Origin of the sequence: Tepidibacter sp. (assembly GCF_025210165.1) — a bacterium.
Lineage (GTDB): Bacteria > Bacillota > Clostridia > Peptostreptococcales > Peptostreptococcaceae > Tepidibacter_A.
Window position 1 is genome coordinate 1 of sequence record NZ_JAOASI010000080.1, and the last position, 46,531, is coordinate 46,531.

A 46,531-nucleotide genomic window follows, 5' to 3' on the forward strand; every position below is an offset into this window, starting at 1 on the left:
ACTCCTAAAATTCCAAAATGATATTGCCAATATAAAAATACTTTAAAATCTATATGTAAAAACAGATCTATTAGAACATCCATTTTATTTTCAAGTTCTTGTGTTCGTTTTTGCCCAATGTATATTAATATTTCTTTTTTATTATCTTGATTTATATAGACAATGCTTTTTTTAAATATTTTATTGATTATACTTTTAAATATTTCTAATGATACTCCTGTTGTATATAAATTTATAAGGCTAGATGCTAAAATTTCTTTTTCTTTATCATTAAAAGCTTTTATATCCTGTAGCATCTCTTTTATAATATATTTTTTATAATATTCTTCTTTAGAAAACCCTTGCCTTAAATCAATATTTCCGAGGAAATGAATTAAAATATCAAACAATACTTCTCTAAATTCAATACTTTCATTAAAATTAACATCGAATATATCTTTAAATATAGTAAAAAACCTATAGTATGGGTTTATTTCTACTATAAGTGATTCATCAATTTCTGATTTATTTAAGTCTTCAAATGCGACCTCCATATATGGACTATATGTTTTTGCACATTTGAATTTTATATTTTCTCTTTTTATATTTTGTTTATCTGCTTTTATCAATATATCCCAGATATAATTCATATTAATCTTCCTTCGCATTTGTATTCTGGATAATTAAGTTGTATTTGAGATACTATAAAGCTTAATAAGTCTCTTATTATAAAGCAGTCACTTTTTTTTGAAGTAAAATATAATATTAGTTTTTTAGAATAATCATAATCCCTTATTTCATCTATTATAAAAAAGTTCATATCATAAGTTTCTTCTTTTAAATCATCTGTTATATTGACTATTTTTACATCTTTAAATTCAAGATATTTAGAAGCTTCAAATGAGTTTATTGTTCTTATAAGCTCTGATTTTGTTTTTATATTGACTTTATTTTTATTGTATAATTTTTCTATAAAGCTTGGCTTTTTATTATTTGATACTAATTCATAAGTATATTTATCAAGCCTTGATTCTTTTATTTTTAGTATCTTGAATATATCCCAATCTCTAGCTTCTTCTATTTCACCTGTTATCATCAGATTATCCTTAGTATGTCTTATATGATTTATATCTTCATTGTCATATATAACTAAATAACCATTATCTACACCTTCATCTTTTATAGAAATAATATGTTCAAAATTTATTCTATCCTCACAAGGCATAGGAAATCCTGTACTTTTTAATGATAGTTTTTGTATATTCCAAACAGGTACCATATTATATTCTATGTATTTACCAACATCACCAAAATCAACATTAACCTCCTGTATTATTTCATCTTTTTGAATACCTTCTTCGCATTCAATTAGTACGACATTAACTATTCTATATATATAAGGAGCATTTATAGTTGTCCACGGTATATTATTTTTTATGAATATTTGATAAAGTCTATGTATTTCATCTTTGTACTGTGTATTTTCTTTTATTTTAAAATAGGCTTTATAACTATTTTTATTGGTTTTTATATTTCCCTTGAACTTTATATCACTTTCTAATATATTCTTAAATATTAAATAATCACATTTAAGAAATACCTTAAACATATCTACTTCATTATTTTGAATTATTGTATCTAATATATTTTTGAGATCGTATTCTTTATCTTTTATGTCTTCTTCAATTATTGGATTTAAAAAATAGTGTATAGGATCAAAATCTTGTTTTTTTACAATACTTGTATATATACTATAGTTTTGCTGATTATACTTTATTTCATCAAAGACTCTATTTTCAAGAGAATTATACATATTCTCACTATGCTCATATAGGTGTATGAATACTTCGCTTAATAACTCTTTTAATAAGGCTCTATCTTTTAAATTTTCAATATTATTTATTTTTTCATAAATTTTATCCTTCATTTGTCCTCCTAACAGTTATAAGTTTTGTGGACTTTTTTTATTAATTAAAGCGTCTATTACTTTTATTTTTTCATCTACTTTCTTTACATCATCATCTAGTTTAGCTTCTTCATATATATCTCTTGCAAATAGATATAATATTTTAGCTTCATTTAAACTACCTTCATCAAATTTATTATTTGCATCTTTTATGTATGTATCTGCTTTTGCTTTTTTTGTAGTTGATTCTTGTATTTTTTTATCTGTTAGTAGTATTTTCTTCTCCAGTTCATCTGAAAAATCATACATTTCTATTTTCTTATATATTTCCTGTGCCATCATATAATACATTTTTGAATCATAATAGCTTCCAATACTATAGCTCACATCACCTTTTTTACTTATTTCTATAGCATTAAGCTGCTCATCAAACTTTTCCTTACTTAATTTTTCTTCCTCTTCACTTTTTTTAGCCTCTTCTTCTTCTTTTTTAGCTTGATCTTCATTTATTTTATCTAATTTGTCTTGAGCTTCTTGCTTTGCTTCTTTAAAAAATATTTTGGAAGCTAAATTTCTAGCACTTATGTAGTCCTGCTTTGCTCCTTGTTTATCTTCAAGTTCCATTTTTTTATCTGCTTGCTTTAATAAATCAAGAACTAATATATGTTGATTTGTTTCACTTAATCTTTCATCTATGTAGTCTTTTCCTAAGTTATCTGCATAATATCCCTTTTCTTTTGCTAATAGATATTCATCTAAAGCCTCTTCATATTTTAAATCTTGAAGATATTTATCTGCATTAATTATAATCTCTGTAAGCTTAAAATGTTTATCTATATCATTTCTCTTATTTTTTAACTTTAAATTTTTAGCTAGACCTAAAGCACTTTTATATTCTTCATTTGCCCTGATAAAGTTTTCATCTTTTATGTAGTTATTAGCATTTTTTATGCAATAGTTCATTTCATTTGTTTGCTCTGTCCTTTTTTTATGCCTAAGATAGAATACACACGAAATAACTGCTAATATTAATATTATTGGAATAAGTGTAAGTATAGTCTTTTTTATTTTTTGTCTTAGCTTTGGGTTTTGATATATTTTATCTATAAATATGACTGCAAGTGTGTAATTTTCAAGTTCTTTAGGTTGTTTTGACAAAAGCATATCCTCTACATTATCTGTTACCTCTTGAGACTCACTTGCTTCAACTAAGCTATCTCTTATTTCAGAACTATCTATATTCTCCCAAATTCCTTTAGTGAACAGAGTAATTATATCTCCATTTTTCAACTTGATTTTTTTTGATATATATGGAGTTATTTTCTGATCTTGTCCTAAATAACAATATAGATTATTTCTTTCTTCGTGATCTGCAATTTTATCAAGCTGTACTCTTTCTTTATCAACTAATTGTTGAGTAAGCGACTGATCTTGACTCTTATATTTTAAAAATCCTTCTCTATATAGGCAAAACCTAGTGTTACCTACAAATGCATATCTTACTTTCACATAGTTAGTAACAACTATAGTAATAGATGCCTTTAACCTTAGATTTTTGCTTTGAGTTATTAATTCTTTATTTGCTTTATTTAATAATTTTTTTAAAAGACCTTTTCTCATACTCGGTGCTTCGCTAAAGTTGCTTATAATGCTAGATACTGCTACTTTTGCACTTTCTAAATCTGCATCATTATCTATTCCATCTGCAATAACATATATTGCAAATTTATCAAGCTCCACAAATCCAAAGTAATCTTTATTTTGCAAAAAACTCCCTGATTCTGATACAAATGTTGTTATGAATTTTGAATTTATTTTTCTCATTATATTACACCCTTAATTAATTTCATTTATATTTAATTACAATAACACTTCCATTATCTTTATCTTCTATATCAATATCCTCTAGTTTATTTACTATATTTTGTGCTATTTGGTTAGAAGTTAATTTTTGTTTTAATATATACTCAAGGTCATTCCACCCAACATAATTATGTATCCCATCGCTCATTAATACAATTATATCTCCTTCTTTAAGCTTTACTGGTACATCATGTATTTCTATATCTTTAAAACCATCTTGTCCTACATAATTTAATAATCTTTTTTCCTTTAAAGCCCATATTGCATGTTGCTTGCTTATTTTACCTTCATAAAATCCTTTTTTAGCAAGTACATTTGCAGTATGTCCCTCACTTAAGGATATAAGCTCATTATTTCTAAAAACTGCAATCATTGTATTTCCTACTAATGCATAATGTAGAACATCCTCTACTATAATGGAGCATACTATACTTGCACCACCTTGATTATCATCTAGGTTCTTTAAAATTTCTCTATTTGTTATATTAAAAGCTCTTCTAAAAAAATAATTAATATTTGAAATTGAATTGTCATTCTTAAATAACTCTACAAATATTTTTGTAGATAATACGCTGGATAGTTTTCCTGCTTTATTTTTTCCTCTTCCATCTGATAATACTGTTAATGTTGCATCTTTTGAGTAAGCAATATCCATAGAATCTTCTTGAAACTCTCTATCCCCAATGAAGGAAGCTTTTCCTATCTCTAATTTGTTTAAATTCATTTTTTCAGTTTTTAAATTTAAAATTTCTCTAATTACTATAAGTATAAATATGATACTAATTAAGATAACTAACTCATTCATACAGGTTACTCCCCACTAATGTCATCCCACTCAAAATGTTCACCACAAAATGGAATAAATAAAAATTTACTATTTCCAAGTTCTATTACATCATATGGTGATAGTTGTGTTGGAACATATACTGCGTCATCATTTAGATAAGCAATCCCCGATGCATCCCCTGGTAATAATACTGAATTTCTTTTTTTAGGATCGTATACTACAATAGCATGATTTCTTCTTGAAATTTTATTATCTCCCAAAATTTGTATATCCATATCATCTGCTCTACCTATAAAGTTTTTACCTTCTTTTATTTTATAATCCTTTCCTATTCTTGATCCTTCAATACAAACAAGCCAGCCACATACAGGCTGTATATCTTCCTTTAGCAGTTCATATTCAATATCAAAATCTTTTGATGGTAATTCTGGCTTTTCTTTTAGTGCTGTTTCTATATTACAATAAGGACATATAGTTCCATATCTTCTCGAACTAAACATATGTCCATTTTGACATCTAATAAGGCTCATTTACTAACACTCCGTTTCATTATCTAATCAAAAGTTTAGTTTTAGCTATAAAGACTACATCTCCTTTAAGTAGAGTACAAGGCTTATCTTTTGATAATTTATACCTTATTTTATCTTCAATTTTTTCTATGCTAATACCATTTCTAGAATATAAATCTTCTATATACCAACTACCTGATGCAAAATTTAATACTGCATGCTGAGGGTCTATTAATGAGGCATATGTAGCTTCACTCAAGTCTATATCTACTTCATGTTCTTTACTATTTCTACCTATTACTAAAGCTGTTTTATTAAACAAATCCCACTCTTTTATTATTTGATTTTCTTCATTTACTAGCGCCACAGTACCTATATTACTAATAGTTTTTATATTATTAATTTCAACAGAATCGTTGTCTTCTGTTTTAAATACTCTTACCATATACACAAGAGCTATTATTCCAAGTAAGTATATTGTTGTATTTCTTATTAATTGGTCATGTATATTCATATAAACATACAGACTTGTCATTATTGAAATAATAGATATTGTAAAGTCAATAATCTTTATATTATTTGAAATCGACTTTTTCAAAGTCATCAACTCCATTAATTTCTTTTTACCTTAAAGAAAGAATTAAAAATATTTGTTGTATCAAAAGGATCCTTAGATTTATTTTTAAAGTCCTCTGTTGTTTCTTTAGTTTTTGGATTAAATCCAAAAAATTTTTCAAATTCAAAGTCCACGTTCATACCACTTGTTTTCTTTGAATTGTTCTTTTTAGATTTACTAAAATGATCATTAGTTTTATTCTCTTTTTTAAAATTTAATAACTTATCATCATATTCTTTTCTTAATTTCTCGTCACTTAAAATTTCGTATGCCTGTGCTACTTCTCTAAATTTATCACCTGCACATTTATCATTAGGATTGCGGTCTGGATGATACTTTTTAGCCAGCCTTCTATATGCCTTTTTTATTTCATTTTGAGAAGCATCCTTATTTATTTCTAATATTTCATATAAATTTTTCATAATTTTTGTCCTTTATCAATATAGATGCCCTAAAAAGGACATCTATATATTTTTTTAGGCTCCGTATCCGCCTTCTATAGTTACTTTATCTAACTTATCTTTTTTCTGTTTGATAACTAACTCAAATGTTCCCACACCTTCTGTATCTCCAAAAGATTCTTTATAGTCTACTACAAAAGCATTTGGGAAGAATATTTTTCTTACTACTTGATCTGCTGATATTACTTCTACAGTTGCTTTTCTATAGCAATCTGCTTTTTCTGCAGATACTAATGACCAAAGTCCCATTTGTCTTGTGCTATCAAATGGATCTCCATCTACTGCTGTTAATATTTTCCCTCTAATAACCATTGTAGATCCTACGTCTTTTGTACGTGCATTTGAATCTGTTGGTATATCAGTTCTTAATTTTACTGTTTGTACACTTTCCATGCTAAGGTCTATAGTTTCAGCACCTTCAATTTTTACTCTAAAACCCATATTTACACATCCTTTCTTTGATTTTTAGTTTTATTATACTTCAAATCCACCTTCTAATTTTACACTTGGTGTCTTATCTTTCTTTTGCTTCATATGTAAGTAGAATGTTCCTACTCCTTCTTCATCACCATAATCCTCTGTATAATCTACTATAAAAGCATTTGGTAACTCAATTTTTCTAACCACTTGTGATGCTGATATTACATCTACAATTACTTTTCTGTAACAGTCTGCTTTTTCTCCAGGTACTAATGACCACTGAGCAAGTTTCATTGTACTATCTGCTTCTTCTCCATCTACTGCTGTTAATATTTTTCCTTTAATAATTAAAGATGTTCCAAGATCAGTAGAGCGTGCATTTGAATCATTTGGTGTATCTGTATTAAACTCTACTGTTACTATGTTTTCAAGTCCTAAGTCAATAGTCTCAGGTCCTTCAACTTTAAGTCTGAATCCCATAAAATTTCCTCCTTTTTTTAATTTAATATATATTTATTAATACTTAAAAAGTATCAATATCGTAAGTTAGTGTTTACTTTGCTGCGCTTGTACTCTTTGTAATTGTAACTTCAAGATTTTTAACATTTCCATTAAATACAAGGTCTATATAGCATAAGTTACTCTCATCATCTATTATGTAATTTAAATCATCTCCATCTTGAATGATTGAGTTTTCTGATTGCTTAGAATTTATCCATTTACTCTTTTGACTATTTGGATTACTACTAAAGAATTTTACAATATTGTCTTGCTTAAAGTCATTTGTTTGGAATCTTAACATTCTTTCAATATAAGTACTTACAAGAGTTTTATAGATAGAATCAAATCCATCCTCTGTAAGAGCAAGACTTCTAGCTTTATAAACAGTTATTCTCTTTATATCTTTTCCATCTAATTGTGCATTTTCAGATGAAAAAACAAATCCAAAGTTTCTTCTATTTATAGAATCTTTTATGTTATTTGTAAATCCTGATATTTCCTTAGCCATAGTTGTAACTACTTTTAAATTGTTCTCACCTGATTCTATATCAAATCTAACACCTGGATATTCTTTATTAATATTTTTAAAATATTCCTTTAGATATTCAGGGCATTGGTATGAAGCTACTGTTCCAGCTGCTATATAAGCTGCATCTACATATACTCCTTCTATCCATAGCTTTAATATATCTTCTTTTTCCTGTGAAAGTTTTACTCCCTCTTCTGTTTGTAGCATTTTACTATCTATTACTACTCCTGATTTATCTTTAGGTATTATTGTGAAGTTAGGCATACATGGTATAGTAAATTCACTATAATCTTGACGAGTTAACATTTCACATTTTTCTATATACTTATCAATTCCAGCTGTAGCCATATTGTTAAATGTAGTCTCTTCATTAGCCTGGAAATTAAAGAATGTCTGTATTTTATACTTCTTTATTATTTCAAGAAGAGAAGTTAATGACTCTATTGTGTTACTTTCTTTATTTATATCTTTTTTGCTTCCTCTAAATCTGTCTCTTCTAGTTTTTATTTTTCCTACTGATTCCATTTCTATAGCTGGAACTATACCAAACCATATTGTATCAGCGAAATCATTCTTGGCATTTACAGTATTTAAATATGTCTCAAGTCTAGGTACATTATTATTTTTTACTGTCATATCTAATTTAGTGTTTGTAATAACTAAGGTTGGTAACATTCCTTTATTTTTAGTGCTATATTGGTCAAAGAACATTTTTATTCCTAATATTTTTTCTACCAACGGCTTAGCTGTTTTTACAAAATCATCTTTTGCCTTTTTATAAAACTCAAGATAAGTATTGTAGTTATCTACTTCTCTTTCTATATCTATTTCTGATTGTACAGCTGGTAATGGGCAAAATGTTCTTACTACAAGATCCTTTACATAATCAGATTTATTTTCTGTAATAACATCATAATCCTCTTCAAATACACCTACAAGACTGTTACTACTATCTTCATTCATAACCATCAAGTCTGTAGAATCACTCTTTGGAGCCTCTAATATTTTTAATTCTCCATTGTCCCCCATAGTAAGCATACCTATTTGTATAGCCTCAGCTTCTGAACCTTCTTGAGTTTTCCCAAATAATAACCTTGTTTTAATATCTTCTATTGCAAGTGGAAGCATTGCCATAACATTATTGTAATTTTGACTGGCTTCCTCAAATTTATAGTTAAGCTTATCTCCAAGTTCAAGCTTTTTTGGATCTTCTTCTTCTAATCCTTCATACTTATTATAAAGATAATGTACTTCTTTTCTTACTTGCTTTATATCTTCAATTATTTTCTTTGGTGATATCATGTCTAATACTTTTTCAAACTTAAAATCAACATTTTTTATGCCTTGACTTCTCTTTGCATCTACAAGAGTAAATAACATTTTTAAGAAATCATTATCTTGATTAAGTTTAATTTCTGAAATACATTCATCTGATATATTTTCAGGCTTTTCTAGTGTGTAAACTACATTTTGATTTGCAGCATTATAAAAAGAATATACACTTGGAGAAAATTTATCTAAAAACTCATCAAAATTTTTAACAAGAAGATGTTCGTTAATTTCTTTTATTTTTTCATCACTTAAGCTATCTATGCCTTTAACATCTCCAACAATTGTAATAAGATCTAGTTTTTCAGGATTAATTTCCTCAAAAAGTATACTTCTATTCGTTTGGCGAATAGTCTCCATCTTAAACCTCCTTATATATTTATAATTAATTATATAGTTTGAATTTTTTTTGTTTTCTTATAATTACAACTGCATTCTACCATTTATTTTATTTACTTTCAATATATTACATTATTTTTGGTTATTTTTTCCTATTCAGTAAAAGTTATGATTTTGTTTGATATTTTTTCAAAAAGTGATTTTTATACAATAAAATTCTATATTCATTCCTTCATCTTCCATTTACATAACAAATCAAAAAACAAATTATTTTTTTGCTAATATATGACTTTTGGACTAGTTCTTATTTTAAATTTAAAATATTTTTTATAAATCAATGAATAAGCAGGTTTCATATAAATAAATTACTTTTTGATTCAACTAAACTCCTTTTATATGACAATTTTTTGATTTGCCTTAATTTTGTGAATTTTGTATTATTTAAATTAATTAAATTTAACAGGGGGTATACTTATGAAAAAGAAATTAAGTTCTATAGCACTTTCTACAGTTATGACAGGATCTTTATTATTAACACCAATAGCTAATGCCGAGGAAATAAATGCAAGTAAAATAACAGTCTCTGAAAATACTCAAATTGTTACTCAGCAAGAAGAACAAGAAGTAAAAAATTCTGGTAAAGAAATAGTTAAAGAAGATTCTAAGGAAGAGGTAATACAAGAAAAATCACCAGAAATAGATATGAATGTTGAAGAAAATAAAAGTGAAGCATTAGAAAGTAAGCAAGAAGAAATTCATACTATAATACAAGAAGACACAGAAAAGACAGATGTAAATATAGTAGAATTTGATAAAGAAAATAAATTAGGATTTTTAAAAGGAAAGCTTTCAAGTCAAAAAAGTACAGATATAGATGGTGTTATAGAATTTTTTAAAGAAAACAAAAAGCTGTTCAAATTAAACAATCCAAAGGAGGAACTAAAAGAAATAACTACTAAAGAAGATGAATTAGGAAATACTCATGTTAAGGTTCAACAAATGTATAAAAACATTCCTTTATTTGGAAAGCAATACATAATCCATTTTAATAAAGATGGAGAAATCTATGCTGTTAACGGAAAAATAGATAATACAATATATAATAAAATCTCTGATAAAGACCATCAAAAGTTAAAAATCAGAGAAAAGGTTGCTATAGAAGTTGCTAAATCAGAAGTTAATACTGATGCACTTACTAAAGAACCAGATGTTAAAAGCTATTTCTATGAAATGGATGGAAAGTATCTACCAGTTTATGAAGTTAGAGTACTTAACTTAGGTTCTGAGCCAGGTGACTGGAGTATTTTTATCAACGCTAATAATGGCGAGGTTATAAAGAAATACAATAGAATCCACACTGTATCTGCTAAAGGAGTAGGAAAAGGAGTTTTAAATGACGAAAAAAAATTAAATCTTGAATACAAAAATGGTGCATATTATATGATAGACAATACTAAAAATGGTGTTAGTATAAAGACCTATACTGCTAAGCATGTTCCTCAAGATGAAAATATAATGCAATACTTCCTACCTGGATTAATGATGTATAGTGAAAAAAATGAATTTTTCGATGAAAAATATAAACCTGCTGTAGATGCTCATAAATATGCAGAGCATGTGTATGATTACTATAATAAAAAATTTGGAAGAAATAGTATAGATGATAAGGGAATGGATATTATATCATCTGTTCATTATGGAGATAACTATGTAAATGCATTTTGGTTTTATGATCAGATGACATATGGAGATGGTGATGGTTCTACATCATTAGCTTTATCAGGCGCATTAGATGTTGTTGGTCATGAAATGACACATGGAGTTACAGAAAATGAAGCTAACCTTGTATATGAAAATCAATCAGGTGCTTTAAATGAATCTTTTTCAGACGTATTTGGTACATTTATAGAATTTGAATATCAACCAGATAAAGCTGATTGGTTATGTGGGGAAGATGTTTGGACACCTCATAAAGATGGTGATGCATTAAGAGATTTAGAAGATCCAGGAAGCTCTAAGGCTTATAGACCTCAACCAACTCATATGCGTGAATATGTACATACTGATAGAGATCATGGTGGAGTTCATACTAATTCAGGAATACCAAATAAAGCAGCTTATCTTGTTACAAGTGAAGTAGGTGTTCATAAAGCTGAAAAAATATATTATAAGGCTTTAACTAACTATTTAACTTCAACATCTAATTTCCACGATGCAAGACTTGCTTTAATTCAATCAGCAGAAGATTTCTATGGAGAAGATAGCTTTGAATCTAAGGCTGTAGCTAATGCTTTTGATTCTGTAGGTATAAAATAAATAAAAAGAACTGTGGATTTTTCCACAGTTCTTTTTATTTATCCCCAATAATTATAATATGCCTTTCTAAAGGAAAGTGCCTCTGCTATATGGCTTACCTTTATATCATCTTCTTCAAGGTCTGCTATAGTTCTTGCTGTTTTTAAGAGCTTATAGTAGCTTCTAGAACTAAATTTGTACTTACTAAATACAGTTTTTATAAAATCCTTACATTCCTCATTTAGATAACAATATTCTTCAATTTTTTTAGTATTTATATCATTATTAGTATATATACCCTTACCCTTATATCTTTTAGTTTGAATCTTTCTAGCTTTTTCTACCCTCTTTTTTACATCTTTTGAGCTTTCTTCTTTTTTATTACTTTGAAATTCTTCAAAATTTAAAGGATTTACTTCAACGAATAAATCAAATCTATCAAGAAGTGGGCCCGATGCTCTATTTAAATATCTATTTATTTCACTAGGACTACATTTACATTTATCTTCATTTGGACCTTTAAAGAAGCCACAATGACATGGGTTCATAGCAGATATAACCAAAGTGTCACAATCATATGTTTGATTCATCTTAACCCTAGATATATTAATGTACTTATCCTCTATTGGTTGTCTTAGGCTTTCCAAGGTTCTTCTATCAAATTCAAGCATTTCATCTAAAAAAAGTACACCCCTATGAGATAATACAACCTCTCCAGGCTTTGCATCTTTTCCCCCTCCTATTAAAGCAGTTTTAGTTACTGTATGGTGTATAGATCTAAAGGGTCTTTTGGTTATTATTCCTATATTTTCATCTATAAGTCCTGCTGCACTATATATTTTGCTAACTTCTATAATTTCTTCTTCCGTCATATCAGGAAGTATAGTATTTATCCTTTTGGCTATCATTGTCTTTCCACTTCCAGGGGGGCCTATCATTAGCATGTTGTGATTTCCAGCAGCTGCTATTTCTATTGCTCTTTTAACAAAATAGTTTCCCTTTATATCAGAAAAATCTAATCTATACTCTTTATTTTTGATCAGCTTTTCTTTCTTAGTATATATATCAAGCTTTGTATTACCAGCTAAAAAATCTATAACCTGCTTCAAATTATCTACAGGATAAATCTCTATTCCATCTATATATGATGCTTCATTTAAATTTTGAGATGGTAAAAATACTCTCTTTATATTATTATTTTTTGCATTTATTATTATAGGTAGTATTCCCCTTACCTTTTTTAACTTTCCATCAAGAGATAACTCTCCTAAAAATAGAGTTTGACTCATATATTCATCATTTAATTCATATAAAGAATTTAAAATTCCAACTGCCATAGAAAGATCAAAGTAGGGTCCTTCCTTTCTTATATCAGCAGGAGATAAATTAATAACTATCCTAGAGTTCAAAAAATTATATCCTGAGTTTAGTATTGCAGACTTTATTCTTTCTTTTGCTTCTTTAATAGATGTATCAGGAAGTCCTATTATATTAAATACAGGTAAACCCTTTGTTATATCTACCTCAACATCTACTATAAATCCATCTATTCCTATTAAGCAAGCACTCTTTATCTTACAAAACACACTAACACCACCCTTGGTTATCACAAAAAGCATTCTCTATATAATTAATGTTATTATTTTTTAAATAAACCTCTATAACATCAAATCCTATATCCATATTTTTTATATTTTTATACATTATGTATTGCTTTGCAGTAGATATTATCTTTTTCTGCTTTTTATAATGTACGGACTCACTGGGGTGTCCATAGTTTATAGAATTTCTCGATTTAACCTCTATAAATGAAATTTTATTATCTTTAAAAGCTATCAAATCTATCTCTCCTATTTTTGTTCTATAGTTTTTCTCAAGTATATGAAATTTATTTTTTATTAAATAATTACATGCAATTTGTTCTCCCAATCTTCCTTTTTCTTTATTATTCATAACTTCCTCCAAAAATACCCATAATCTTTATTATTTAGATTATGGGTATTTAAAGTTAAATATATACTATTTAATTTTAGAGTCTATATCAGATATGAATATCAAAATTTCTGCAACAGCTTCGTAGAGCTCTTGTGGTATTTCTTGTCCAATTTCTAGGTGTTCAAGCTGTTTTGCCAGTTTTTCGTCCTTATATATAGGTATATTATTTTCTTTTGCTTTATCTAATATTTTGTCTGCAACTTTACCTTTTCCTTTACCTATAAGCTTTGGAGCATCATCTTCATCTATATTATACTTTAGTGCTGTAGCTATTTTTATTCCCTTACTTAATTTCATATTATCACACCCACATATTAAAATTAGAGAACTTATTATTTATGTAATCAATATTATTTAATATTGGCTTATTCTCTGTTTTTATTTTGTAGTTTATATTTGTATTATTTATTCCTATACTTTTTAATACTTCAACTAGTTTCTTTTCATTTTTTTCAAACATATTCTTTATTTTTTCATCTTTTAGTCCAAATACTATATTTAGATCATTGTTATAATAATTCAACATAGTATCTATCCTGCTCAAGTTATGAGTATTCAAAGATATAAGTATACTTATAGATTTTTTACCATCTTTTTTATTTTTTGTGTTTTCAGATAATAATATTTCAGCTAAATTCTTATACTCTTTATATTCAAATGGAATTTGAAAGTACATATATTCATTTGATATATCATTTAAAAGCTCTAGCTTTTGATTTACATCCTGAAATTCTCCTTTTAGACTTTCTCCTAGCTTTATTTCATTTTGAAGATTTAATGTTTTAATCAAAGAATCCATATTTTGTTTTATTTTTTCAACATCTACCTTTTTATCTGTATCTAAATTTTGAACTATATTTTTTATTATTTTTTTTATGTCATTTTTAGATGATATATCTTCTTCAGACATATCTTTAGAAATATCTTTTTGAGTATCAGACTCAGTTGTATTTTGTTTTATTACATTAAGCTTTTGTATCTCTTCTTTTATATTGAGAAAATTATTATTTTGAATATCCTTATTTACTGCTCCTAATTCCTCATCTAGTATATTGTTTATTTCTTTTAATATATCATCTAGATTTTCTCCTTTTAAAAGAGAATCTAAATTTTTCATATTACCTATATTTATTTCAAATTTGTTTTTAAATAAAAAAAGTATATTCTTTTCTTTAGGACCCATCTCCTTTAAATCCTTTAAAAAATTTAATATATTCTTACCTTCTTTATTTATATATATATCCTTTACTATTTCTTTAACTTCTTTATTTTCTATGTTTTTTATATTCTTGTTTAATATTTTTACTTCTTCCTCTGTTAGTCTTGATAATATATTAAATGAACCTATATTGTCTTTTATAGTTTTCAGATTCTTTACATTGACAGGAATATTTTGCTTTATCATCTCTTTTATCAATGATTTATTTTCTTCATTATTTGGCAACTTAAGATCACTTATTAAATTATTTATCTTAACATCTAATTCTTTCTCAAGTGCTGTTCCCTCTATTTGAGGCTGTAAAACTATATTCTTATCACTATTCAAAACCTTAAAGTTAACCTGTTCTCCAAGCAAGTTTTCAAGAGGTATATTACTATTTGCCATAAATTCATTTCCATTTTTAAGAAGTATTTTTACTACATTTGATTTAACCTCTAGTATCTTTCCTGTTACAGACTCATTATTCTTTATAGCATCTTTTATTTGTTTACTTCCATTAGCACCTATAGTCCTTAAATTAAAATCACTATATCCCGAAATCCTCATATTAGTCTCCATTTAAAATAGATTTGAGAAAGGATTTTCTATGAATAGGAGTTACCCCATAAGCTCTAATAGCTTCATAATGTTCCTTTGTTCCATATCCTTTATGCTTTGAAAATCCATACTCACTATATTTATCGTCATATTCATACATAAGTTTATCCCTAGTTACCTTAGCTAAAATACTAGCCGCTGCTATTGATATAGATTTACTATCTCCTTTTATTATAGATTTTTGAGCTATATCTATATTAGGTATACTAACTGCATCTATTAATAAGCAGTCTGGCTTATTATTTAAATTGTTTATAGCTTTTTTCATAGCAAGATATGTAGCATTTAATATATTTATTTCATCTATCTTTTCGTTATCAACTATTCCTATACCATAATCGAGTGCTTCATTCTTTATTATTTTAAACAACTCGTTTCTCTTTTCTTCACTTAATTTCTTTGAATCATTTATATACTTTATATCCACATCTTTATCAAATACAACAACAGCTGCAACAACAGGTCCAGCTAAAGGACCCCTACCAGCCTCATCTATTCCTCCTACATATGTATACCCATTCTCATAAGACCATCTTTCAAATTCCTTTATTCTATGTATTCTCTCTTCTTCTTTTCTTAAAGCATCTAATTTCTTAGATAATTTAACCGCTATCTTTTGAACAGACTTTCTATCGTCCCTACTCAAAATATCTATATACTTCATATAATCACTTTCATCTATATTACTTACAAACTCATTTATATCCTTTACCTTCATACTCTCAAACACAATTTCTCCCCCTTTTTATTTTTTACATAGTTTAGTTCTATATTATTTAACAATCTATAAAGTGAAACTTAATCTAGATGGAATTTTTACTCCAGCTTAATTTTTGGTTACGTAAGTAACCTTAAGAAGATGGAGTACTAACACTTTTAGTTTTTAGATTAATTATTAATTCTAAAAATGGATGTTATTAAAATGTTAGCGATTGGTTTAAATATTTTAAAATACAACTTGTATTACATCGTTTGAATATCCGTTAAGAAAGTTCGTTGTCTGACCAACGGGAGTTCAGAACTTTTAGGATATTCAATAAGATGTAATGCTTAGTTGTATTTAAAATATTTAACACATGAGCGGTATTTTAATGACATCCATTTTAGCTTAAGCTCATTATTTTAATCATTGTATAAAAATAGAGAAAGAATTAATTCTTTCTCTATTTTTCAAAGTCCTCAGGCACTTCCAAAGTCATTTTCCCTGTTTTACCTTCTCTAAATTCATTTAAAACTATTTTTGCAACTCTTGTATAGTCTATTTCCTTACGTGCCATTAAGCATCCTCTTTTAACACCTATAGTTTCCATAGTTTCAAGAGGTGTTTGACCTAATTCTTCTAGCTTATATCTTTCTTTTAAGTTTTCAGGATATATAAGTTCAAGCTTTTCTATAAATCTTAAAGCTAGTGTCTCTATATCTAATATTTCATCCTTTATAGCTCTGGTGAATGCTAGGTTCATAGCAACATTCTCATCTTCAAATCTTGGCCAAAGTATTCCAGGTGTATCTAAAAGCTCCAAGTTACCCTTTAGTTTAACCCATTGATTTCCTTTTGTAACTCCAGGTCTATCTCCAGTTTGAGCACTCTTTCTACCAGCAAGCTTATTTATAAGGGTTGATTTTCCTACATTCGGAACTCCAACTATCATAAGTCTTATAGGTCTTTCTTTTCTTCCTTTTTTTATCAAGGATTCCATTTTTTCTTTTGTTACTTCTCTACACTCCTGAATTATTTTATCTACACCTTTTCCAGATATTGTATTAACAGGTATAGCCTTAACTCCTTGTGATTCATAGTAATCTTGCCATAATTTTATCTTGCTCGGGTCTGCCATATCGAACTTATTTAAAACTACAACCTTTGGCTTGTCCTTTATTATATTATCTACATCTGGATTTTTACTACTAAATGGAATCCTACTATCTAATAACTCTACTACTACATCTATGAGCTTTAAATTTTTTTGTAATGATTCTTTAGTTTTTTTCATATGTCCTGGATACCAGTTTATATTCATTCTATTATCCATATTATCACATCCATTTTATTATTATAATGCATATTCCCTATATATTAAAAGGGACTGTAAAACAGTCCCATTAAATTACTTAGCTTCTTTAATTTTAGCTTTCTTTCCAACTCTTTCACGGATGTAGTAGATTTTAGATCTTCTAACTTTACCTCTTCTAGTTACTTCAATTTTTTCTATTTTTGGAGAGTGAACAGGTAATACCTTTTCAACACCTACACCAAAAGATATTTTTCTTACAGTGAAAGTTTCTCTAGCTCCTCCACCTTGTCTTTTGATAACTAATCCTTCGAAAACCTGAACTCTTTCTCTTTTACCTTCTTTGATCTTGATGTGTACTCTTACAGTATCACCAGTTCCAAATGCAGGTATTTCTTTCTTAAGTTGTTCTTGCTCAATAGCTCTTATTATATCCATGTTTCTTCCTCCTAATCATAGACGTTCTTAATACATTCATAACAGAGGAACGCCCGTTATTTTCAACCATTAAATTCTATCACTTTTTTTTATTATTTGCAAGAGTTTTTGATTTTTTTTGTATATATTTCTTGTCTTTATGGGTTAATACAGCTTTTTTCATCAAATCAGGTCTTTTTTGTATAGTTATATCTATAGATTGTTCTCTTCTCCACTGATCTATATTTTTATGATTTCCAGATAACAATACATCAGGAACTCTTTGCTTCATAAATTCTCTAGGTCTTGTATAATGAGGATATTCAAGTAAATTATCTTTAAATGACTCTTCCTCAAATGATTCATCCTGACCTAAAACACCAGATATTAGTCTAGATATAGAATCTATTAGTATAAGTGCCGGAAGCTCCCCTCCTGTTAAAACATAATCTCCTATTGATATCTCATGAGTTACTATACTATCTATTATTCTTTGATCTACTCCCTCATAATGACCACATAAAAGTATTATGTCATTATCAAGTGAGAATTTCTCAGCCATTTCCTGTTTATATACCTTTCCTTTTGGTGTTAAGTATATAACCTTTGGATCTTTTATATTAAATTTTTCTATTATATGCATATATGTATCGTATATCGGCTGTGGAGTCATAACCATACCTGCTCCTCCACCAAATGGATAGTCATCTACTTTTTTATGCTTATTATTTGAAAAATCTCTTATATTATAAAGCTTTATGTCTATTAAACCCTTTTCATTAGCTCTTTTCATTATACTCTCATTTATATATGACTCAAATATTTGAGGAAATAATGTCATTACATGAATTCTCATTCTATCATTCCTTCTATTGGGTCTATTATCATCTTTTTATCTTCAATACTAAGCTTTGGAACAAATTTTTTAATAGCTGGAATTAATATTTCTTTATTTTCATCATTCTTTATTAAGTAAACATCATTAGCTCCAGTTTGTAATACTTCATCTAAAACTCCGATATATTCTCCATCTACTGTATATGCTTTTATTCCTATTAAATCCGATACAAAGTATTCATCATCTTCAAGTTTTCTAGCATTTTCTCTTGGTATTTTAAGATATTTTTTTATAAGCTTTTGAGCATCATCTATACTATCTATTCCCTTTATTTTTAATATAGCTAAATCTCCTTTGTATCTTACTTTCTCGATCTCATATTTTGTCTCTTTATCATTTTCTATATATACCCAATCTATTTCTTCAAATCTCTCTTTGTAATCCGTTAGTGGGTATACTCTCATTTCACCCTTTAAGCCTTGAACCTTTACTATTTGACCAACTTTAAAGTATTGTACCATTATTTTCACCTACCTTTAATTATGCACAAAAAGGATTAGGGTTAACCCTAATCCTTTTATTGAACAATCTCAACACTAACTTGTTTATTCTGCCTAATAGCAGCAGATTTAACTAAGGTTCTAATAGCCTTTGCTATTCTACCTTGTTTCCCTATAACCTTACCCATGTCTTCTTGGGCAACTTTAAGTTCTATGATTATAGAGTGTGTTCCTTCGGTCTCTTTAACAACAACTTCATCAGGGTTATCAACTAGAGATTTAGCTATCTTTTCGACCAATTCTCTCATGATACCACCTCCTACTTAGAAGGATATCTATTCCATAATTCCGTTTTTCTTAAATAAAGACTTAACAGTATCAGTTGGTTGAGCACCATCTTTTAACCATTTAGAAGCTCTTTCATCATCTATCTTGATTTGCTTTGGTTGAGAAACTGGATTGTAGTATCCGATTTCTTCGATGAACTTACCATCTCTTGGCGAACGAGAATCAGCAACAACTATTCTATAAAAAGGTTTTTTGTTAGCACCCATTCTTTTTAATCTTATCTTAACTGCCATGTGTTTCACCTCCCTTAAAATTTATAATTTATTTCCAAAGAAAGGAAATTTCATTTTTCCTCCCTTTTTCATACTTTTCTCTAAGTCTCCAAATTGCTTCATCATTTTTTTAGTTTGTTCAAACTGCTTTACAAGCCTGTTAACTTCTTGTACTTTAGTTCCACTACCATTTGCAATCCTTCTTCTTCTACTTGCATTAAGAATTGATGGGTCTCTTCTTTCTTTTTTTGTCATAGACCTTATGATAGCTTCTATTCTTTTAATTTCTTTATCATCAAAGCTTATATTCTTTAGCTCTTTTGATCCACTCATACCAGGAATCATTTCCATAATCTTATTCAAAGGACCTAAGTTCTTTACTTGTTCCATTTGAGTTAAGAAATCTTCAAAATCAAATTCCTGATTTTTAATCTTAGCTTCTAATTCCTTAGCTTTCTTAACGTCTATAGCTTGTTCAGCTTTTTCTATTAAAGACAATACATCTCCCATTCCAAGAATTCTCGATGCCATTCTATCTGGGTGAAATGCCTCTAAATCATCAAGCTTTTCTCCCATACCTATAAATTTTATAGGCTTTCTTGTAACAGATCTTACTGAAAGTGCAGCTCCACCTCTAGTATCTCCATCTAGCTTAGTAAGAACTACTCCATCTATTCCTAATGCTTCATTGAAATTCTCAGCAACATTTACAGCATCTTGACCTGTCATAGAATCTATAACTAATAGTATTTCATGAGGCTTAACCTCAGCTTTTACATTTTTCAATTCATCCATTAAAAGTTCATCTATATGAAGTCTACCAGCTGTATCTATAATAACAACGTCATTATTATGACTTAGTGCATGGTTAATTCCTTCTTTTGCTATATTAACAGGATTTTCTTTGTCTCCCATTGAAAAAACCGGTATTTCAAGTTGACTTCCTACAACTTGTAGCTGTTTAATAGCCGCTGGTCTATATACATCACAGGCTACTAATAAAGGCTTTTTACCTTGTTTTTTTAGTAATCCTCCTAATTTTCCTCCAGTAGTAGTTTTACCTGCTCCTTGAAGTCCAACTAACATTATTACAGTAGGAGGCTTTGATGCAAAGCTTATTTTACTTTGAACATTTCCCATTAAATCTGTAAGTTCTTCATTAACTATCTTTATTACATGCTGTCCCGGAGTTAGACTCTCCATTACTTCTTGACCTACTGCTCTTTCTTTAACTTTATTTACAAATTCTTTTACAACCTTAAAGTTAACATCGGCCTCAAGAAGTGCAAGCTTTACTTCTCTCATAGCATCTTTAACATCTTTTTCATTTAACTTACCCTTGCCTTTTAACTTTCCAAGAGTACCTTGAAGTTTTTCTGCTAATCCTTCAAAAATCATCTCAACAACTCCCTACAAATTTCTTCTAGATTTTCAATCTTAGGGACTAAACTATTAAAATTATTATCAACTTTAATTTCTTCTTTTATATCAACAACTTTTTTAAACAAGCTCTCTATTAGCTTATTTCTTTTATTTGATTTTTCTACTAGATTTAGTTTTTTTTCGTAATCTTGTAAAATCTTCTCAGCTCTTTTTAAAGTGTCATAGACCCCTTGTCTTGAAATTTTAAGATTTTCGCTAATCTCACCTAATGAATAATCCTCATTATAGTATAGATTAACTGCTTCTCTTTGTTTTTCAGTTAAAAGTTCTTTATAAAAATCGAATAAAATACCAATCTCTATGACTTTGTTTAATTCCATATTAACACTTCCCAAAGAATTATAAGTGTAAAGCTTGTCGCCTTTACAGATGTATTTTATATCAGATAATCCATCTTGTCAATAATTTTTATTAATTTTCGTCACCAAATAATGCTTTTACAAAATCTTTAGCATCAAAATCTTGAAGATCCTCCATTTTTTCTCCAACACCTATAAGTTTAACAGGTACATCAAGCTCTGATTTTACAGCCAGTACAACTCCACCTTTTGCCGTTCCGTCAAGTTTTGTAAGTACTATACCAGTTATATTAGCTGCTTCTTTAAATGTTTTTGCCTGAGATACTGCATTTTGACCAGTTGTAGAATCAACTACAAGTAACACTTCTTTTGTAGCTTGTGGATATTCTCTATCTACAATTTTAAATACCTTACCTAGTTCATTCATAAGATTCTTTTTATTATGAAGTCTACCAGCTGTATCACATATTAATACATCTGCCTTTCTAGATTTTGCTGCAGCTATTGCATCAAATATTACAGCTCCAGGATCTGACCCTTCTGAATGATTTATCATATCCACTCCAACTCTATTAGCCCAAACTTGTAATTGGTCAATAGCTGCTGCTCTAAATGTATCTCCCGCAGCTAGTAATACACTTTTTCCTTCCTTTTTAAACCTATTAGCCATTTTTCCTATTGTAGTAGTTTTTCCTACTCCATTAACACCGACAACTAATATAATAGCTGGAGATGGTTCTATGTTTAGATTTGATTGTTCATCACTTAATATATCAGAAAGTATTTCCTTAAGTTCGTCTCTAACATCTATTGCCTCTGTTATTTTTTTACTCTTCACTCTATCTCTAAGCTGCTCTACAATATCCATTGTAGTATTAACACCAACATCTGATGTTATAAGTATTTCTTCTAAATCTTCAAATAGCTCTTCATCTACTTTTACATATGCTTTTAAAAGTTGATCTACTCTATCTGTTATACCCTTCTTTGTTTTAGATAATCCATCTTTAAGTCTTGAAAATAGACCTACCTTTTCTTCTTCTTGCTTTTCTTTAATTTCTTCTAATTTTTCCTCTATTACTTCTTCTAAATCTTGCTCAACATATTCATCAATACTTATTTCATCTACGTTAAGTCCCTCTTGCTCTACTTCATCTTTAATCTCTTCTTTAATTTCATTTTCAGGTTCTTCATTCTTTTGAACTTCGTCATCTTTATCTTCTTCTATTTTTTCTTCAACTTCCTGAATTTCTTGTTCTACTTCTTGGTCTTCTTTTTTCTTAAACTTATCAAATATTTTTTTTAACATAATTTACCTCCTAGCTAGCATTTTCATTAGTTAATTCTTGTGCTTGTTCCAGTTTTAGACTGAGTACTTTAGATATTGCTTTTTGCTCCATAGTTACACCATATATATAATCTGACACCTGCATAGTTCCTCTTCTATGCGTTATAGCTATAAATTGAGTATCTTTAGATAATTCTCTTAAGAATTCTCCATATCTATAAATATTAGCATCATCAAGAGGTGCCTCAATCTCATCTAATACGCAAAACGGTGTAGGTCTTGTGCTTATTATACTGAATAATATAGCTATTGCTGTTAATGCTTTTTCTCCTCCAGATAAAAGATTTATATTTTTAAGCTTTTTACCAGGAGGTTGTGCTATTATTTCTATATCACTTTGTAAAATATTAGAAGGATCTACTATCTTAAGTTCTCCATATCCTCCACCAAATAGTTTTTTATAAATAACCATATAATACTCATTTATTCTCTTAAAGTTAATGCTAAATTCATTTCTCATATTAGACTCAAGATCTATTATTAATTTTTCTATTGATTCTATAGACTTTTCAAGATCCTTCTTTTGCTCTTCATAAAAATCATATCTTTCTTTTACCTCTTTATATTCTTGTATAGAATCAAGATTTACATTCCCAATTCTTTTTATTTGATTTTTTAGATTTTCTATTTTTTTCTTATCTATTTCTATTTCATCATTTTTTAGTGATGTAGCATCTTTAAATGTAAGCTCATAATCTTCCCATAATTTATTGAAATAATTTTCTTGACTAACTTCAAGCTTATCTATCTTTGATTCTACCTTATACATACTTTCTTTTAATTGAGTATAATTTTCTTCTTTTGTTTTAAAATCTTCTTTTTTATCTTTTATCTCTTTTAGTATATTTAACTTATCATTTTTATAATCTTCATATTTCTTATTAAGATTTATAATTTGTTCTTTTAATTCTTCTTTTTCAACCTTTATTAAGATTTTCTTTTCACTTACATTTTGCCTTTCTAAATCTGAGCTTTTCATCTCTTTTTCTTTTGTATCTATATTATTTTCTAAATCCTTTATATAATCTTTTAACATTTGAATTTGATTTTTATTATTTTCATACACTTGAGTATATTTAGCTATTTCAAGCTTTACTTCATTTAAAACTTTTATATCAGACTCATACTTGTTTTTATATTCTTGCTTTTTAATATCTATATCCTTTATAGTTTGCTCTATTTCAGATGTTTTAGCATCAATCTTTTTTATTTCTTCGTTTAATTTATTTATTAATTCATTAGTATATGAAAGATTGTCGTTAAAGCCTAATTCTTCTTTTTCTAATTTAGATTTTGTCTGCTGCACTATATTTATATCTTCTTTAATGTTATTAATATCTGAATGAATTTTAAAAATTATTTTTTCCTTTTCTTGTATAGATTCTTCTAAACTTGATATTTTACCCTTTTTTACTTCTAATTCCTGTTCTGTACTCAACTTGTCTTCTAATAGATTTTGTATTTCTAATTTTTCTTTTTCTATATTTTCTTTAAATTCTTCTATCATTCTTTTTCTTGATAATAAGTTGTTAACTGATTTCACACTACCACCAGTTAATGAACCTCCTGAATTAAATACATCTCCTTTTAAGGTTACTATTTTATACTTATAATTAGTCATTTTACCAAGCTTTATAGCACAGTCTATATCATCTACAAATATAGTTCTTCCAAGTATATTTTCTATTATATTTTTAAACTCATATTCAAATTTAACTATATCACTTGCTACTCCTATTAAACCATCTATATTAGGTATTTCATTTACGTTTACTTTTCTAGGTTTTATTATATTAATAGGTAAAAAAGTTACTCTTCCAAGATTCCCCTGCTTTAAGTAAGAAATAGCTTGTTTTGCACTATATTCGTCTTTTGTAATAACATTTTGAAGAGAAGATCCCATTGCTACTTCAACAGCAAGCTCATATTCTTTATCTACTTTTATAACCTCTGCAACAGCACCTTTAATTCCAGGAAGTTTTTTATTTTTAAGTACCTCTTTTACTCCTCTATAAAAACCTTCATACCTATTTTCCATCTCAACATATACATTTAACTTAGACTTATATTCATTTATTTTAAATTTTTTATTGTTGATATTAGATTCAATATTCTTAAGATTTGAAATAGATGAGTTTAAATTATTTATTTCTTCATTTTTATTTAATTTCAACTCTTTAATAATATCGTTATTCTCTTTTTCAATTTCTACATTAGTTTGTAGTTCAGATTTCTTATTTTCAATCTGTAAAATTATCTCATTTATATCTTCTCTAACTTCTACTTTTCTATTTTGTATATTTTCAACACTGGTATTCAAACTTGAAAGCCTTATATTTTTATTATTTTTTTCATCTAATAAATTTATTGCATCATTTTTTAAATCTTCAATTCTTTGCTCTATACAGTTCAGTTCAAGCATACCTTTATCTGTACTTCCTTGAATCTCTTTTTTATTTTTATTTAGATTTTCAAGTTTTAAATAAAGCTTATCATTATCATCAGTTAAAACTTTTAATTCTTCTTCTTTTTTAAGCTTTTTTGATTTTAATTCAGATAATTCTTTTTCATTTCTTTGTTTATTAATCTGTATATTCTTTATTTTTTCATCTATTAAATTTAATTCTGCTATTTTTTTATCTATACCTACTTGAATTTGATGTATGCTTTCATTAGAGTCTGTTATTTTAATTTCTAATTCAGATAATTTTTTTTCTATATCTATAATCTGTTCTTCTTGACTTTTCTTTGTTTTTTCTAAGTCTTCAAGCTGCTGGCAAAGTATCTTGCTGTGATTGTTTATCTCTTTTAGTTCAACATCAAGGGATTCTATTTCTCTTATATAAGAGTTTACTTGAAGTAATTTAAGTTCTTCATTAAGCTTTATATATTTTAGAGACTTTTCCTTTTGTATCTCTAGAGGTTTTAATTGATTCTCTATCTCATAAAAAATATCGTTTATTCTCTCTAGGTTTTCTTTTGTATTATTAAGGTTTTTTTCTCCTTCTTGCTTTTTATATCTATATTTAGATATACCACAAGCCTCATCAAACACTTTTCTCCTATTGTTTACATTATTCCCTAGTATTTCATCAATCTTTCCTTGTTCTATTATCGAATACCCTTCTCTTCCTATTCCCGTATCAAGAAGTAATTCTTTAACATCTTTTAATCTACAAGCTTTATTATTTATATAAAACTGACTTTCTCCAGATCTGTAAGCCCTTCTTTTTATACTAACTTCACTATAATCAATATTTATTATACCTTCGCTATTATCTATAACAAGAGATACCTCACAGTAGTTCATAGGCTTTTTATTGTCAGCCCCTATGAATATCACATCTTCAAGTTTATCTCCTCTTAAGCTCTTTATGCTTTGCTCTCCAAGGACCCATCTTATAGCATCTAATACATTACTCTTCCCACTTCCATTAGGTCCTACTATAGATGTTATTCCTTTTTCAAATATTATCTCCGTTTTATTAGGAAAGGATTTAAAGCCCTTTAATTCTAACCTCTTTAAATACAAAAAAATCCCCCCAATTAAATTTTGTATATGTCATATAAATTCTTATATATTTCACCCAAACTTGTCTTTCTTAAAACTTCATTGTATTTAAACAAGAACTCATCTATAGGCAAATCTTCTTCTTTAACAGACATATTTACATTGTATCTTTCATATAAGTATATAATATTATTTTTTTTATTTCCAACTATTTTTGATATATTTTTTTTATTTACATAAACAGTAATAGAGTCTTCTATATTGCTAGATTTTATTATGTTTTCTATATAATCCCTGTATATTCTAGCTTCAATAAGTTCTCTAAGAGATGGATGATGTGGTCCGCATACAACATCTCTTCCGAGCGATATATCCTCTGTAGTCTGAAGTCCAACCCTTATTACCTTTATGTTTTCTAATTGAAACTTTATTAAAAGTTTTTTTGATATTTCTATAGTAGTATCTAAGTCAAATGGTGTGTACTTACTTTCATTGTATAAACTTTCAAGACCAGTATCCTTTACAACAAGTGTTGGATATATCCTTACAAAGCTTGGTCTTAAATTTATGAATTTATCAGCAGTCTGAATGCATTTTTGCTCAGTATCACTAGGAAGCCCTAGCATCATTTGAAGTCCAAGCTCAAAGTCATACTCTTTTATAAGCTTTACAGCATTTAATACATCTTCTTGAGAATGACCTCTTATACTTTGTTCTAGAACATCATCATCCATAGATTGAACTCCAAGCTCTATAATGCTGACTTTATGTTTTTTTAAATTATCAAGTATAACTTCATCTATGCAATCCGGTCTTGTTGAAAGCCTTATATCCTTTATTCTACCTTTATCTACATATTGTTTGGCTACTGATAATAGTTTCTTTTGAATATTTATATCTATTGCCGTAAAACTTCCTCCAAAAAATGCAACCTCTATATGTAAATCATCCGTCATAGTCTTTAAGTATTGTTCTATTATGTTCTCTACATCACTTGCACTAACATCAGTTGATACCCCAGTTATCTTCTTTTGATTGCAAAATATACAATCGTGGGGACATCCTTTATGAGGTACAAATACTGGTATTATCCTTCTTTTCATTAACAACCAACTCTCTTTAATGCTTGTTTTGCAGCCATTTGTTCGGCTTCCTTCTTACTCTTTCCTCCACCTTTTCCTAAAACTTCTTTTCCAAGTCTTACTTGAATAATGAATTTTTTATTATGATCTGGTCCAATTTCTTCCATAACATCATAGGTTATTCTCTCATTAGTTTGGCTTTGAAGTACCTCTTGAAGATGAGTTTTGTAATCTCTAAATATTTTTCCTTTTATAGAATCTTGTATTATATCCTGCATATGATTTATTACAAAATCACGAGCCTTTTCAAGTCCACCATCTAAGTAAATTGCTCCTATTATTGCCTCAGTGGCATCTGCAAGTATAGATATACGCTCTCTACCTCCTGTTACCTCTTCGCCCTTACCTAATAATAAATATTTTCCAAGATTAATTTTTTTTGCAAGCTCACTTAAAGATTCCTCACAAACTATATTTGCTCTAATCTTTGTAAGCTCTCCCTCAGGTAAATTTTTGTTGTTTTCAAACAAATAATGACTAACCACTATTCCAAGAGCTGAATCTCCTAAAAATTCTATTCTCTCATTATATTGTATATCTCCATTTTTATGTTCATTTGCATATGAACTATGAGTCAAAGCCTCTAATAAATAGCTTTTATTTTTAAATATATATTTAATTTTTTCCTCTAATTCTTTTTCATACTTTTTTATTTGTCTATTCATTATAATACCTCCTAGTTTTGAAGGAACCCTTATCAAATTATAGTTTACTATTTATAAAGCAATCTTGTAAAGAAATTTAAATAAAAAACGACTGCTAAAAGCAGTCATTTTTTATGCAAACTTCTGTATTATTCACCACAGTTACAATCGTGGTTTTCTTCTGAATGACAATGACCATCACAACAATCATCTTCAGCAAATAATATTACTTCTTTGCAGTTAGGGCAAAGAATATCTACATCTTCATCGTATAATAATTCTTCGTCTATTTCTACATCTTCTTTACAAGTTGGACACTGGAATTGAACATAGCTAAATTCTTCATCTTCATCCAATTCATCTTCATAAATTTCATCCTCTAAATCTTCTAAGTCTTCATCTATAGTCTCTATGTACTCAGATATCTCATCTTGTTCTTCCTCAAGCTCGACTATAGCATCTGCAAAATCATCTAAAATATCAACGATATTTATTAGTAATTTTCCTTCTTTAGTACTTTCATCAACACCTAATCCATCTGCTAATCCTTTTAAGTAAGCTACTTTTTCATATAAATGTTGCATAATAATATACCTCCTTAGAAATTTGTATTTTGTTCTATATATGAATTATATCCAACAAGCAAGTATATTAAACTCTTGATAAATATTCTCCAGTTCTAGTATCTATTTTTATTTTATCTCCTAAGTTTATGAACATAGGAACCTGAACTATTGCTCCAGTTTCAACTGTTGCATTCTTAGTTACATTAGTAGCTGTATCTCCTTTTACTCCTGGCTCTGTTTCAGTTATTTCTAACTCAACAAAGTTTGGTGCTTCAACTTGGAAAGCTTGTCCTTCATGGAATCTTATAGTTGCTGAATCGTTCTCTTTTAAGAACTTTATAGCATCTTCTACTTGAACGTAGTTAAGTGGAACTTGGTCAAAAGTTTCGTTATCCATGAAATAGTATAATTCTCCATCGTTGTATAAATATTGCATTTGCTTAGTCTCTATATTAGCTTTAGGGAACTTATCATTTGGATTAAAAGTTTCCTCTCTTATAGATCCTGTTTTTAAGTTTCTATACTTAGTTCTAACGAAAGCTGCTCCTTTACCTGGCTTAACGTGTTGAAAATCAATTACTAAACACAACTCTCCATCCTTTATAAAAGTAACTCCTTTTCTAAAATCACCTGCTGAAACCATTGTTATCCCTCCATAATTTAAATTTCTAGTAAGATAGTTCTATTAATTTTTTAGTCGAGCTAGATAATACTTCATATCCATTGATTGTAATTACAATCAAATCTTCTATTCTAACTCCTCCAAAATCCGGAATATATATACCAGGTTCATCTGTTATTATCATACCAGGTAAAAGAGTATTTTGTGCATTTGGGTTCACATTGGGCATTTCATGTACTTCAAGTCCTACTCCATGACCTAAACCATGACCAAAATATTCTCCATAACCTGCATCTATTATGACATCCCTAGCAATCTTATCTAGTTCAAAACCAGTCATACCTGGTTTTATATTTTCTAAAGCTCTCATTTGAGCATTTAAGACTATATTGTATATTTCTTTTTGTCTTTCACTTGCCTTTCCTACAACTATTGTTCTAGTCATATCTGAGCAATATCCATTATATACGCAACCAAAATCTAATGTCAAGAAGTCGCCATCCTCTATTATTTTATCACTTGCAACTCCATGAGGAAGAGAAGATCTCTTTCCTGATGCAACTATAGAATCAAACGATAATCCAGTAGCTCCTTTTTTCTTCATAAAGTACTCAAGTTCAAGCGCTACATCCATTTCAGATACACCTGGATTTATAAAAGTTAATATATGAGAAAAAGCTTCATCTGCTATACTTGCAGCTTTTCTTATAGTATCTATCTCTTTTTGATCCTTTATAGCTCTTATTGCAAGCATATGTCCTTTTAAAGGAACAAAATTTATACTTTCAAGTTCTTTACTGAATCTAGAATAAGTTGCAAAATCCATATAGTCATCTTCAAACCCTAAATTCTTTATATTCATATTCTTTAAAAACTCTGTCACAGGCTTTTCTCTTGATATTTCTACTATTTCAAAATTTTTACATTGGTTTGTAGCTTGTTGTATATATCTAAAATCTGTGAAGAATAAATTCTTATCCTCTGTTATAAGAACATATCCTGTAGTTCCTGTAAAATCTGATAAATATCTTCTATTTTCACCTTTATAAATTAAAACAGCATCTAAGCTTGTATTTTTCATATGTTCTCTTAATTTATTCATTCTATTCATTATTTTACACCCCTTATGTAGTTTACTATACTATATAAACCTAGTATATAACTATAAAATCCAAACCCTGTTATCTGACCTATACACGCCTTTGCTGTAACGCTTTTTTGTCTAAATTCTTCTCTTTTATGAACATTTGAGATATGAACTTCAACAACTGGCTTATCTATAGATTGTATAGCATCATATATAGCATAACTATAGTGTGTATAAGCTCCTGGATTTATTACTATCCCATCATATGTATTTATACTACTTTGAATTTTATCTATTATTTCCCCTTCATGGTTACTTTGAAAAAATTCTACTCTTATGTTCATTTTTTTTGATTCTTCTATTATTAATTTATGTAAATCTTGCATAGTTTTCTTACCATATATATCGGTTTCTCTTTGTCCTATTAAATTTAAATTAGGACCGTTTAATATGAGTATATTTTCCATCAAAACACCTCTATACAAATTCTACTATATATCATATCATATTTTGGCTAAATTTAGTAGTATATTAGATACTACCTCATCTATATTTTCCATTTATTCATCTCCATTGTGAGGATTTTTAGATACCTTTTCTATAGCCTTTATTATTTCACTCATCATTTTTACATTTGACCCAGTTTTACTCTCATCTATCCTTATATATACATCACCAATTCGAGTCACTCCATATCTAGGCTTTAAGTTATTAAGAGCTATAGCCTTTATATCTAAAATACATTTATCACACTTGCATATATCTTCATATTCCTCTAATAATATATTTAGATTTATATCTACTAAATCCTCCATATAATTCTTTAATTTATACAAGATAATTTCCTCCTATTCATTCAAATAATTTCTAAAATAAATTAAAAAACTAGTGTTTATAGTCTTTCTATCCTTTTGTAGCTTTAATGAAATTTCTACACCACTCCCATTATCTATATTCTTTATATTTATATTTTCCAGATAATCTCCAAATTCATATCCATTATAATTTAAATTTTTTTTAATAAAAACCTTCTTTTTATTATACATATGATATATACTACACATTTGTCCATCTATTTTAAATCTTATTTCTTTTACATCTTCTTTTTCAAATTCATCCTTATAAAACTTTTCCCCATTTTTAGTTATAATACTTTCTATTCCTGATGATAAGTATAAATTGTTTTCTATAAAGTTTTGTATCGTTTGAGCTTGCTCTTGCATTTCAATATTCGAATGAGACAAGCTATATACCTCGGTGCTAAACATAAATATATTAAATAAAACCATGAGTAAAACACTTACAAGACCTATTGATATTATAAGTTCTATAAGCGTTATTCCTTTATTATTCATATATACCCTCTTTTATCAAAACCCTCCCACTCATTGGAACTATGGTTATGATTTTAATTTTTTTATTGATTTTATCCTTTATTTTTATAGTCTCTCCAGTATCTCTAACACCTCCACTTAGTCCAAAGGTTATTTTTTGAAGACCATAAATTATCTCTGTATATTTTGGAAGCTCTACTCTTTTTTTGATTTCTCCACATTCCTTTAATATATACGCCGTAGTGCCCTCATCTGATTTTTCATAGTATATCTTAGCATGATTATCATAGTTCATATTCTGTATGCGTACATATCGTATATCAGAGCATAATTGTCTTACAAACGAATCTATTTTATAAGGTCTTATATTTATTTTGTATATAGGTATTGATGCAATAATCATAATTAGACTTATAGTTATCAACAATTCTATCAAAGTCACATTCCTTTATTATCCATATTATCTCCTCCTATACCAATCTCTAAGATTAATTAACTCTCCTATATTGTCTTTATTATATACATCATCTTTATTTGGTATATCTATGTAATATCCTTGTACTATTTCATTAATCATTCCGTTATGTTTATAAAAAGACGATATTTCAAAGTTAATTTTATTATCTTCAATATCGAAGTCTTGATTCAAAACCCTTAACTTGACATCCTCTGAATTAAGCTTCTTTAAGTTATTGACTAAAATACTGTAATATTTTAATCTTAAAAAACAATTTTCATATTCTCCTTTAAATATAGAATTCAATTTTTCATTTATTTTTTCTTTGTTTAATACAAAGTGTATTCCAGCTTCATCCTCTATCAAATCTACATACTCACTATCTAATCCTTGCATTTCTTTACTTTTTTCTTCCTGTAAAAAATTATGATATTCACTTTTCATAAATTCTTTAAGCTTTTCATTTGCTCTGTTAATACTAAATTCAACATGATTTTCAACTTCTATATATGCCCTATCAAGAGCTCCTTCACTTTGATAAAAACCATCTTTTGATTTAGCATATATATTCTGAATCTCATAATTTGTTATACAAATACTTATTAATGTTGTGCTAATTATCATAACTAGCATAAAAATCAAAAGAGAACTTATCAATATATAACCCTTTTCATCTTTCATCTATCTATTCCTTATAACCTTTAAGGTTTTTAAGTTTGCAATTTCCTTCTCGTCTTTTGTAACCTTAACTACTACCTCAAATAAATTGTTTCCATCCTTCTTATTTATATCTGTATCAACCTCGTATTTTCCATTCATTTCTTTTAAATCATCATATTTTATAAAATTTTCGTAATCTTGTTTTCTTATTGTTTCTATATATTCTTGAGCAATATTTAAGGCGTCTAATTTTTCTTTTGATTTTACGTTGATCATTACACAGGTTGTAATTATACTTAGAAATACAACTACTGTTATTTGAATAAGAGCTAATGATATTATAATTTCCATCAAAGTCAAACCTTTATTGTTCATGTGTCACCTGCCTTTAAATGGATTATTGACTTTTAATTGGTAAGTAATACATAAAAAATAAAATCCCACATTTCAGAGCTTACCTAAGCCTTTAAATGCAGGATTTTTACAAAACAAATACAACCATAGTAATATCAACACTTTGAAAGCGTTAAACACTTACCTAAACTAATATTTAGTTATTGTTTAATAGACTTTTATGAATGTAATTTTATTTACATAATATTATTTTCCATTAAACTATATAATTCTACTGTATTAAAAAACTTCAATACCATCAATTTTCATAGGTTGTAAAATTGCTTCTTCAATCATACTAATATGGGTAATCGATATTAGATTTTTTAAATTCTTATACCCATCAACGCTCTTAATTTCAAAATAATCATTCTCCCCATCCCAATCAGGACAGATATAAAAATAGATTTCATTACCTCCGTCGAAGCAGATTTCTGTAATTTTATCTAAATCGTTTCTTTCAAGTTTTAATTCTGCAAAGTATTGAGCCATTTCTTCAATAGGGCTAATATCTTTGTATAATTCAAATTTATCGCAATGCTTTTTTTTCATCGATTCCAGTTCATCCATAAAAGAAGGCTGTTTCTCTAGCAATGCATCTATAATAGCCAACTTAAAATTATAATCCTCAAACATTTCGGTCTCATCTTTATATGTTTTTTTCACGATATAATACCTCCGATATATAGTATAAATACTCTGCTATATTTAAATTTCATTATAACATGGAATATTTTTCAAATCAAAGTATTTTGCATAATCTATTATTACACATCTAATTACACAATACATTTATTAAAAAACTTAACTTGCTACCTCTAAAAAGATTCCATGGCTAGTTCTACGAGGTAAGATTGAATTTTATAATATAGTAGATTTCCTTAAAACTTCCTATAAAAATGTTAGTGAATGCTTTTAGGTATTTTGACTAATATAACTTAGGTTTTAGCGTTTAATAATCTGTTAAGAAATTTGCGTGTCTGACCGTAAGGGAGTTCGTAAATTTTAAGATTATTAATAAGGCAAAAGCTTAGTTATATTCAAAATATCGCTGGATTCACGGTATTTGCATAGGAAGTTTTTTGATTACCCACACAAAAAACTATAGGTGCGCTTATACACCTATAGTTTTTATAATTTTTCTTTAGATATATATATAATAATATCATCCTTATCTATTATATAATCTTTATCAGGGTTTAATAAAACATCTTTGTTAGCAATACCAAGAATAACAGCATTATATCTTTCTATATACTTTGATACTAAATTTTTAAAAGTAATACCTATATCTTCATTATTAACCTTACCTTCATATATTTCATTTCCATATGAACTAGTCAGAAGCTCTTTTAAAGCTTGGCTTACGTTTTTATAAAGTGCACTTCTTACCATTACTCTACTACTCATTTCATTACTTATTATAATATCATTAACATTGGCTCTTTGAAAATGGGTTACATTTTCTTTATTTAATACCTCTGCAATAAGATGTATATTAGTATTTAATTTATCTACTGCCAAGCATATTAGAACTGATTTAGCATCAGCCATACCTTCATTATTTAATTTTTCATCAGCAACTACAATTACAGTATGTGCATTTTCAATATTGGCTTTTGCGAGAGTTTCATCTTTGGTAGGATCGCCATGTACAAAGAAAGTATTTTTATATTCAAGTACAAGTTTTTCTCTTTCATCTATAATAACAATTTTTTTATCTGGATTATCTTGTATCAATTCTTGTAATATAATCTCACTTTTATTATTCCAACCAATAATAGCAATATGATTTTTAAATTTTATATCCATAAGTCCAAGTCCTTCCTTTAATTTATTTTCAATAAAAACTGATGCAACTGCAGCAGTTATAAATCCAAATGCACTTATACCAACTAACATAAGAATTATCCCTATTATACGTCCACCTGATGTTACAGGATAATAATCTCCATAACCAACAGTAGTACAAGTTACAAAACCCCACCATAGAGAATCCCCAAAATTCAAACCTGGATTTATAGGACTTTCATAAAAATAAAACGCTACAGAACAAGTAAATAAACTAAATAATCCTACAGTTAATAGTTTATATATATTACTTTTTTCTAATGATATATATAATGTTTTAATTGCATGAATGAAAACATTTATCATTAATCCCACCTCCTATATAGTTGAATTTAATGTCAGGAATCGCATATATAAATTTTAATATATTATGGAATATTTTTCAAGACAATAACTACCCATGCATATTTAAGTATATATGTTAATAAATTTACTTGTCTGACCATAAGGGGGTTCGTAAATCTTAGGATTATTAATAAGGCAAAAGCTTAGTTATATTCAAAATATCGCCACATTCACGGTATTTGCATAGGAAGTTTTTGATAACCCACAACACAAAAAGAACCTAGTTTTCATTCATACGAAATATAGTTTCTATACTTCATAAATTTTTAGTTTTTATGTCTAATACTTTCATTTTGGTAACTTATGGCTAAAAAGGTTAGTAATTGAATTTATATCTCAAATAAAATATAATTAGCTTTGCAATATATCAACTTTTTTAATTATAAGGAGATGCTTTAAATGAAAAGAAATGTTTTAATAATTACTGGAAGTCCTAGAGATAATGGAAACAGTACAGAATTAGCAAAGTATTTTGCTAAAGGTGCTCAGAGTAGAGGTCACCACGTTACAATGTTCAATGCTGCTAAAAATAAAATTAATCCTTGTGTTAACTGCGATAACTGCTGGAAAAAAGGAAAAGCATGTTCATTTGATAACGATCACTTTAACGATCTTTCTGAATACATAGAATCAGCAGATGTAGTTGTATTTTCAACTCCTCTTTACTGGTTTACATTCAGTGCACAAATTAAATCAGTAATTGATAAATTATACTCTTATTGTGTTCCTAGCTGTAACAAGTCAATTAAAAATAAAGAAAGTATTTTACTGTGTTCTGCGGGAGACCCTAATAACGAAGTTTTCAATAGCCTACTATCTACTTTCAAAGATATTAATAGTTATCTAGGATGGACTGTTAAAGATACATTACTGGTAGGTGGAGTTTTTAATGTCGGAGATATAAATAAAAATATAGCCTTAGATAAGGCTGAATCTTTAGGCTACTCCTTATAAATAAAGAAAATCGCTTAGCAATTCTCTTTATTTCATTAGCAGGTAAATCTATTTGTGCTAGTTAAAATCAATTTACTTAATATAATCTAACATACATCCCTAAAACTTTCTATGCTAATGTTAGTGAATGCTTTTAGGTATTTTGACTAATATAACTTAGTTTTTGGCGTTTAATAATCTGTTAAGAAATTTGCGTGTCTGACCGTAGGGAGTTCGTAAATTTTAAGATTATTAATAAGGCAAAAGCTTAGTTATATTCAAAATATCGGTGTATTCACGGTATTTGCATAGGAAGTTTTTGATTACCCTCAAAATAAAGTCAAAAAAGTAGCTATCTACATTTAATCTAGATAGCTACTGAACAAAATTATTTTATGCTTAATTATTAAAATCTAAGTTCTTCAACTTCAGATAAATCCCCTCTATCAACTCTTACTCCAGTCCATATATAAAAAGCCTCAAGAGCCTGATTTATAAGCATATCTATCCCACCCAAAGTCTCTAAATTATTCTCTTTTGCCCATTTCAAAAATCTAGTTTCCTTTGGATTATAAACTATATCACAAACTAAAAGTTTTTTATCAAGCTTTATTGTTTCATCTATTGGTATTTTATCTACATTAGGCGACATTCCTAATGAGGTTGTATTTATCAATATATCTATATTCTCTAAGTCTTCTTTACTTACATTTAAATCCCCTGTTTTTACAATACACTTAAAATTTTGCTTTATAATATCAGCTATATTCTGAGCCTTATCTATACTTCTATTTCTAATTTCAATAGATTTTACATTGTTATTTGCTATTTCTACAGCTATACTTCTAGCTGCACCACCTGATCCTAGTATCATTACATTTTTATCTTTTATTTCATGCCCTTTATCAATTACTGAATTTACAAACCCAACCCCATCTGTATTGTATCCAACTAATCTTCCATTGTCATTTTTAATAGTATTAACCGCACCTATTATTCTCGCATTAATATCTATATCATCTAAATAATTCATAATATCTAACTTATGAGGTATAGTCACATTAGCACCTTTTATCTTTAGTGCTTTTATGGCAGCTACTGCCTCTTTTAAATGTTCTTTATTTACATCAAAACACATATATTTTGAGTTTATACTGTATTTTTCAAACAGAGGATTATGAATACTAGGTGAAAAGCTGTGTTCAACTGGTTGACCTATAAGACCTATTAGTTTTGTACTACCATTTATCATATTATCATCTCCTATAGGTACATTATACATTATCTACTTACAAATTTTGCACCTGATATTCTAATAGCAGTATTTACACAGTTGTATATAAGTGTAGTTACGAATATATTTGCAAAAGATGTTGGTAAAACTATAGTTAAGAATAAAACCTTAAATGGAGCAGGAAGACCTACTATAAAAAGTGCTGATATTAAGAATACACTTCCACTTACTATCGTTGCTAAAAATGCTACCCCAGCTATACTTATTTGTTTTTCTTTATACTTACCTATTAGCTTAATTATAAAATAAACTGCTATACAAGTTACCATCTTATCTATAACATTAGGTATTTGTCCACCTGGGAATGTAGTAGTCATTGCAGTTATAAATCCACCTATAACACCTGTTAAAAGAGCATTTTTAAATTCACTATTTATTAAAATAGCTACAACCATAATAGAAAGCATCAAATCAAATTTCATACCAGCTACAACACCAGGTATTATTTGGTGTAGTATAAATCCTATCGCAAGTAATAAAGCTGTTAATATATTTTTTCTTAAATTCATATAAATCTCTCCTTTTTTATAACGAATAGGAAATTATAATCATCTTCAAATTGTGGATAAGTATAATTTCCGTTATGAGTTTCAAAAAAGTCTACATCGAAAATTTTCAGAAGAAAGACTTTTTTATAATATTATTCAATCAATCAAAGTACCAGTCTCCTTCAGTTCATAACATATATATCAACCCCTTATAATTTTGTATAAAAAAAAGCCCATCATCCCTATAAAAGGGACGAAAGACTTATAGTTTCCGCGGTACCACCCAGATTAAATAACTCAAAGCTATTTCTCTTTAACAGATACGAAGATTTCTCTTGATATCCTGTTTCTATAACGGGAAACCCCCGGCCTTGGCTAATTTCGTTTGATTTCGCCTAGCTTCTCACAGGTCCATTCATTAAAGAGTTAACAATGGGACTTTCACCAATCTCCCACTCGCTGAGTATTAAACAGTTTAACTACTTACTCCTGATCTTAGAATTTGTTCTTGCTTTTTTATAATTATATTAAACTGGTGAATAAATTGCAACTATTTTTAGTAATTTTTTATATATTAAAAAATTTATATTCTATTTACTCCTGATTTTATAGCTGCCCCTTTTACTGCATTTGCAACATTTGTAGCTACATTTTTGTCAAATGCCTTAGGAAGTATATTATCTACCGAGATTTCTTCATCAGATATAGTATTTGCTATTGCTAGAGCTGCTGCTATTTTCATTTCTTCATTTATTTCACTAGCTCTAATATCTAAAGCACCTCTAAATATTCCTGGAAAAGCTAATACATTGTTTACTTGATTATTAAAGTCAGATCTTCCTGTTCCTATTATAAATGCTCCTGCTTCTTTTGCTTTATCTGGCATTATCTCTGGTATTGGGTTTGCCATAGCAAACACTATAGCTTTATCATTCATACTTTCAACCATATCTTTTGTTAAAATATCAGGTGCAGATACCCCAATAAATACATCTTTTTTATTAATAATATCCTTTAAACTTCCTCTTTCATCATTCTTATTTGTTATTTTTGCCATATCCTGTTGAGCCCAATTCATATTCTCTTTTCCTTCATATATAGCTCCATCCTTATCACATAAGACAATGTTTTTAACTCCCATGCTCATAAGAAGCTTAGATATTGCTATTCCAGCAGATCCTGGACCATTAACTACAACCTCTATATCCTCTATATTTTTATTTGCAAGCTTCAAACTGTTGATAATACCAGCTGCAACTACTATTGCAGTTCCATGCTGGTCATCATGAAATACAGGTATATCTAAAGCTTTCTTTAACTTATTCTCTATTTCAAAACATCTAGGAGCAGATATATCCTCTAAATTTACTCCTCCAAATACAGGTTCCATAAGCTTTATAGTTTTTACTATTTCTCCTACATCATTCGTATCAAGGCAAATCGGAAATGCATCTACATCTGCAAACTCTTTAAAAAGTATAGCCTTACCCTCCATAACTGGTATAGATGCCTTTGCTCCTATATTACCAAGGCCTAAAACTGCACTACCATCACTTACCACAGCAACTAAATTAGATTTTGACGTATATTCATATACCTTTTCTTCATCATTATGTATTTCTCTACACGGCATTGCTACTCCTGGAGTATATGCTGTTGATAAATCATCTTTATCTTTAATATTTATCTTGCTATTAACAGATATCTTACCCTTATTCTCTTTATGTAGTTTTAAAGCTAATTCATTATAATTCTTCATCTAAAATTCCTACTTTCTTTCGTATTTTTTTCTTTCTATATCGTATAAATTATTACCTTCACCATCTATAACTACAACTACAGGAAAGTTTTCAACAGTAAGTTTTCTAACCGCCTCAGCTCCTAAATCCTCATACAGTATAACTTCACTTTTCTTAATACAACTAGATATTATAGCACCTGCTCCACCAGTTGCTGCAAAATATACACAATTGTTATCCTTTATACCTTGAATTACTTCTTTTTTTCTATACCCTTTTCCTATCATCCCCTTAAGCCCTCTTTCAAGCAAAGGAATTGTCATATCATCCATTCTATAGCTTGTAGTAGGTCCAGCTGATCCTATAACTTCACCTGGTTTATTAGGAGATGGTCCTACATAATATATTATATTTCCCCTTAAATTAAAAGGAATTTTTTTGTTGTTTTCAATACATTCTATAAGTCTCGTATGGGCCATATCTCTTGCTGTATATATTGTTCCACTAATATGTACTATATCTCCTGCTTTTAAAGTATTCACTACTTCATTATCAAGCGGTGTGTTTATCAATTTAATATTTTTTTTCATAAAATCCCCCTATAATATAATTTCTTCATGTCTTGATGCATGACAATTTATATTAACTGCAACAGGAAGACCCGCTATGTGAGTTGCAAATGTCTCTATATTAACACTAAGAGCTGTAGTTCTTCCTCCAAGACCTTGAGGTCCTATTCCTAAATCATTTATCTTTTTCAAAAGTCTTTTTTCCATATCCTTTATATGATCTAAATCACTATGATCTCCTATTTTTCTAAGCAAAGCCTTTTTAGACATGTATGCTGCCTTATCCATAGTTCCTCCAATTCCTACTCCAACAACTATAGGCGGGCAAGGATTTGCACCTGCATTTGATACAGTCTCTATTACAAAATCTTCTACACCCTTAACTCCATCAGAAGGCTTTAACATTTTTATTCTACTCATATTCTCACTCCCAAATCCCTTTGGTGCAAAAGTTATTTTGACTCTATCACCTTTTACTATATCGTAATATATTATAGCAGGTGTATTATCTTTAGTATTATTTCTAATCAAAGGATCTTCAACTACTGATTTTCTCAAATATCCCTCTTTGTACCCCTGTCTTACACCTTCATTTATAGCCTCTGTTATATTTTGACCTTCAAATAAAACTTCTTGCCCAACCTCTAAAAAAACTACTGCCATTCCAGTATCTTGACATATAGGCATTCTATTTTCTTTAGCTATATCTGCATTTTCAATTAGCGTATCTAATATATGTCTTCCAATATCAGATTCCTCTTTTTCTCTACTTATTTTAAAAGAATTTTTTACATCCTCACATAAATTTATATTAGAGCTTATACTCATTTTCTTTACAGCCTCTAGTATATTAATAGTATTTATTTTTCTCAATAATATCACTCCTAAATTAATGCTCTCTTACTATACCATTTTATTTTCATTCTTAACATTATTCAAGTTTTTTATTTTAATGTTCGCATAAAAAAAATCGTCTACTCGCTAACTCGGTGACTTATGTCGCCAACGATCGGACTCCGTTGCTCAAAAATAGTCGCAAATATACTTATTTAATCAATGTTATTTACAAAGCCAAAATTATATAATGTCCTATAGAATAAAAATAATGTTTATTGAAATGCCGATACTTTTTACTCAACATTACAATAAACATTATTTTTATTTAATCCTTAAGTTTTAGTTATTGCTCTTTATTTTTCTCCTACAACCATTAATACAACCTTTTCTATATATTTAGCAGGGCTTGGTATCTCAACTCCAAATCCCAAGAGTATACTCATTATTAATGATATGGAAAATATTGAACAATAAAGAATTAACTCCTTATTCTTATGTTTTTTCACTAGTGGAACTATTTCTAAAAAGCCTATTATCAAGTAAGCTAGTATTATCAGAAATATTATCATATTAATCACCCGCCTTAATGGGCTTAGATGTTAAAGCACTTCCCTTTATGTTTACTTCAACGTTCATATCAACTCTAACATTCGGAAATATATTATCCCAATCATCCTTTATTATTTTCCATTCATTGGGTTTCTTTCTGTAAATAGTATTTCCAAAACCAAATATGTCACTACCATACTCTTTTTGAACTTTTTTTATAGTTTTTAATACTTCTTTTTTTACAACTTCTTCAGCTTGAGTTTTTAATTTATTTCGTCCTGGCTCACTTATTAAATCCTCTTCCCCTAATATTTCTCCTATTCCTACATCTAATTTTGAATCTATCTTCATAGTTATATCTCCATCCTTTATAACAGGATTAATTTTTGTTTTAGTTTTAAATATTTCAAGTGCACAACTTGTATCAGAATTATCAACCTTCTCCACTACAAATACACCTGCTTTTAATTGATCCTTTACAAGCATCATGCTCATAGTCTCATTTCCATCTATATATCCTACTAACTTATCTTTCTTAAAGACACCCATTCCAAATATTTCTGGAACCTTTTCGTTCTCTTTGACAGTTATACGAGCAATTGGAATTGTACATGATATTCCCTCTGCTGCTAAATCCTTCAAGAATTGATGTAATTCTATAGCTTCAAATTTAGAAACAGAATCTTTATTTTTAAGCTTATCTTCTAAATGAGCAGATATAGTAGAATGTAGTTTTGTTTCACTTTCTAATATTTCTTTTGCTGTTTTCCCTTCAGATATTAAAAGCCATATATCCGATCTTACCTCTGCATCTCTATTTATAAAATCTATAACTTCAATAACACCTTTTTTAGCTATCTCTTTACTTATTATAAATACCTTAGCATGTGGCCAATATCCCTTTTTACCAGAATGAACTACCATATTTCTTACAGCATCAAATATAGATTTTCCTTTTTCTGATACAATATCTGCCTCTAATTTAAAATCCTGTCCTGCAAGAGGCTTTATAACCTCTACGCTCAAAACATATTCGTCTTTTTCTTCAAAAAAATCTACCGCTGCTCCATTTATTATGTTCACATCATTAATTTCTCTATAATTCCAACATCCAGAAAGTATAAACATAGAAATTGGTATCATGAAAAATATAATTTTATTCTTCAATTTAATCATAATTTTATACCCTCTTTCTTATTTAATGGAATTTTTCTTTCTTATTCTATTTTTACTGCTTACGAATTTAGGTCGATATTCCATATACCACCACGGAGATCTTATAGCTGTATCTTTTATATCTTGATATTGCGTGCTTACTAAATCCATCATATAAGGTACTCCAAATGATCTCATAGACATTAAATGTATGAACAATCCTATAACTCCAAATATATACCCATACAATCCTAGAAACGAAGCTAAGAACAAAAATATTATTCTAATAATTAAAACTGGTCCCAGCATTTTGGGAACTAAAAAGCTTGAAATACCAGTTAAAGCTATAATGATTACTATAGGAGCACTAACAAATCTTGCATTAACCGCTGCATCTCCTAGAACTAAAGCTCCAACTATACTTATTGTAGCTCCGATTGGTTTTGGAAGTCTTACCCCAGCTTCTCTTAATACCTCAAATACAAATATCATAGCAATCGCTTCAAATATAGTAGGAAACGGTATTCCTTCTCTTGCAGCAGATATACTTATAAGAAGTGGAGTTGGTATCATCTCTTGATGATATGTGACAAGAGCTAGGTAAATAGCAGGTGTACTGGTTGTCAAGAAAAATCCTATATATCTTAAAATTCTATTTATAGATGCGTATATAAAGTTATTATAATAATCTTCATTAGCCTGAAAATACTCTATAAATAAGAATGGAAGTGTTAGTGCAACTGGAGTACCATCGCATATCAAAGCTATTTTCCCCTCTAATAAATTAGCAGCAACAACATCTGGTCTTTCTGTATATCCCATTGTGATAAATGGTGATAACGGCTCATCTCTTATTAATTCTTCTATATATCCAGACTCTAATATCCCATCTATATCTATATAATCTAGCCTTTTTTCTAGTTCTTTGAGTATTGCCTGTGAAGCTATATTTTCCATATAACATATACATATTTTCGTTTTTGTTTGTTTTCCTAAAACCTTGTATTTATACTTTAAATCTTTACTCAATATTTTTCTTCTTATTAAAGATAAGTTTACGTTTATAGATTCTGTAAAACCTTCTCTGGGCCCTCTTACTACAACTTCTGATTCTGGCTCACTTACACTTCTTAGTTTCCAGTCTTTAGTATCAAACACAGCTGTTTGATCGTTATAATCACATAAAAGCACAGTATTTCCGTATAATATAGCCTCCACTATTTCTTCTACATTATCTATTTTCTTAATATCAGAATAGCATATTGTATCGTTTAATAAATCATCCATATCATTTTTTGAATCTTCATTTTTCATTATTGGATCTATTATGTACTCATTTATAGAAGCTTTATCAGCCATTCCATCACAAAATATTATACAGTACTTTCTTTTATTTGAAGTTTGGTCTGTAAATGATCTATATATTATAGAATCATTATCTTTGAATAATTCTTGAAATATATTTATGTTTTTGTCAATTGATTTTGTGATTTTAGTAATTTTATTTCTATCTCTATTTAAAGTCTTATTTTTTCTTTTTTTTAGCACAAAAACACCTCTTTTAAGTTTTACTCTATTGTATAATTGTTTCCATATTGAAGTTATGTATTCAAATTTATTGTATATTACAAAAATACCCTATAGAGTAGTTTTTTCATCATCTACTCTATAGGGTACATTTAATTTATTCTATAATTGTCATAACTTCTTCTACATCTTTTCTAGGAGGACTCTTTACTTCTCCATCAGGTATTCCTATAGGAGTCATAGCTGCAAAAGTATATCCTTCTTTTTCAAAACCTATAAACTCAGCTATTTCGTCTTTAGCATAATTCGGTCCTGTCATCCAGCAACCACCATATCCCATATTAGCAGCGGCTAATAATAGATTTTCCATAGCCGCACCTATATTCTGTATTCCAGGAGATGGTTTTAAAAGAGAATGTATTTCTTCTTTTGATGCTCCACCTTCTTTTAATAAATCAAGTGCTGTAACAGGATATTCTCCTGCATATACTATAACAACAGATGGTGCATTTTTAAATACAGTAAAATATCTTAAAAATTTCATGAATTTTTCACGTTTCTTTTCATCTTTAGTATAAGCAGCTACTTCTTCATGTTTTTTCTCTATTATTCTAGCCATCTCTTGTATCTTTTCTTTATCTCTGACTACTACGAAATGCCAATTTTGAACATTCTTTCCCGATGGTGCATACGTTGCAGCTTTTATCATTTCTTTTATATCGCCAATAGGCACTTGCTCTTCTTTGAATTTTCTAACACTATGTCTTTTGTAAATGAAATCTAAATTACTCATAAAATCCTCCTTATAAATCAATCATATTGTATACAATACAATTATAGTTTGATGTCAAACTATTGTCAACCCAATTTTCTATAAAGAATAGACATTTATATTTATTCTATATCAAAATTCTTACTTATCTTATTCAGCAAATAAATAAATGTTTCTTCTTCTTCTTGTGTAAATCCTTTATATGCAGTATCTATTAATTTTTTAGATATTTCTTCAAATTCAGGTTTTATATCAATACCTTTTTGAGTTAAAGTTATATAAGTTACTCTTCTATCTTGTTCACATTTTTCTTTTTTAATGTAACCAAAAGAAACTAGTTTATTACATAAAGATGTAACAGTAGACTTATCTCTTCTTATAAGACTAGCAATTTCTTTCATAGTAAGTCTTCCATTGTTTTTATATAAAACCGAAAGTATAGAACCATGTGACGGTACTATATTATCTATATTATGTTCTTTTAGTTCATTTTCCAAAAACTTCTGATATTTTTTTCTTGTAGTGCTTATATTGCCTATAATATAGTTTCTATATTTATTCATGAATTTTCCCTCTTTTATAATTTATTCTCTAAACCACTCTAAAGTTATTTTTAAAGATATAAATATTATAAACAATTCCGAATTTATTTACAAATACAAATTCGTCTACTCGCTACTCAGTGATCCATATTTCTTGTGCATTATTTTCAATAAAGTTTCTATTGAAACAATCCTATACCCTGTATGGATTTGTTCTCTTGTCTTAAAAAATACAATACAATTAAAAATGTACTCATCTCTGTTACAGGTGCTATTAACCATATACCTGTATTTCCAAATATTGCAGGCAATAAATATATATTTAATATAAGAAAGCCTAAACCTTTTAAACCTGATATAATTGCAGATTGTTTTGCATAACCAATAGAAGTAAAATAAAATGATATTATATCATTGTAGCCAGAAATAATAAAAGAAAAACTAAATAATTTTAAACCATAAGCTACTAATTCAATTAATTTTGCATCGTTAGTAAATATACTCCCATAATACGTACTTGTAACATTTAAGACTAAATAAAATGCTAACGGTGTTTGTCAATAGAGTTGTCGCATAAAATCTAATCCTTTTGTTATGTTCGATTTTTAAAAATACATATTTTGAATATTTTACCATGTATTTTTCAAAAAGAGTATCTTTCAAGATATCTATTTTTCAAAATTATATTACATCGTTTTCAAATAAATCTTTGACCTCATCTGTTGGATTTAAAGCAACGGTTTTAGGAG

General features: G+C 28.2%; 51 protein-coding genes and 1 other annotated feature. Of the genes, 3 read left to right on the forward strand and 48 right to left on the reverse strand.

What is annotated here, in order from left to right:
* The 10 genes from N4A48_RS13730 to N4A48_RS13775 all read right to left on the reverse strand — a co-directional run.
* On the reverse strand, positions 1-629 hold a 629-nt coding region (locus tag N4A48_RS13730; RefSeq protein ID WP_293666871.1), incomplete at its 3' end, for a hypothetical protein.
* Complete coding sequence (locus N4A48_RS13735) at positions 626-1,906, reverse strand: normocyte-binding protein (protein WP_293666873.1); 1,281 nt, start codon at positions 1,904-1,906, stop codon at positions 626-628. The genes N4A48_RS13730 and N4A48_RS13735, both read right to left, overlap by 4 nt.
* Before the next feature lie 15 nt (positions 1,907-1,921).
* Positions 1,922-3,709 (reverse strand): PP2C family protein-serine/threonine phosphatase, encoded by a 1,788-nt coding sequence (locus N4A48_RS13740; protein WP_293666875.1) that lies wholly within the window; start codon positions 3,707-3,709, stop codon positions 1,922-1,924.
* A 22-nt stretch (positions 3,710-3,731) separates the two neighbouring features.
* Positions 3,732-4,553 carry a PP2C family protein-serine/threonine phosphatase gene (locus N4A48_RS13745; protein ID WP_293666876.1) on the reverse strand — a complete coding sequence of 274 codons (822 nt, stop codon included), beginning with the start codon at positions 4,551-4,553 and terminating at the stop codon, positions 3,732-3,734.
* A 5-nt stretch (positions 4,554-4,558) separates the two neighbouring features.
* Entirely contained in the window at positions 4,559-5,065 is a 507-nt protein-coding gene (locus N4A48_RS13750) for an FHA domain-containing protein (protein ID WP_293666878.1), read from the reverse strand.
* 19 nt (positions 5,066-5,084) lie between these two features.
* Positions 5,085-5,642, reverse strand: a complete 558-nt coding sequence (locus N4A48_RS13755) for an FHA domain-containing protein (RefSeq protein WP_293666879.1) — start codon at positions 5,640-5,642, stop codon at positions 5,085-5,087.
* Positions 5,643-5,656: 14 nt separating this feature from the next.
* Positions 5,657-6,082: a J domain-containing protein gene (locus N4A48_RS13760; protein ID WP_293666881.1), complete on the reverse strand. Its 426-nt coding sequence runs from the start codon at positions 6,080-6,082 to the stop codon at positions 5,657-5,659.
* A gap of 54 nt (positions 6,083-6,136) precedes the next feature.
* Positions 6,137-6,562, reverse strand: a complete 426-nt coding sequence (locus N4A48_RS13765; RefSeq protein WP_293666882.1) for a membrane-associated protease 1 — start codon at positions 6,560-6,562, stop codon at positions 6,137-6,139.
* A 33-nt stretch (positions 6,563-6,595) separates the two neighbouring features.
* Complete coding sequence (locus N4A48_RS13770) at positions 6,596-7,021, reverse strand: membrane-associated protease 1 (protein ID WP_293666884.1); 426 nt, start codon at positions 7,019-7,021, stop codon at positions 6,596-6,598.
* Positions 7,022-7,094: 73 nt separating this feature from the next.
* A complete protein-coding gene (locus N4A48_RS13775; RefSeq protein WP_293666886.1) occupies positions 7,095-9,260 on the reverse strand; it encodes a transcriptional regulator in 2,166 nt (721 codons plus the stop codon).
* A gap of 453 nt (positions 9,261-9,713) precedes the next feature.
* Here N4A48_RS13775 and N4A48_RS13780 point away from each other — a divergent pair, with 453 nt between their 5' ends.
* A complete protein-coding gene (locus N4A48_RS13780) occupies positions 9,714-11,555 on the forward strand; it encodes a M4 family metallopeptidase (RefSeq protein ID WP_293666888.1) in 1,842 nt (613 codons plus the stop codon).
* 38 nt (positions 11,556-11,593) lie between these two features.
* On the opposite strand, the gene N4A48_RS13785 is transcribed toward N4A48_RS13780, so the two are convergent.
* The 28 genes from N4A48_RS13785 to N4A48_RS13920 all read right to left on the reverse strand — a co-directional run bounded on the left by N4A48_RS13785 (position 11,594) and on the right by N4A48_RS13920 (position 35,338).
* Positions 11,594-13,120 carry a YifB family Mg chelatase-like AAA ATPase gene (locus N4A48_RS13785; protein ID WP_293666889.1) on the reverse strand — a complete coding sequence of 509 codons (1,527 nt, stop codon included), beginning with the start codon at positions 13,118-13,120 and terminating at the stop codon, positions 11,594-11,596.
* A gap of 1 nt (position 13,121) precedes the next feature.
* Entirely contained in the window at positions 13,122-13,487 is a 366-nt protein-coding gene (locus tag N4A48_RS13790; protein ID WP_293666891.1) for a YraN family protein, read from the reverse strand.
* A gap of 66 nt (positions 13,488-13,553) precedes the next feature.
* Positions 13,554-13,826 carry an EscU/YscU/HrcU family type III secretion system export apparatus switch protein gene (locus N4A48_RS13795; RefSeq protein WP_293666893.1) on the reverse strand — a complete coding sequence of 91 codons (273 nt, stop codon included), beginning with the start codon at positions 13,824-13,826 and terminating at the stop codon, positions 13,554-13,556.
* 4 nt (positions 13,827-13,830) lie between these two features.
* Positions 13,831-15,297 carry a hypothetical protein gene (locus N4A48_RS13800; RefSeq protein ID WP_293666895.1) on the reverse strand — a complete coding sequence of 489 codons (1,467 nt, stop codon included), beginning with the start codon at positions 15,295-15,297 and terminating at the stop codon, positions 13,831-13,833.
* A gap of 1 nt (position 15,298) precedes the next feature.
* Positions 15,299-16,066, reverse strand: a complete 768-nt coding sequence (locus tag N4A48_RS13805) for a ribonuclease HII (protein WP_293666957.1) — start codon at positions 16,064-16,066, stop codon at positions 15,299-15,301.
* Positions 16,067-16,511: 445 nt separating this feature from the next.
* Positions 16,512-17,381 carry a ribosome biogenesis GTPase YlqF gene (ylqF, locus tag N4A48_RS13810; protein ID WP_293666896.1) on the reverse strand — a complete coding sequence of 290 codons (870 nt, stop codon included), beginning with the start codon at positions 17,379-17,381 and terminating at the stop codon, positions 16,512-16,514.
* Positions 17,382-17,456: 75 nt separating this feature from the next.
* Positions 17,457-17,798: a 50S ribosomal protein L19 gene (rplS, locus tag N4A48_RS13815; RefSeq protein WP_293666898.1), complete on the reverse strand. Its 342-nt coding sequence runs from the start codon at positions 17,796-17,798 to the stop codon at positions 17,457-17,459.
* A gap of 79 nt (positions 17,799-17,877) precedes the next feature.
* The gene (gene trmD / locus N4A48_RS13820) at positions 17,878-18,633 is read right to left on the reverse strand and encodes a tRNA (guanosine(37)-N1)-methyltransferase TrmD (RefSeq protein ID WP_293666899.1); all 756 of its coding nucleotides are present in this window, start codon (positions 18,631-18,633) and stop codon (positions 17,878-17,880) included.
* Positions 18,630-19,136 (reverse strand): ribosome maturation factor RimM, encoded by a 507-nt coding sequence (gene rimM / locus N4A48_RS13825; RefSeq protein ID WP_293666900.1) that lies wholly within the window; start codon positions 19,134-19,136, stop codon positions 18,630-18,632. The genes trmD and rimM overlap by 4 nt, the downstream gene beginning before the upstream one ends.
* A 56-nt stretch (positions 19,137-19,192) precedes the next feature.
* Positions 19,193-19,423, reverse strand: a complete 231-nt coding sequence (locus tag N4A48_RS13830; RefSeq protein ID WP_293666901.1) for a KH domain-containing protein — start codon at positions 19,421-19,423, stop codon at positions 19,193-19,195.
* 27 nt (positions 19,424-19,450) lie between these two features.
* Positions 19,451-19,696: a 30S ribosomal protein S16 gene (gene rpsP, locus N4A48_RS13835; protein ID WP_293666903.1), complete on the reverse strand. Its 246-nt coding sequence runs from the start codon at positions 19,694-19,696 to the stop codon at positions 19,451-19,453.
* 21 nt (positions 19,697-19,717) lie between these two features.
* Positions 19,718-21,073, reverse strand: coding sequence for a signal recognition particle protein (gene ffh / locus N4A48_RS13840; protein WP_293666905.1), 1,356 nt, complete (start codon positions 21,071-21,073; stop codon positions 19,718-19,720).
* Positions 21,070-21,438, reverse strand: coding sequence for a YlxM family DNA-binding protein (gene ylxM / locus N4A48_RS13845; protein WP_293666907.1), 369 nt, complete (start codon positions 21,436-21,438; stop codon positions 21,070-21,072). Before ylxM ends, ffh begins: the two co-directional genes overlap by 4 nt.
* A gap of 91 nt (positions 21,439-21,529) precedes the next feature.
* Positions 21,530-22,726: a signal recognition particle-docking protein FtsY gene (gene ftsY / locus N4A48_RS13850; RefSeq protein ID WP_293666909.1), complete on the reverse strand. Its 1,197-nt coding sequence runs from the start codon at positions 22,724-22,726 to the stop codon at positions 21,530-21,532.
* Positions 22,727-22,736: 10 nt separating this feature from the next.
* Complete coding sequence (smc, locus tag N4A48_RS13855) at positions 22,737-26,297, reverse strand: chromosome segregation protein SMC (protein ID WP_293666911.1); 3,561 nt, start codon at positions 26,295-26,297, stop codon at positions 22,737-22,739.
* A gap of 14 nt (positions 26,298-26,311) precedes the next feature.
* Positions 26,312-27,379 (reverse strand): elongator complex protein 3, encoded by a 1,068-nt coding sequence (locus N4A48_RS13860; RefSeq protein ID WP_293666913.1) that lies wholly within the window; start codon positions 27,377-27,379, stop codon positions 26,312-26,314.
* Positions 27,379-28,083 carry a ribonuclease III gene (gene rnc / locus N4A48_RS13865; RefSeq protein WP_293666915.1) on the reverse strand — a complete coding sequence of 235 codons (705 nt, stop codon included), beginning with the start codon at positions 28,081-28,083 and terminating at the stop codon, positions 27,379-27,381. Before rnc ends, N4A48_RS13860 begins: the two co-directional genes overlap by 1 nt.
* A 128-nt stretch (positions 28,084-28,211) precedes the next feature.
* Entirely contained in the window at positions 28,212-28,646 is a 435-nt protein-coding gene (locus tag N4A48_RS13870) for a CD1247 N-terminal domain-containing protein (protein WP_293666917.1), read from the reverse strand.
* A 67-nt stretch (positions 28,647-28,713) separates the two neighbouring features.
* Positions 28,714-29,271, reverse strand: a complete 558-nt coding sequence (gene efp, locus N4A48_RS13875) for an elongation factor P (RefSeq protein WP_293666919.1) — start codon at positions 29,269-29,271, stop codon at positions 28,714-28,716.
* A gap of 25 nt (positions 29,272-29,296) precedes the next feature.
* Positions 29,297-30,361, reverse strand: a complete 1,065-nt coding sequence (locus N4A48_RS13880; RefSeq protein ID WP_293666921.1) for a M24 family metallopeptidase — start codon at positions 30,359-30,361, stop codon at positions 29,297-29,299.
* Positions 30,361-30,804, reverse strand: a complete 444-nt coding sequence (gene aroQ, locus N4A48_RS13885; protein ID WP_293666923.1) for a type II 3-dehydroquinate dehydratase — start codon at positions 30,802-30,804, stop codon at positions 30,361-30,363. The genes N4A48_RS13880 and aroQ overlap by 1 nt, the downstream gene beginning before the upstream one ends.
* A 93-nt stretch (positions 30,805-30,897) precedes the next feature.
* Complete coding sequence (locus N4A48_RS13890; protein ID WP_293666924.1) at positions 30,898-31,173, reverse strand: late competence development ComFB family protein; 276 nt, start codon at positions 31,171-31,173, stop codon at positions 30,898-30,900.
* 12 nt (positions 31,174-31,185) lie between these two features.
* A complete protein-coding gene (locus N4A48_RS13895; protein ID WP_293666925.1) occupies positions 31,186-31,692 on the reverse strand; it encodes a PilW family protein in 507 nt (168 codons plus the stop codon).
* The gene (locus tag N4A48_RS13900; protein ID WP_293666927.1) at positions 31,685-32,107 is read right to left on the reverse strand and encodes a pilus assembly FimT family protein; all 423 of its coding nucleotides are present in this window, start codon (positions 32,105-32,107) and stop codon (positions 31,685-31,687) included. The genes N4A48_RS13895 and N4A48_RS13900 overlap by 8 nt, the downstream gene beginning before the upstream one ends.
* Positions 32,108-32,131: 24 nt before the next feature.
* Complete coding sequence (locus tag N4A48_RS13905) at positions 32,132-32,809, reverse strand: hypothetical protein (protein WP_293666929.1); 678 nt, start codon at positions 32,807-32,809, stop codon at positions 32,132-32,134.
* Complete coding sequence (locus tag N4A48_RS13910; RefSeq protein ID WP_293666931.1) at positions 32,810-33,163, reverse strand: hypothetical protein; 354 nt, start codon at positions 33,161-33,163, stop codon at positions 32,810-32,812.
* Positions 33,164-33,421: 258 nt separating this feature from the next.
* Entirely contained in the window at positions 33,422-33,847 is a 426-nt protein-coding gene (locus N4A48_RS13915; protein WP_293666932.1) for a DUF6892 domain-containing protein, read from the reverse strand.
* Positions 33,848-34,312: 465 nt separating this feature from the next.
* Entirely contained in the window at positions 34,313-35,338 is a 1,026-nt protein-coding gene (locus tag N4A48_RS13920; protein ID WP_293666933.1) for a potassium channel family protein, read from the reverse strand.
* 438 nt (positions 35,339-35,776) lie between these two features.
* On the opposite strand from N4A48_RS13920, the gene N4A48_RS13925 reads away from it, so the two are divergent.
* A complete protein-coding gene (locus N4A48_RS13925; protein ID WP_293666934.1) occupies positions 35,777-36,331 on the forward strand; it encodes a flavodoxin family protein in 555 nt (184 codons plus the stop codon).
* A gap of 385 nt (positions 36,332-36,716) precedes the next feature.
* Here the strand turns inward: N4A48_RS13925 and aroE are convergent, their stop codons facing one another.
* The 10 genes from aroE to N4A48_RS13975 all read right to left on the reverse strand — a co-directional run bounded on the left by aroE (position 36,717) and on the right by N4A48_RS13975 (position 45,803).
* Entirely contained in the window at positions 36,717-37,562 is an 846-nt protein-coding gene (gene aroE / locus N4A48_RS13930; RefSeq protein ID WP_293666936.1) for a shikimate dehydrogenase, read from the reverse strand.
* A gap of 29 nt (positions 37,563-37,591) precedes the next feature.
* The gene (locus N4A48_RS13935; RefSeq protein WP_293666938.1) at positions 37,592-38,113 is read right to left on the reverse strand and encodes a tryptophan transporter; all 522 of its coding nucleotides are present in this window, start codon (positions 38,111-38,113) and stop codon (positions 37,592-37,594) included.
* Positions 38,114-38,338: 225 nt separating this feature from the next.
* Positions 38,339-38,598: a binding site (T-box leader), on the reverse strand.
* Positions 38,599-38,675: 77 nt separating this feature from the next.
* On the reverse strand, positions 38,676-39,851 hold the full coding sequence (locus tag N4A48_RS13940) for an NAD(P)-dependent malic enzyme (RefSeq protein ID WP_293666940.1): 1,176 nt from the start codon (positions 39,849-39,851) through the stop codon (positions 38,676-38,678).
* Positions 39,852-39,860: 9 nt separating this feature from the next.
* Positions 39,861-40,421 carry a Fe-S-containing hydro-lyase gene (locus N4A48_RS13945; protein WP_293666942.1) on the reverse strand — a complete coding sequence of 187 codons (561 nt, stop codon included), beginning with the start codon at positions 40,419-40,421 and terminating at the stop codon, positions 39,861-39,863.
* A gap of 9 nt (positions 40,422-40,430) precedes the next feature.
* Positions 40,431-41,273: a fumarate hydratase gene (locus N4A48_RS13950; protein ID WP_293666944.1), complete on the reverse strand. Its 843-nt coding sequence runs from the start codon at positions 41,271-41,273 to the stop codon at positions 40,431-40,433.
* A gap of 317 nt (positions 41,274-41,590) precedes the next feature.
* Positions 41,591-41,806, reverse strand: coding sequence for a hypothetical protein (locus N4A48_RS13955; RefSeq protein ID WP_293666946.1), 216 nt, complete (start codon positions 41,804-41,806; stop codon positions 41,591-41,593).
* Position 41,807: 1 nt separating this feature from the next.
* Positions 41,808-42,962 (reverse strand): Ger(x)C family spore germination protein, encoded by a 1,155-nt coding sequence (locus N4A48_RS13960; protein WP_293666947.1) that lies wholly within the window; start codon positions 42,960-42,962, stop codon positions 41,808-41,810.
* An 18-nt stretch (positions 42,963-42,980) separates the two neighbouring features.
* Entirely contained in the window at positions 42,981-44,489 is a 1,509-nt protein-coding gene (locus tag N4A48_RS13965) for a spore germination protein (RefSeq protein ID WP_293666949.1), read from the reverse strand.
* Between the two features lie 136 nt (positions 44,490-44,625).
* A complete protein-coding gene (locus N4A48_RS13970) occupies positions 44,626-45,261 on the reverse strand; it encodes a nitroreductase family protein (protein WP_293666951.1) in 636 nt (211 codons plus the stop codon).
* A 101-nt stretch (positions 45,262-45,362) separates the two neighbouring features.
* On the reverse strand, positions 45,363-45,803 hold the full coding sequence (locus N4A48_RS13975; protein WP_293666953.1) for a MarR family winged helix-turn-helix transcriptional regulator: 441 nt from the start codon (positions 45,801-45,803) through the stop codon (positions 45,363-45,365).
* A 183-nt stretch (positions 45,804-45,986) separates the two neighbouring features.
* Between N4A48_RS13975 and N4A48_RS13980 the strand changes: the two genes are divergently transcribed.
* Complete coding sequence (locus N4A48_RS13980) at positions 45,987-46,163, forward strand: hypothetical protein (protein WP_293666955.1); 177 nt, start codon at positions 45,987-45,989, stop codon at positions 46,161-46,163.
* The last annotated feature ends 368 nt before the right edge of the window (positions 46,164-46,531 follow it).

Bases quoted from the DNA above. Each gene is read 5' to 3' on its own strand.
- N4A48_RS13735 (WP_293666873.1), bottom strand. From the start codon at position 1,906: ATGAAGGATAAAATTTATGAAAAAATAAATAATATTGAAAATTTAAAA.
- N4A48_RS13740 (WP_293666875.1), bottom strand. From the start codon at position 3,709: ATGAGAAAAATAAATTCAAAATTCATAACAACATTTGTATCAGAATCA.
- N4A48_RS13745 (WP_293666876.1), bottom strand. From the start codon at position 4,553: ATGAATGAGTTAGTTATCTTAATTAGTATCATATTTATACTTATAGTA.
- N4A48_RS13750 (WP_293666878.1), bottom strand. From the start codon at position 5,065: ATGAGCCTTATTAGATGTCAAAATGGACATATGTTTAGTTCGAGAAGA.
- N4A48_RS13760 (WP_293666881.1), bottom strand. From the start codon at position 6,082: ATGAAAAATTTATATGAAATATTAGAAATAAATAAGGATGCTTCTCAA.
- N4A48_RS13765 (WP_293666882.1), bottom strand. From the start codon at position 6,562: ATGGGTTTTAGAGTAAAAATTGAAGGTGCTGAAACTATAGACCTTAGC.
- N4A48_RS13770 (WP_293666884.1), bottom strand. From the start codon at position 7,021: ATGGGATTCAGACTTAAAGTTGAAGGACCTGAGACTATTGACTTAGGA.
- N4A48_RS13775 (WP_293666886.1), bottom strand. From the start codon at position 9,260: ATGGAGACTATTCGCCAAACGAATAGAAGTATACTTTTTGAGGAAATT.
- N4A48_RS13780 (WP_293666888.1), top strand. From the start codon at position 9,714: ATGAAAAAGAAATTAAGTTCTATAGCACTTTCTACAGTTATGACAGGA.
- N4A48_RS13790 (WP_293666891.1), bottom strand. From the start codon at position 13,487: ATGAATAATAAAGAAAAAGGAAGATTGGGAGAACAAATTGCATGTAAT.
- N4A48_RS13795 (WP_293666893.1), bottom strand. From the start codon at position 13,826: ATGAAATTAAGTAAGGGAATAAAAATAGCTACAGCACTAAAGTATAAT.
- N4A48_RS13800 (WP_293666895.1), bottom strand. From the start codon at position 15,297: ATGAGGATTTCGGGATATAGTGATTTTAATTTAAGGACTATAGGTGCT.
- N4A48_RS13805 (WP_293666957.1), bottom strand. From the start codon at position 16,066: ATGAAGGTAAAGGATATAAATGAGTTTGTAAGTAATATAGATGAAAGT.
- ylqF (WP_293666896.1), bottom strand. From the start codon at position 17,381: ATGGATAATAGAATGAATATAAACTGGTATCCAGGACATATGAAAAAA.
- rplS (WP_293666898.1), bottom strand. From the start codon at position 17,798: ATGGATATAATAAGAGCTATTGAGCAAGAACAACTTAAGAAAGAAATA.
- trmD (WP_293666899.1), bottom strand. From the start codon at position 18,633: ATGAGAATTCATGTAATGACATTATTTCCTCAAATATTTGAGTCATAT.
- rimM (WP_293666900.1), bottom strand. From the start codon at position 19,136: ATGGTACAATACTTTAAAGTTGGTCAAATAGTAAAGGTTCAAGGCTTA.
- N4A48_RS13830 (WP_293666901.1), bottom strand. From the start codon at position 19,423: ATGAGAGAATTGGTCGAAAAGATAGCTAAATCTCTAGTTGATAACCCT.
- rpsP (WP_293666903.1), bottom strand. From the start codon at position 19,696: ATGGCAGTTAAGATAAGATTAAAAAGAATGGGTGCTAACAAAAAACCT.
- ffh (WP_293666905.1), bottom strand. From the start codon at position 21,073: ATGATTTTTGAAGGATTAGCAGAAAAACTTCAAGGTACTCTTGGAAAG.
- ylxM (WP_293666907.1), bottom strand. From the start codon at position 21,438: ATGGAATTAAACAAAGTCATAGAGATTGGTATTTTATTCGATTTTTAT.
- ftsY (WP_293666909.1), bottom strand. From the start codon at position 22,726: ATGTTAAAAAAAATATTTGATAAGTTTAAGAAAAAAGAAGACCAAGAA.
- N4A48_RS13860 (WP_293666913.1), bottom strand. From the start codon at position 27,379: ATGAAAAGAAGGATAATACCAGTATTTGTACCTCATAAAGGATGTCCC.
- rnc (WP_293666915.1), bottom strand. From the start codon at position 28,083: ATGAATAGACAAATAAAAAAGTATGAAAAAGAATTAGAGGAAAAAATT.
- N4A48_RS13870 (WP_293666917.1), bottom strand. From the start codon at position 28,646: ATGCAACATTTATATGAAAAAGTAGCTTACTTAAAAGGATTAGCAGAT.
- efp (WP_293666919.1), bottom strand. From the start codon at position 29,271: ATGGTTTCAGCAGGTGATTTTAGAAAAGGAGTTACTTTTATAAAGGAT.
- N4A48_RS13880 (WP_293666921.1), bottom strand. From the start codon at position 30,361: ATGAATAGAATGAATAAATTAAGAGAACATATGAAAAATACAAGCTTA.
- aroQ (WP_293666923.1), bottom strand. From the start codon at position 30,804: ATGGAAAATATACTCATATTAAACGGTCCTAATTTAAATTTAATAGGA.
- N4A48_RS13895 (WP_293666925.1), bottom strand. From the start codon at position 31,692: ATGAATAATAAAGGAATAACGCTTATAGAACTTATAATATCAATAGGT.
- N4A48_RS13905 (WP_293666929.1), bottom strand. From the start codon at position 32,809: ATGAAAGATGAAAAGGGTTATATATTGATAAGTTCTCTTTTGATTTTT.
- N4A48_RS13910 (WP_293666931.1), bottom strand. From the start codon at position 33,163: ATGAACAATAAAGGTTTGACTTTGATGGAAATTATAATATCATTAGCT.
- N4A48_RS13920 (WP_293666933.1), bottom strand. From the start codon at position 35,338: ATGATAAATGTTTTCATTCATGCAATTAAAACATTATATATATCATTA.
- N4A48_RS13925 (WP_293666934.1), top strand. From the start codon at position 35,777: ATGAAAAGAAATGTTTTAATAATTACTGGAAGTCCTAGAGATAATGGA.
- aroE (WP_293666936.1), bottom strand. From the start codon at position 37,562: ATGATAAATGGTAGTACAAAACTAATAGGTCTTATAGGTCAACCAGTT.
- N4A48_RS13935 (WP_293666938.1), bottom strand. From the start codon at position 38,113: ATGAATTTAAGAAAAAATATATTAACAGCTTTATTACTTGCGATAGGA.
- N4A48_RS13940 (WP_293666940.1), bottom strand. From the start codon at position 39,851: ATGAAGAATTATAATGAATTAGCTTTAAAACTACATAAAGAGAATAAG.
- N4A48_RS13945 (WP_293666942.1), bottom strand. From the start codon at position 40,421: ATGAAAAAAAATATTAAATTGATAAACACACCGCTTGATAATGAAGTA.
- N4A48_RS13955 (WP_293666946.1), bottom strand. From the start codon at position 41,806: ATGATAATATTTCTGATAATACTAGCTTACTTGATAATAGGCTTTTTA.
- N4A48_RS13960 (WP_293666947.1), bottom strand. From the start codon at position 42,962: ATGATTAAATTGAAGAATAAAATTATATTTTTCATGATACCAATTTCT.
- N4A48_RS13970 (WP_293666951.1), bottom strand. From the start codon at position 45,261: ATGAGTAATTTAGATTTCATTTACAAAAGACATAGTGTTAGAAAATTC.
- N4A48_RS13975 (WP_293666953.1), bottom strand. From the start codon at position 45,803: ATGAATAAATATAGAAACTATATTATAGGCAATATAAGCACTACAAGA.
- N4A48_RS13980 (WP_293666955.1), top strand. From the start codon at position 45,987: ATGGATTTGTTCTCTTGTCTTAAAAAATACAATACAATTAAAAATGTA.